Genomic DNA, 47,665 nt, shown 5'->3' with positions numbered 1-47,665 from the left:
CGGGCCAAGACGCTCGGCGCCCGGCACCTGGACGAACTGGTGCCCGACGCCGAGATGTTCGTGCTGTTCTCGTCGATCGCCGGGGTCTGGGGCAGTGGCGGGCAGTCCGCGTACGCGGCGGCCAACGCCCACCTGGACGCGCTGGCCGAACGGCGCCGCGCCCGTGGCCTGGCCGCCACCTCGGTGGCCTGGGGCCCGTGGGCCGAAGCCGGCATGCTCGTCGACGGCGAGGCGGAGGAGCACCTGCGCCGCCGCGGCCTCGTCCCGCTGGAGCCCGGTCTCGCCGTGAACGCGCTGGAGCAGGCCGTCACCCACGACCTCGGCTGCCTCATCTTCGCCGACCTCGACTGGCAGCGCTTCTCGGGCAGCTTCACCGCCGTCCGGCCCTCGACGCTGTTCGCCGAACTCCCCGAGGCCGCCCGCCAGGCGACCGAGACGGCGGCCCCCACCACGGCCGCCCCGTTCCGGCGGCGCGTCGCGGAACTCGGCGCGCAGCAGCGGGAACGCGTCCTGCTGGCCCTCGTCCGCGACGAGGCGGCCGCCACCCTGGGCCACAGCGGCAGCGACGCCGTCGCACCGCTGCGAGCCTTCTCCGACCTGGGGTTCGACTCGCTGATGGCGGTGGAACTGCGGGGGCGGCTCAGCGAGGCCACCGGCCTGGACCTGCCCGCCACCCTGGTCTTCGACCACCCCACCGCGCAGGACCTCACCACCCACCTCGCCGGTCTGCTCGCCGCGGACCTGCCCCTGGCGGCCGAGGACCGGCAGGACGCCACCGGCGCCGCCGCGGTGCCCGCCGACCCGGACACCCGTGCCGCGCACGACGAGCCGCTGGCCGTCATCGGCATGAGCTGCCGCTTCCCCGGCGACGTCCGCTCCCCCGAGGACCTGTGGAACCTGGTCGCCGACGGCGTCGACGCGGTCGGCGACTGCCCCCCGGAGCGCGGCTGGCCGCTGCGGCCCGCCGACGACGCCGAGGGGCCCCGCCCCCTCCAGGGCGGCTTCCTGGCGGACATCGCCTCGTTCGACGCCGGCCTGTTCAACATCTCGCCCCGCGAGGCCGTGATGATGGACCCGCAGCAACGACTGCTGCTGGAGACCGCCTGGGAGGTCTTCGAGCGCGCCGGCATCGACCCGCTGTCGCTGCGCGGCTCCCGCACCGGCGTCTTCGCGGGCGCCAACAACCACGACTACACCTCGCTGCCCGGCGAGACCCCCGAGGGCGGCGAGGGCTACCTCGCCACCGGCGGCTCGGCCAGCGTGCTCTCCGGCCGGATCTCCTACACCTTCGGCCTGGAGGGCCCGGCCGTCACCGTCGACACCGCCTGCTCCTCCGGCCTGGTCGCCCTGCACCTCGCGGCCCAGGCGCTGCGCCGCGACGAATGCTCCCTGGCCCTCGCCGGCGGCGTCGTCACCATGTCCACCCCCGGCGTCTTCGCCGAGTTCGGCAAGCAGGACGCGATGGCGGCCGACGGCCGCTGCAAGGCGTTCTCCGACGAGGCCGACGGCACCGGATGGGGAGAGGGCGCCGGCGTCCTGCTGCTGGAACGCCTCTCCGACGCCCGCCGCAACGGCCACCGGATCCTCGCGGTGGTCCGCGGCTCCGCCGTCAACCAGGACGGCGCCTCCAACGGCCTCACCGCCCCCAACGGGCCCTCCCAGCAGCGCGTCATCCGCGCCGCCCTCGCCGACGCCGGGCTCGCCGCCGCCGACGTGGACATGGTCGAGGCCCACGGCACCGGAACCCGGCTCGGCGACCCGATCGAGGCGCAGGCCCTGCTGGCCACCTACGGCCAGGACCGGCCCGGCGACGAGCCGCTCTGGCTGGGCTCCGTCAAGTCCAACATCGGCCACACGCAGGCCGCCTCCGGCATCGCCGGCGTCATCAAGGGAGCCATGGCCATGCGCGCCGGCCGGCTGCCGCGCACGCTCTTCGCCGACCGGCCCACCACCCAGGTCGACTGGACGGCCGGGAACGTCCGGCTGCTCGACGAAGAACGGGCCTGGCCCGACCGGCCCGGACCGCGCCGGGTGGGCGTCTCGTCGTTCGGCATGAGCGGCACCAACGCCCACGTCATCCTGGAGCAGGCCCCCGCCGACGAGGCCGCCGGGACCGAGGACGCCGTGCGTGAACCCGCCGCGCCCGCCCTCGCGCCGGCCCCCGCGGACCAGGCCCCGCCCGTGCCGTGGCTGCTCTCCGCCGACACCCCCGCCGGGCTGCGCGACCAGGCCCGCCGGCTCGCCGCGTCCGCCCCGGTCACCGGGGCGGACCACGACCCGCTCGACGTGGCCTGGACGCTGGCCACCGCCCGGGCCACGCTCACCGAGCGCGCCGTCGTCCTCGGCCCCGACGGGCTGACCGCCCTCGCCGCGGACGGCGAGTCGCCCCAGCTGCGCCGCGGCACGGCCCGCCGCACCGGGGCGCCCGTCTTCGTCTTCCCCGGACAGGGCGCCCAGTGGAGCGGCATGGCCGCCCGGCTGATCGACACCGAACCGGTGTTCCGGGCCCGGCTCGAGGAGTGCGAGCGGGCCCTCGCCCCCTACCTCGACTTCTCGCCCATCGCCGTGATCCGCGGCGAGGACCCCGCGCACGACGGCGTCGACCGCGTCGACGTGGTGCAGCCCCTGCTGTGGGCGGTGATGGTGTCACTGGCCGAGCTGTGGCGCGCGTCGGGCGTCGAGCCCGCCGCCGTGATCGGCGCGTCCCAGGGCGAACTGGCCGCCGCCGTCGTGGCGGGAGCCATGGAACTGGAGGACGCCGCACGGATCGTCGCCGCGCGCAGCCGGGCCGTCGCCGACCAGCTGTCGGGCCGCAGCGGCATGGTGTCCCTGCCGATGCCCGAGGCCGAGGCGGCGGAACTCCTCGCCACGCTGGACCGCCCGGCGTGGATCGCCGCGCTCAACGGCCCGCGGGTCACCGTGGTCGGCGGCGGGAACGCCGCACTCGCCGAGCTCGCCGCCGCATGCGAACGGCGCGGCGTCCGCGCCCGCCGCATCGACGTCGACTACGCCTCGCACACCGTGCTGGTCGAGCCGCTCCGGCCGGTCTTCGACGAGCTGCCCGCCGCGCCCGCCACCCCCGGCAACGTGCCGTTCTACTCGACGGTCACCGGCGCGGCGCTGACCACCGACGACCTCGCCCCCGGCTACTGGTACCGCAACCTCCGCGACACCGTGCGGTTCGACCAGGCCGTCCGCGCCGCCGTGGCCGACGGCCACACCGCCTTCCTCGAGATCAGCCCGCACCCCGTGCTCACCCCGGGCATCACCGACATCCTCGACGACATCGACACCCCGGGCGCGGTGCTCACCACCCTGCGCCGGGGCGAGGACGAGGTCCGCCGCTGGGTGCTGGCCCTCGCCGAGGCCCACTGCGCGGGCGTCGACGTCGACTGGCCCGGCGTGCTCGGCGGCCCGGCCGGCCGGCACGTCCTCGACCTGCCCACCTACCCCTTCCAGCAGCGGCGCTACTGGCCCGACATCCGCCCCACCGCCGACGTCGCGGCCGCCGGACTCTCCGGCGTACGCCACCCGCTGCTCGGCGCGGCGGCCCCGCTCGCCGGCGGCGGCACCCTCTGGACGGGCAGGCTGTCCACCGCCACCCACCCCTGGCTCGCCGACCACGCCGTCGCGGACACCGTGCTGCTGCCCGGCACCGCCTTCGTGGAACTGGCCCTGCAGGCCGGCCTCGACGGACTCGACGAACTCACCCTGCAGGCACCCCTGGTGGTGCCGGCCGGCGCCGCCGTCACCCTGCAGATGCTCGTGGGGGAGACCGCCGCTGACGGCCGACGGCCCGTCACGATCTCCGCCCGCCCCGAGACGGCGGACGGCCTCGGCGAGGCCGGGCCCGCCTGGACCACGCACGCCACCGGCTTCCTCGCCGGGGACGGCTCCGGGGCCGCGGCGCCCGAGCCCGGCACACCGGCGCCGTGGCCGCCCGCCGGAGCCGTACCGGTGCCCGTCGACGGCTGCTACGAGGACCTCGCCACCGCCGGCTACGCCTACGGGCCGACCTTCCGCGGACTCAGGACCCTCTGGCGTGCCGGGGACGACCTCTGCGCGGAGGTCGCGCTCCCCGAAGGGGCCCGCGCGGACGCCGAACGCTTCGGACTCCACCCCGCCCTCCTCGACGCCGCACTCCACGCGGCGGGGGTCGGCGGCCTGCTCACGCGGCCCGGCCTGCTCCCGTTCGCCTGGGAGGGCGTCAGGCTGCGGGCGACCGGCGCCGACACCCTGCGGGTGCGGCTGTCGCCGGCCGGCCCGGACGCCGTCTCGCTCCACGCGGCCGACGCCTCCGGGACCCCCGTCGCCGAGGTCGCCTCCCTGACCCTCCGGCCGATGGCCGCCGACGCGCTGCGCCGGGTGGCCCGCGCCGCGGACCTCGAGGCGCTCCACCGCGTGGACTGGGCGCCCGCCGCCGAGGGGACGGCCCTCCCGCTCGTCCTGGTCGGCCCGCCGCCCGCCTCCCTCGAACCGTCTGCGGCGACCCGCTACGACGACCTGGACGCCCTCGGCGCCGCCGTCGACGCGGGCGGGACGCTGCCGGAGACCGTCCTGTGGTGCGGCTCCCGCCCCGGCGGGAACGCCACCCCGGCCGCCGTGCACGCCGCCGTCCACGAGGCGCTGCACGCCACCCGGACCTGGCTGGCCGACGCGCGCTTCGCGGGCTCCCGGCTCACCGTGCTGACCACGCGGGCGGTCGCCGTCGGCGCGGGCGAGGACGTCCCCGACCTCGCCGGCGTCGCCGTCCACGGCCTGCTGCGCTCCGCGCACAGCGAGCACCCGGACCACTTCGCCCTGATCGACCTGGACGGCCACCCCGACTCGGCCGCCGCACTGCCCACCGCCCTCGGATCCCCCGAGCCGCAGCTCGCGATCCGCGCGGGCGCCCTGCTCGCCCCCCGCCTCGCCCAGGGCGCGGGCCCGGCACTCGCCGAGGAGCCGGTCCCCGGCACCCGGCTGGACACCACCGGGGAAGGCACCCTGGAGGGCCTGGCGTTCGTGCCCGCCCCCGAGGCCCTCGCCGACCTCGGCCCCACCCAGGTCCGGGTCGCGATGCGCGCCGCGGGCGTCAACTTCCGCGACGTGGTGATGGCCCTCGGCATGGTCCCCGGCCAGCGCGGCATGGGCACCGAAGGAGCCGGCGTCGTCCTGGAGACCGGCGCGGAGGTCACCGACCTCGCCCCCGGCGACCGCGTCTTCGGCCTCTTCGCCGGGGCCTTCGGGCCCACCGCGGTCACCGACCGGCGGATGCTGGCCCGCATGCGGAAGGAGTGGACCTACGCGGAGGCCGCCTCCGTGCCCACCCCCTTCCTCACGGCCTACTACGGCCTGGTCGACGTCGCGGGCGCCACCGCGGGCGAGAGCGTCCTCGTCCACGCCGCGGCGGGCGGCGTCGGCATGGCCGCCGTGCAGCTCGCCCGCCACCTCGGCCTGGAGATCCACGGCACCGCCTCCCCGGGCAAGTGGCCGGCCACCGGACTGCCCGACGAGCGGCTGTCCTCCTCCCGCACGACCGACTTCGAGCAGCGGGTGCGCGAGGCCACCGGCGGACGCGGCGTCGACGTGGTGCTGAACTCGCTGGAAGGCGCCTTCATCGACGCCTCGCTGCGGCTGATCGCCCCCGGCGGCCGGTTCGTCGAAATGGGCAAGACGGACATCCGCGACGGCGAACAGGTCGCCGCCGCCCACCCCGGCGTCCACTACGAGGTCTTCGACCTCATGACCGGGGACCGGGGCCGGATCGCGGAGATCTTCACCGAGATCGTCGACCTGTTCGACCGCGGAGTCCTGGAACTCCTCCCGCTCACCGCCTGGGACCTGCGCGACGCCGCCGAGGCCTTCCGGTACATGGGCCGCGGCCGCCACATCGGCAAGAACGTCCTCACCCTGCCCGCCGCCCCCGACCCGGACGGCACCGTCCTCATCACCGGCGGCACCGGAGCGCTGGCGAGCCTGCTCGCCCGCCACCTGGTCGCCGAACACGGCGTGCGCCACCTGGTGCTGGCCGGCCGCAGCGGCCCCGCCGCGCCCGGCGCCGACCGGCTCGCCGCCGACCTCACCGAAGCCGGAGCCACCGTCCGGATCGAGGCCTGCGACGTCGCCGACCGCGACGCCCTCACCGCCCTGCTGGCCGGACTCGACCGCCCGCTCACCGGCGTCGTCCACGCCGCCGGAATCCTCGACGACGGCGTGCTCGACGCGCTCACCCCCGAGCGCGCCGACCGTGTCCTGGCCCCCAAGGCGGACGCCGCCCTCCACCTGGACGAGCTGACCGCCCACCAGGACCTCGCCTTCTTCGTCCTGTTCTCCTCGGCCGCCGCGACCTTCGGGGCCGCCGGGCAGGCGAGCTACGCCGCCGCCAACGCCGTGCTGGACGCGGTGGCCCACCGCCGCCGGGTCCGCGGACTGGCCGGCCAGTCCCTGGCCTGGGGCCTGTGGGACACCGAGGACGGCATGGCGGCCGGCTTCGGCCGCGAGGGCCACCGGGCGACGAGGGCCGGCGTGATCGGCGCGGAGACCGGGATGGCCCTGTTCGACGCGGCCCGCGGCCTGCCCCACGCCCATCTCGTGCCCGTCGCCCTCGACCACGCCCGGCTGCGCGAGGAGGCGCGGGGGCAGGAGGTGCCGGCCCTGCTGCGCGGGCTGGTCCGCGCCTCCGCCACCCGCGCCAGGGCGGGCGCCGCGACCGAACGGAGCCTGGCCGCCGACCTCACCCGGCTCCCCGCGCCCGAGCAGCGGCGCACCGTCCTCGACCTCGTGCGCGCCCAGGCCGCCGCCGTCCTCGGCTACGACGGCCCCGACGCGGTCGCCGCCGACCAGGCCTTCACCAAGCTGGGCTTCGACTCGCTCACCGCCGTGGAACTGCGCAACCGGCTCACCAGGGCGACCGGCCTGCGCCTGCCCGCCGGGCTGGTCTTCGACCATCCCACGCCGACCGCGCTCGCCACGCACCTGTGGACCGAACTGGCCGGGACCGCCGAACCGGCCGAGGACGACACCGGCGCCGTCCTGGCCGGACTGCACCGGCTGGAGGAAGCCGTCGCCCGGCTCACCGCGTCCGGGGCCGACGGCCGGGCCGTCGCCGACCGGCTGCGCGCCCTGCTGGCCGGCATGGCCGAGGGCGGGACGGACCCGGCAGGCGTGAAGACGGTCGTCACCGACCGCCTCGAGGACGCCTCCGCGTCCGACGTCTTCGACTTCATCGACAAGGAGCTGGGACTGTCGTGAACTCCCGCCACACGACCGACCGCACCGCACCCGCGCAGGGAGCGGGCACGGCGGACGACCAGAAACTCCTGCGGTACCTCAAGCGCGTCACGGCCGACCTCGCCGAGACCCGGCAGCGGCTGGCCGACGCCGAGAACCAGGCCCGCGAACCGCTCGCCGTCGTCGGCATGGCCTGCCGCTACCCGGGCGGCGCCGACGACCCCGACGGCCTGTGGCGGCTCGTCCACGAGGGCCGCGACGCCGTCGGCGGCCTGCCCGCCGACCGCGGCTGGGGCCTGCCCGAGGGGCACCAGGCGCTCTCCGCGCTCAAGGGCGGCTTCATCGAGGACGCCGACCGCTTCGACGCGGCGCTGTTCGGGATCAGCCCCCGCGAGGCGCTCACCATGGACCCCCAGCAGCGCGTCCTGCTGGAGACCGTGTGGCAGGCGCTGGAACGGGCCGGCATCCCGCCGCTCTCCCTGCGCGCCACCCGGACCGGGGTGTTCGTCGGAGCCGGCTCCTCCGGCTACGGCGGAGGCGCCGAGCTGCCCGAGGGCTCCGAGGGCCACCTGATGACCGGCATGGCGGGCAGCGTCCTGTCCGGCCGGATCGCCTACACCTTCGGGCTCGAGGGTCCCGCCATGACGGTGGACACCGCCTGCTCGTCCTCCCTGGTCGCCGTGCACCAGGCCGCCAGGGCCCTGCGCGCCGGCGAATGCGACCTCGCCGTCACCGCCGGTGTCGCGGTCCTCGCCGACCTCGGCATGTTCGGCGAGTTCGGACGCCACGGGGGCCTCGCCGCCGACGGCCGCTGCAAGTCCTTCGGCGCGGACGCCGACGGCACCGGCTGGGCCGAGGGAGCGGGCGTCGTCCTGCTGGAACGGCTCTCCGACGCGCGGGCCAACGGCCACCACGTCCACGCCGTCCTCTGCGGGTCCGCCGTGAACTCCGACGGCGCCTCCAACGGGCTGACCGCCCCCAACGGCCGCGCCCAGCGCGCCGTCATCCGCGCCGCCCTCGCCGACGCCGGGCTGCTCCCCTCCGAGGTGGACGCCGTCGAGGCGCACGGGACCGGCACCCGGCTCGGCGACCCCATCGAGGCGGAGGCGCTGCTCGGCACGTACGGCCAGAACCGCGAGGAGCCGCTCTGGCTCGGCTCGCTGAAGTCGAACATCGGCCACGCCCAGGCCGCCGCGGGCATGGCGGGGCTGATCAAGATGGTCGAGGCGCTCCGCCACGGCGTCCTGCCCCGCACCCTGCACGCCGACGAACCGTCACCGCACATCGACTGGTCCGCGGGCGCCGTGCGGCTGCTGCACGAGGAGAGACCGTGGCCCTCGACGGGGCGGCCCAGACGGGCCGGCATCTCGTCCTTCGGGCTGAGCGGCACCAACGCCCACGTCATCCTCGGCGAGGCGCCCGCGCCCGACTCCGACACAGGCTCCCACTCCGGCTCCCACTCCGGCGCCGACGCAGGCGCCGATGCAGGCGCCGATGCAGGCACCGGCTCCGATTCAGGCTCCGGCTCCGGCTCCGACGGGACGGCGCGCGACGCCTCCCCGGCCCCCGCCCCCGCCGTGGTGCCCTGCCCCGTCTCGGGCCGCACCGCCGAGGCGCTCGCCGCGCAGGCGCGGCGGCTCGGAGCAGCGCTCGAGGCGCGGCCGGACCTGAGCCTGCTGGACATCGGCCACACCCTCGCCACCACCCGCTCGCCGCTGGAGCACCGCGCCGTCGTGCTGGCCGGCGACCGCGCCGGTCTCGCCGCCGGCCTCGAGGCGCTGGCCGCGGGCCGCGCCCCCGCGGGCCTCGTCCGCGGCGAGGCGCCCGAGGACGCCCGCACGGTGTTCCTCTTCACCGGACAGGGCTCCCAGCGCACCGGCATGGGCCGCGAACTCCACGCGGCGTTCCCGGTGTTCGCCCGCGCCTTCGACGAGATTTGCGCCCGCCTCGACACCGGTACGGGCCCCGGCCTGCGCCACCTCGTCCTTGGCGACGGCGAGAGCGAGGAAGAAGGCGGGAGCCGGAGCGGGGCGCACGGCGGGGGCGCGCTGGACCGGACGGTCCACGCCCAGGCCGGGCTCTTCGCCCTCGAGGTCGCCCTGTTCCGGCTCCTGGAGTCCTGGGGCGTGGTCCCCGACCAGCTCGTCGGGCACTCCGTCGGGGAACTGGCCGCCGCCCATGTCGCCGGAGTGCTCTCCCTCGACGACGCCTGCACCCTCGTCGCCGCCCGCGGCCGGCTGATGGACGCGCTGCCGTCCGGCGGTGCGATGCTGGCCGTCGAGGCCGCCGAGGACGCGCTGGAGCTGCCCGACGGCGTCGATCTGGCCGCCGTGAACGGGCCGACCGCGATCACGGTCTCCGGCGACGCGGAGGCGATCGACGCGCTGGAGCGGCGGCTGCGGTCCGAGGGCGTGCGGGTGAAGCGGCTGGTCGTCTCCCACGCGTTCCACTCGCGCCTGATGGAGCCGATGCTCGACGACTTCGCGGCCGTCGCCCGCTCGCTGACGTACCACCCGCCGACGCTGCCGCTCGTCTCCACGCTGACCGGCTGCCCCGCCACCGCGGACACCGTGTGCGACCCGGAGTACTGGGTGCGGCAGGTCCGCCGGACCGTGCGGTTCGCCGACGCGGTCTCCTGGACCCACGAGCACGGCGCCTCCGTCTTCATCGAGCTCGGCCCGGGCGGCGCCCTCGCCGCCGCCGCACGCGACGTCCTGCCGGCGCCCGGCTCGACCCCGCGCGGTCCGACGGTCGCCGCCGCGCTCCGCCCCGGCCGCCCCGAACCGGAGGCCCTGCTCACCGCCCTCGCCGCGGCCCACACGGCCGGCGCGGCCGTCGACTGGCGGGCCGTCTTCGGCCGCTGGGGCGGACGCCTGGCGCCGCTGCCCACCTACGCCTTCCACCGCGACCGCTACTGGATCGAGTCCGGTACCGCGCGCCCCGCCGGTCCGGTGCCCGCCACCGCCGACCGGGCCGAGGACTGGGCCGCCGACCGGGCCACCGACCGGGCCGCGGAGCGGTTCTGGAACGCCGTCGAGGCCGGGGACGCCGGCCTGCTCGCCGAGACCGTGGGTCTGCCCGACCCCGCCGCCGTCGAACCGCTGCTGCCCGCCCTCACCCGCTGGCGGCACGACCACCGCGACCGCGTCCGCGCCGACTCGCTGCGCTACCGGGTGACCTGGCGGCCCCTCAGCGACCCCGCACCGGCCCCCGCCCACGGCCGCTGGCTCGCCGTGCTGCCCGCGGAACGCGGCCACGACCCCCTGACCGCCGCGGTGCCCGCGGCGCTCCGCGACGCCGGGGCCGAGGTCACCGAAGTGCCCGTCGGCCTCCTCACGGGGGCCGACCGCGGGGAACTCGCCGAACTGCTGAGCCGATCCGTCGCCGACGGCCCCTGCACCGGCGTGGTGTCGCTGCTCGGGCTGGAGGACACGCCGTCCACCGGGCACCCCGTCCTCTCCGCGGGCCTGGCCGGGACCGTGCTGCTCACCCAGGCCCTCGGCGACGCCGGGATCGACGCGCCGCTGTGGGCGCTGACCCGCGGCGCCGTCGCCGTCGGCCCCGCCGAGCGGGTCGGCAGCCCCCGCCAGGCCGCGCTGTGGGGCTTCGGACGGGTCGCGGCCCTCGAACACCCGGGCCGCTGGGGTGGCCTGATCGACCTGCCCGCCGCCCTCGACGAGAAGTCGGCCGCCCTCCTGGTGGCCCTCCTCACCGGCACGACCGGCGAGGACCAGACCGCCCTGCGGCCCTCGGGCGTCTTCGCCCGGCGCGTCACCCCCGCCTCCGGGAGCACCGCCCCCGACGCCTCCTGGCGCCCGGACGGCACCGTCCTCGTCACCGGCGGGACCGGCGCCCTCGGCCTCCGCACGGCACGGCTCCTCGCCGAACGGGGCGCCCCCCACGTCGTCCTGGCGGGCCGCCGCGGCCCGCACGCCCCCGGAGCGGCCGAGCTCGCCGCCGAACTCGCGCCCGCCACCCGGGTCACCGCCGTCGCCTGCGACGTCACCGACCGCACGGCCATGGCGGCGCTCCTCGCCGAACACGACGTCCGCACGGTCGTGCACGCCGCCGGCGTGACCGGCGCCGAGGCGCTGGAGACCACCGGACTCGACGCCTTCGCCGACGTCCTCGACGCCAAGGTGCGCGGCGCCGAGGTGCTCGACGACCTCCTCTCCGACACCGCACGCGCCGAACGCCTCGTGCTCTTCTCCTCCGTCGCCGGAGCGTGGGGGAGCGGCGGGCAGGCCGCCTACGCCGCCGCCAACGCCCACCTGGACGCCCTGGCCGAGCGCCGCCGCGCCGCCGGGCTGCCCACCACCTCGATCGCCTGGGGCCCCTGGGACGGGGCCGGCATGGCCGCGGACGAGGACACCCGCGCGCACCTCGCCCGGCGCGGGCTGCGGCCCATGCCGCCCGAGCTGGCCGCCACCGCGCTGGGAGCCGCCCTCGACCGCGACGAGACCACCCTGGTCGTCGCCGACGTCGACTGGCGGCGCTTCACCCCCGCCTTCCAGGTGACCCGGCCCACCCGCCTCTTCGGGGAGATCCCGGAGGCGGGCGAGCCGGCCGCCGCCCCCACCGCCGACGACCCCGCGACGGTACGGGCCGCCTGGGCCCGGACCCTGGCCGGGCTGCCCGCGCGGGACCGCTCCGCCCCGCTGACCGAGCTGGTCCGCGAGGAGACCGCCGCCGTGCTCGGGCACCCGTCCGTGGACCCGATCGGCCTCCGGACGCCCTTCCGCGACCTCGGCCTGGAGTCGCTCACCGCCGTCGAACTGCGCGACCGGCTGGCCGCCCGCACCGGACTGACCCTCCCCGCCGGCCTGGTCTTCGACCACTCCCGTCCCCTCACCCTCGGCGAGCACCTCGCCGCCCGGCTGCTGGGCGAGGCCGCCCCCGCGTCACCGCCGTCCGCCCCGTCCGCCACCGCCGGGGTGCGGACGTCCGCGACCGCCGCCGCCGCCGACGACGCCGTCGCCGTCGTCGGCATCGGCTGCCGCTTTCCCGGCGGCGTCCGGACCCCCGACGACTTCTGGCAGCTGATCGCCCGCGGCGAGGACGCCGTCACCTCCTTCCCCACCGACCGCGGCTGGGACCTCGGGGCCCTCCTCGACACCGCCGACGGCGCTCCGGCGGCCGGCTTCGGCGCCTTCATCGACGACGTCGCGGGCTTCGACGCCGCGATGTTCGGCATCTCGCCCCGCGAGGCCCTCGCCATGGACCCGCAGCAGCGGCTGCTCCTGGAGACCGCCTGGGAGGCCGCCGAACGCGCCGGGGTCGCCCCCGGATCCCTGCGCGGCAGCGACACCGGCGTCTTCGTCGGCAGCAACGGCCAGGACTACGGCTACCTGCTGCTCGGCTCGGGCGAGGACGTCGAGGGACACCTGACCTCCGGCGTCACCGGCGCCGTCCTCTCCGGCCGGCTCTCCTACACCCTCGGCCTGGAGGGCCCCGCGGTCACCGTCGACACCGCCTGCTCCTCCGGCCTGGTCGCCGTCCACCTCGCCCTGCGGTCCCTGCGCGAGGGCGAATGCTCCCTGGCGCTGGCCGCCGGAGTGACCGTGATGAGCACCCCCGGCCCGTTCACCGAGTTCGGCACCCTCGGCGGACTCGCCCCCGAAGGCCGCTGCAAGGCGTTCGCCGACGGCGCCGACGGCACCAGCTGGGGCGAGGGCGCCGCCGTGCTGCTGCTGGAACGCCTCTCCGACGCCCGCCGCAACGGCCACCCCGTCCTCGCCGTGCTCCGCGGCAGCGCCGTCAACCAGGACGGCGCCTCCAACGGCCTCTCCGCGCCCAGCGGCCCCGCCCAGCAGCGGGTGATCCGCGCCGCGCTCCGCGACGCCGGCCTCGCCCCCACCGACGTGGACGCCGTCGAGGCCCACGGCACCGGCACCGCCCTCGGCGACCCGATCGAGGCGGAGGCACTGCTCGCCGCCTACGGGCAGGACCGCGCCGAACCCCTGTGGACCGGCAGCGTGAAGTCCAACATCGGCCACACCCAGGCCGCCGCCGGCATCGCCGGCATCGTCAAGATGACCCTGGCCATGCGCCACGGACTGCTGCCCCGCACCCTGCACGTGGACCGGCCGACCACCAAGGTGGACTGGACCGCCGGGAACGTCGCCCTCCTCACCGAGGACCGCCCCTGGCCCGCCACCGGGCGGCCGCGACGCGCGGGCGTCTCCTCCTTCGGCGTCAGCGGCACCAACGCCCACGTCCTCCTGGAGGCCCCCGCCCCCGAGGACACGGGCGACGCGCCCGCCCCCGGGACCACGGGCGACGTGCCCGCCCCCGGGGACGCCGACGCCGCGCTCCCGCTCGTGCTCTCCGCCCGCACCCCGAAGGCCCTGCGCGCCCAGGCCGCCGCCCTGCACACCCACCTGTCCGGCGACGCCGCGGCCGTACCGGCCGACACCGCGTTCACCCTGGCCACCGCCCGCACCGCCGCGGAACACCGCGCCGTGGTCGTCGGCGCCGACAGGCGCCAACTCCTCGACGCCCTCGCCGCGGTGGCCGACGACCGGCCCCACCCGGCCGCCGTCACCGGCCGCGACACCACCCCCAAGGTGGCCTTCGTCTTCCCCGGCCAGGGCACCCAGTGGGAGGGCATGGCGGCCCGACTGCTCGACGAGTCACCGGTGTTCGCGGCACGGTTCGCGGAGTGCGCGCACGCCCTCGCGCCGCACGTCGACTTCGTCCCCGCCGACGTGCTCCGCCGCCGCCCCGGCGCCCCCGACCTGGAGCGCGTGGACGTCGTCCAGCCGCTGCTGTGGGCGGTGATGGTGTCGCTCGCCGAGGTGTGGCGGGCGCACGGCGTCACCCCGTCCGCGGTCATCGGGCACAGCCAGGGCGAGATCGCCGCCGCCGTCGTCGCCGGCGCGCTGTCCCTGACCGACGGCGCCGCCGTGGTCGCCCTGCGCGCCAAGGCCCTCACCCAGGTCGCCGGCCAGGGCCGCATGCTGGCCGTGGCGCTGCCCGCCGAACGCGCCGAGCAGCACCTGACCCCCTACGACGGCCGGATCTCCCTCGCCCTCGTCAACGGCCCCGGCTCGGCCGTGGTCTCCGGCGAGCCCGCCGCCCTCGCGGACCTCGAGGCGCGGCTCGCCGCCGACGGCGTCCGGTGCCGGTGGCTGCCCTTCGACTACGCCGCGCATTCCGCGCAGATGGAGGCCGTCCGCACCACCGTCACCGCCGCGCTGGCCGCCGCGGCCGGAAACCCGCGCACCTCCGAGGTGCCCTTCTACTCGTCGCTCACCGGCGACCGCTTCGACACCGCGGGCGCCGACGCCGACTACTGGTTCACCGGCCTCCGCGAGACCGCCCGCTTCGACCGCGCCACCACCGCCGCGCTCCGCGACGGCCACACCCTCCTGATCGAGGTCGGCCCGCACCCGGTCCTCACCGCCGCCATCCAGGAGACCGCCGCCGAGGCGGGCCGCACCGTCGCCGCCCTCGGCACCCTGCACCGCGACCGGGGCGGCCGCGAACGCCTCCTGACCAGCCTCGCCGAGGCCCACGTCCTCGGCGCGCCGGTGGACTGGCGCACCGCGCTGGAACCCTGGCCCACCGCCCGCCTCACCGACGCGCCCACCTACCCCTTCCAGCGCACCCGCTACTGGCCCACGGCGCGCGACACCAACCCGGCCACCGCGCCCACGGCCACCGCCTCACCGGCCGAGTCCCGCTTCTGGACGGCCGTCGACGACCAGGACACCGAGGCTGCGGCCGCCGCCACCGGCCTGGACCCGGCCCAGCTCGCGCCCCTGCTGCCCGCCCTGTCGACCTGGCACCGCGACAGCCGCGAGCAGGAGACCGTCGCCGCCTGGCGCTACCGCGTCGACTGGACCGCCCTGGAGGAACAGCCCGCGCCGTCCTGCGCCGGACGCTGGCTGCTGGTGGTCCCCGACACCGCCGGCATCACCGCCACCGCCGAAGCCTGCCGACAGGCCCTCACCGAAGGCAACGGCGACACCGACCTGCTCCTCGTCGACCCCGCCGGCACCGACGCGGACGAACTCGCCGACCTGCTCCGCGACCACGTCGCCCCCGGCGAACGCCTGCGCGGCGTCGTCTCGCTGCTCGCCCTCGACGAGACGCCCTGCCCCGGCCACCCGGCCCTCACCGCCGGCCAGGCCGCCACCCTCCACCTGCTGCACGCCGCCCTCGACACCGACCCCGGCCCGCTGTGGACCCTCACCGCGGGCGCCGTCGGCGCCGGCGACGACGAGGCGCCCACCAGCCCCGGCCAGGCCGCCGTCTGGGGACTGGGAAGGGTCGCCGCACTCGAACACCCCGCCCACTGGGGCGGGCTGATCGACCTCCCCGCCCACGGTGTGGACGGCGACCCCCGCCTGGCCACCCGGCTCGCGGCCGCACTGACCCGCACCGACGGCGAGGACCAGATGGCCCTCCGCGCCCGCGGCGCCTACGGACGGCGCCTGCGCCACGCCGGGACCGCCACCGCACGGCCCGGCGCCGGATGGCGGCCCACCGGCACCGCACTGATCACCGGCGGCACCGGAGCCATCGGCGGCCACGTCGCCCGCCGGCTGGCCGCCGAGGGAGCCGACCACCTCGTCCTCCTCAGCCGGCGCGGACCCGACGCCCCCGGCGCCGACGGCCTCACCGCCGACCTCACCGCGCTCGGCGCCCGCGTCACCGTCCTCGCCTGCGACCTCCAGGACCGCGACGACGTCACCCGCGTCCTGGCACGGCTGACCGCCGACGGCGTCACCGTCCGGACCGTCATGCACACCGCCGGCCTGGGCGAACTCGCCCCCCTCGCCGGCACCGGCGTCACCGACCTGGCCCGCCTGATGGGCGGCAAGGCCGCCGGCGCCCGGCACCTCGACGAACTCCTCGACCCCGCGGCACTCGACGCCGTCGTCCACTTCTCGTCCGTCTCCGCCGTCTGGGGCGTGGCGAACCACGGGGCGTACGCCGCGGCCAACGCCTACCTCGACACGCTCGCCGAACTCCGTGCCCACGAAGGCGTCCCCGTCCGCTCCGTCGCCTGGGGACCGTGGGACGGCGGCGGCATGGTCGAGGCCGGCGCGGCCGAGACCATGCGACGCCGCGGCATCCCCCTGCTGCGGCCCGCGTCCGCCCTGACCGCGCTGCGCCAGGCACTCGACGCCCCGGAACCGGCGGTGGCCGCGGCCGAGGTGGACTGGGCGGCCTTCGCTCCCTCCTTCACCGCGCTGCGCCCCAGCCCGCTGCTGGCCGACCTGCCCGAGGTCCGGGCACTGTCGGCGGGACGGCCGGACGAGGACCCGGCGGACGGCGCGGCCGGCGCCGAGGACGGACTGCGCGACCGGCTGGCCGCCCTCTCCGCCGCCGAACGCGGACGCGCCCTGGTGGAACTGGTGCGCACGCACGCCGCCGTCGCGCTCGGCCACACCGGCGCCGAGGAGGTCGAGCCCGACAGCACCTTCCGCGACCTCGGCATCGACTCGCTCACCGCCGTCGCCCTGCGCGACCGGCTCACCAGGGCGACCGGCCTGGACCTGCCCGCCACGCTCGTCTTCGACCAGCCGACCCCGGTCGCGCTGGCGGAACACCTCGGCGGCCTGCTGCTGCCCGAAACACCCGAGGACGCCGACGCCCTGCCGTCGGCCGACGAACTCGACCGACTCGAGGCGGCGCTCGCCCGACGCCCGGACGACGACCTCGACCGGGTCCGGATCGTGATGCGCCTGGAGTCGCTGCTGTCCCGGACCGCCAACGGGCCCACCGCGGCCGCCTCCGCCCACGCCACGGGCGGCGACGGCCTCGCCGAAGCGGCCGCACTGGCCGACCGGCTCGGCAACGCCACGGACGACGAACTCTTCGCCCTGGTGGAGAGGGACCTGGGACTCAAGTGACCGCCGCCGCCCCGAGGGCCATCAGGAGAACACGATGACCGACAAAGCCGCCACGAGCCCCACCGAGCGCAAACTCCGCGACTACCTGGGCCGCGTGATCGCCGAACTGCACGACACCCGCAGGCAGCTGCGCGAAGCCGGCGCCCGGGACCCCGAGCCCATGGCCGTCGTCGCGATGGCCTGCAACCTGCCCGGCGGCGTGCGCTCGCCCGAGGACCTGTGGCGGCTGCTCGCCGCCGGCGGGGACGGCATCACGCCCTTCCCCGACGACCGGGGCTGGGACGACGTGCCCTTGGCGGCGGCCGACGGCGTCGCCGACGCCACCGCCTCCCAGGGCGGCTTCCTGCACGAGGCGAGCCTGTTCGACCCCGCGTTCTTCGGCATCAACCCGCGCGAGGCGCTGGCCATGGACCCGCAGCAGCGGCTGATCCTCGAGGCCGCCTGGGAGACGATGGAGCGGGCCGGCATCCACCCCGGCACCCTCCGCGGCAGCCGCACCGGCGTCTTCGTCGGCACCAACGGCCAGGGCTACGGCGACGGCATGCAGGCGGGCCTGGCCGGCACCGAGGGCTACCAGCTCACCGGCGCCGCCACCTCCGTCCTCTCCGGGCGCATCGCCTACACGCTGGGCCTGGAAGGGCCCGCGGTCAGCGTGGACACCGCCTGCTCGTCGTCGCTGAGCGCCCTGCACCTCGCCCTGCAGGCGATCCGCAACGGCGACTGCGCCCTCGCCTTCGTCGGCGGCGTCACCGTCATGCCCCACCCGGTCGGCTTCCACGAGTTCAGCCGCCAGAGCGGCCTGGCCTCCGACGGCCGCTGCAAGGCGTTCTCCGCCGACGCCGACGGCATGGGCATGGCCGAGGGCGTGGCGATGATCCTGGTCGAGAGACTCGCCGACGCGCGGGCCGCCGGCCACCCGGTGCTGGCCGTCGTCCGCGGTTCCGCCGTCAACCAGGACGGCGCCTCCAACGGCCTCACCGCCCCCAGCGGCCCCGCCCAGGAACGCGTCATCCGCGCCGCCCTCGCCAACGCCCGCCTGACCCCCGACCAGATCGACGTCGTCGAGGCGCACGGCACCGGCACGGCGCTCGGCGACCCGATCGAGGCCCAGGCGCTGCTGGCGACCTACGGCCGCGACCGCGACCAGCCGCTGCTGCTCGGCTCGCTGAAGTCCAACATCGGGCACACCCAGTCCGCCGCCGGAGTCGCCAGCGTCATCAAGATGGTCCTGGCCCTGCGCCACGGCCTGCTGCCCCGCACCCTCCACGCCGAGGTGCCCACCCCGCACGTGGACTGGTCCTCGGGCAGCGTCGAACTGCTCACCGAGCCGCGCCCCTGGGAGCCGGGCGAGCGCCCGCGCCGGGCGGCCGTCTCCTCCTTCGGCATCAGCGGCACCAACGCGCACGTGATCGTGGAGGAGGCGCCCCCGGCCGCCGCGGCGGCGGCGCCCGCCCCGCGCCGCACCGGCCCGGGCGTCGTGCCGCTGACGGTCTCCGGGCGCACCGCCCAGGCCCTGTCCGCCCAGGCGGCACGCCTGCGCGCCTTCCTCGACGAGGCGCGGGAGGACTCCGCCACCGCCGCCGAACTCGTCGACCTCGCCCACTCCCTCGGCGCCACCCGCCAGTCCCACGAGCACCGGGCCGTCGTCCTCGCCTCGACCCCGGAGGACGTGCGCACCGGTCTGCGGCTCGTCGAGGACGGGACGACCGGCCCCGGCGTGCTCACCGGGGCCGTCCGGCCGGGACTGACCGCCTTCCTGTTCAGCGGGCAGGGCGCCCAGTACGCCGGCATGGGACGCGAGCTGTACGACGTCTTCCCGGTGTTCGCCGAGGCCTTCGACGCGGTGTGCGCACGGGTCGACCTCGAACTGCCGCTGAGGGACGTGGTGTTCGGCGATGACGCCGCGCTGCTGGCCCGGACGGTGTACACGCAGGCGGGGCTGTTCGCCGTCGAGGTGGCGCTGTTCCGGCTGGTGGAGTCCTGGGGGCTCACCCCGGACGTGCTGGTCGGCCACTCGATCGGCGAGCTGGCCGCCGCGCACTGCGCGGGCGTGCTGTCCCTGGACGACGCGTGCCGGCTGGTGTCGGCGCGCGGCCGTCTGATGGACGCGCTGCCGTCCGGGGGCGCGATGCTCGCGGTGGAGGCTTCCGAGGACGGTCTGGAGCTTCCGGAGGGTGTCGACCTGGCGGCCGTCAACGGCCCGACCTCCGTCACGGTGTCCGGTGACGCGGACGCGATCGACACCCTTGAGCAGCGGCTGCGCGCCAAGGGTGTGCGGGTGAAGCGGCTGACCGTCTCGCACGCCTTCCACTCGCGGCTGATGGAGCCGATGCAGGCCGAGTTCGCCGCCGTCGCCGAGTCGCTGACGTACCACGCCCCGGCGATCCCGGTCGTGACCACGGCCCCCGGAGACATCACCACCGCCGCCTACTGGGTGGGCCAGATCCGCGAGCCCGTCCGGTTCGCCGACGCGGTCGCGCCGCTCACCGACGTACGGGTCTTCCTCGAACTCGGCCCCGACGGCGTGCTCTCGGCGCTCGTGCCGCACCTGCACGACGGCACCCCCGCCGTGCCGCTCCTGCGCCGCGACCGCGACGACACCGAGTCCGCGCTGACCGCCCTCGCCCACGCCCACACCGCCGGCGTCACCCCCGACTGGGCCGCCGTCTACGCCCCCTGGACGCCCCGCCGCGTCGACCTGCCCACCTACGCCTTCCAGCGGCAGCGCTACTGGCCGGCCCTCGGCGGGGCGGCCGCGCTGGGGGCCGTGGGCCTGCGCGGCACCCGGCACCCGCTGCTGGGCGCGGTCGTCACGGTGGCCGGCGGCGACGGCCTGGTCCTCACCGGACGGCTCTCCCGGGCCACCCACACCTGGCTCGCCGACCACCGGGTGGGCGGCACGATCCTGGTCCCGGGCACCGCGCTGGTCGACCTGGCCCTGCACGCGGGCGACCAGGTCGGTTGCCCCGTCGTCGACGAACTCACCCTCGACACACCGCTGGTGCTGCCCGAGCGGGGCGGCGTCCGCATCCAGGCCGAGGTGGGAGCGCCCCTCGCCGACGGCTCCCGGGAGATCGCCCTCTACTCCCGGCCCGACGACCTGACCGGAGCCGTCGACGCGGACGGCGACTGGGTCCGGCACGCGAGCGGCGTCCTCTCCACCGCCCCCGCCGCGGCCGGGACCCCGCTCGTCGCGTGGCCGCCGCAGGACGCGGAACCGGTGCGCCTCGACGACTTCTACGCGGCCACCGCCGCGGCGGGACTGCAGTACGGTCCCCTCTTCCAGGGCCTGCACGCCGCCTGGCGCGGCCCCGACGGAGCGGTGTACGCCGAAGTCACACTGCCCACGCCCGCCGGCGCCGGCGCCCCGGAGCCCGGCGGCTTCGGCCTGCACCCGGCCCTCTTCGACGCCGCCCTGCACGGAGCGGCCCTGTACGACGCGGGCCAGGGCGACACACGGCACGGCGACACGGCGCGGGGCGGGCCGTCCGTCCGGCTGCCGTTCAGCTGGTCCGGCGTCACCCTGCACGCGACCGGCGCGACCGCCCTGCGCGTCCGCATGGCCCCGGCCGGCACGGACGCCGTCGCCCTCGACCTCGCCGACCCCGAGGGGCAGCCGGTCGCCTCCGTCGCCTCCCTGACCCTGCGGCCCGCCGGGGCCACCGGTGGCTCCGTGCGGCCCGACACGCTCTTCCAGGTGCGGTGGACCCCGGTCGCCGTGCCGGACGGCGGCCCCTGGACGGTCGTCACCGGCCCGGCCGAACTCGCCGGCCTGGCCGAGCTGCCCGAGGTTCCCGCGCTGGTGGCCGCGCACGCCGGCCCGGCGGCCGGGGACGACGGCGACGAGCCCGCCCGGGTCCGCGCCGCCGCCCACCACGCCCTGGAATGCGTACAGACCTGGCTGGCCGACCCGCGCTTCACCGACTCCACCCTCGTCCTGCTCACCCGCGGCGCCGTGCCCGCGGGCACGGCCCCCGTCGACCCGGCCGGCGCGGCCGTGTGGGGCCTGGTCCGCAGCGCGCAGACCGAACACCCCGGCCGCCTCGTCCTCCTGGACCTGGACCCCGCGGACGGCGCCGTGCCCGACGCGGGACCGGCCGGCACCGACGAACCCCAACTCGCGCTGCGGGACGGCCGGTGGCACGCCCCGCGCCTCGCCCGCGCCACGGCCTCCGCGCCGCCCGCCGCCGAGGAGACCGCCGCCCACGGCACCGTGCTCGTCACCGGCGGAACCGGCGTCCTCGGCGCCCGCGTCGCCCGGCACCTCGCCGCCGAGCACGGGGTGCGCGAACTGCTGCTGCTGAGCCGGAGCGGCCCCGCCGCCCCCGGCGCCGACGAACTGATCACCGAACTGGCCGGCCTGGGAGCCCACGCCCGGGCCGTCGCCTGCGACGTGGCCGACCGCGCGGCACTCGCCGCGGTGCTCGCCACCGTCCCCGAGGACCGGCCGCTGACCGGAGTGGTGCACGCCGCCGGAATCGTGGACGACGGCATCGTCACCGGCCTGACCCCTCAGCGGATCGACGCCGTCCTGGACGCCAAGGCCACCTCCGCGCTGCACCTCGACGCACTGGCCGGAGACGTTCCGCTCTTCGTGCTGTTCTCGTCCGCCTCGGCCACCTTCGGCTCCGCCGGACAGGCCGGGTACGCGGCGGCCAACGCGGTGCTCGACGCCCTCGCCACACGCCGGCCGGGCGCCGTCTCCGTCGGCTGGGGACTGTGGGAGGAGACCTCCGGCATCTCCGCCGGACTGGACGAGACGGGCCGGGCCCGGATTACCCGCGCCGGCGGCCCGCTCACCACCGCCGAGGCACTGGCGATCCTGGACGGCGTCCGCACCGGCGACACCCCGCACCTGGTCGCCCTCCACCTCGACCTCCCCGGACTCCGCAAGGCCCTGGACGACGACCCCGCCGCCGAGGCGCCCCCGCTGCTGCGCGGCCTGGTCGTCCGTGGCACACGGCCCGGCGCGGCGCGCGCCGTACCCGGCGCCGCCACCCCGCTCGGTGAGCGCCTCGGCGGGCTCGGCGAGGCCGAGCGCACCGAGGTCCTCGCCGGCCTCGTCCGGTCCGAGGTGGCCGGCGTGCTGGGGCACACCGGCACCGACCAGGTGGAGGACCACCGGTCGTTCAAGGACCTGGGCTTCGACTCGCTGACCTCCGTCGAACTGCGCAACCGGCTCGGGGCCGTGACCGGCCTGCGGCTGCCCGCCACCCTGGTCTTCGACCACCCCTCACCGCAGGCGCTCACCGCCCACCTGCTCTCCCTCCTGACCGACGCGGGCCGCACGGCCCCCGCGACCGCCGGCCGCGGCCCCCGGACGCACGCCGCGCACGACGAGCCCATCGCGATCGTCGCGATGAGCTGCCGCTACCCCGGCGGGGTGAACAGCCCCGAGGACCTGTGGCGGCTGGTCACCGAGGGCTCCGACGCCATCGGCCCGTTCCCCGGCAACCGCGGCTGGGACATCGACAGCATCTACGAGCCCGCCCCCGACGGACCGGGCACCTCGTACGTCCTCGAAGGCGGCTTCGTCCACGACGCCGACCGCTTCGACCCCGTGCCGTTCGGCATCTCGCCGCGCGAGGCACTCGCGATGGACCCGCAGCAGCGGCTGCTGCTGGAAGCCTCCTGGGAGGTCTTCGAACGGGCCGGCATCGACCCGACCTCGCAACGCGGCAGCCGTACCGGCGTCTTCGCCGGACTCATGTACCACGACTACGGCTCCACCATCACCGTGCTCCCCGAGGGCGTCGAGGGCTACCTCGGCACCGGCACCTCCGGCAGCGTGCTGGCCGGCCGCGTCTCCTACACCTTCGGGCTCGAGGGCCCGGCCATGACGGTGGACACCGCCTGCTCGTCCTCCCTGGTCACGCTGCACCTGGCCTGCCAGGCGCTGCGCGCGGGGGAGTGCGACATGGCACTGGCGGGCGGCGTCACCGTGCTCTCCACCCCGGGCGTCTTCGTCGACTTCAGCCGACAGGGCGGCCTCTCCGCGGACGGCCGCTGCCGGTCGTTCTCCGCGGACGCCGACGGCACGGCCTGGGGCGAGGGCGTGGGCGTCCTGCTGGTGGAGCGGCTGTCGGACGCCCGCCGCAACGGCCACCAGGTGCTCGCGGTGGTGCGGGGCTCCGCCGTCAACCAGGACGGCGCCTCCAACGGCCTCACGGCGCCGAACGGGCCCTCCCAGGAGCGGGTGATCCGCGCCGCCCTGGACGCCGCGCGACTCACCACGGCCGACGTCGACGCGGTCGAGGCGCACGGCACCGGCACCAAGCTGGGCGACCCGATCGAGGCCCAGGCGCTGCTCGCCACCTACGGGCAGGACCGCGACGAGCCGCTGTACCTGGGCTCGCTGAAGTCCAACATCGGGCACACCCAGGCCGCCGCCGGCGTCGGCGGAGTGATCAAGATGGTGCAGGCGCTGCGCCACGGCGTCCTCCCGCGGACCCTGCACGTCGCCGAGCCGACGCCGCACGTGGACTGGGAGGCCGGATCGGTCGAGCTGCTGACGGAGGCGAGGGACTGGCCCGAGGGCGAGGAACCGCGCCGGGCCGGTGTCTCCTCGTTCGGCGTGAGCGGCACCAACGCCCACGTGATCCTCGAGGAGTACCGGTCCGCCGCCGACGCACCCGCCGACGCGCCCGTGGCCGAGCCCTCCGGCGTTCCCGCGCCCTGGCTGATCTCCGGCAGGAGCGCCGGTGCGCTCCAGGAGGCCGGAGCGCGGCTCGTGTCGCTGACGGACGAGGAGGACCCCGCCGACGTCGCCTGGAGCCTGCTCACCGGCCGTGCGGTGCTGGAGCACCGTGCGGTGGTGGTGGGGGAGGACCGTGCCGGGGCGTTGCGTGCGCTGGCGCGGGATGTGGCGCATCCGGGTGTGGTGCGGGGTGTGGCGCGGTCCGGTGGTGCGCCGGTGCTGGTGTTCCCGGGTCAGGGGTCGCAGTGGCTGGGGATGGGGCGGGAGCTGGCGGTGTGGTCGCCGGTGTTCCGGGAGGCGTTGGAGGAGTGCGCGGCGGCGTTGGAGCCGTTCGTGGACTGGTCGTTGTGGGAGGTGCTGGAGAGCGAGGACGAGGGCCTGTGGGGCCGGGTGGACGTGGTCCAGCCGGTGCTGTGGGCGCTGATGGTGTCCCTGGCGAAGCTGTGGCGGTCGGCCGGTGTGGTCCCGTCTGCGGTGGTGGGGCACTCCCAGGGCGAGATCGCCGCAGCCGTGGTCGCCGGTGGCCTGTCCGTCGGGGACGGCGCGCGTGTGGTGGCGCTGCGTTCCCGCGCCCTGCGGGCGCTGGCCGGACGCGGGGGCATGGTGTCCCTGGCCGCGGGCGCCGAGGTGGCCGGTGAGCTGGTGGCCGGCTTCGACGGCCGGGTCTCGGTGGCCGCGGTCAACGGCCCGGGCTCGACGGTGGTTTCCGGCGAGCCGGACGCGCTGGACGAACTCCTCGCCCTGTGCGGGGAGCGGGGCGTGCGCGCCCGCCGGATACCGGTGGACTACGCCTCGCACTCGGTGCAGGTGGAGGAGCTCCGCGAGCAGATCCTCACCGACCTCGCCCCCGTGACGCCGGTGACCTCGGCCGTCCCCCTGTACTCGTCGCTGACGGGCGGTCGGATCGACACCGCCGACATGGGCGCGGAGTACTGGTACGACAACCTCCGCTCCCTGGTCCGGTTCGGCGAGGCGACCGAAGCACTCCTGGCCGACGGCCGGTCCGTCTTCCTGGAGTGCAGCCCGCACCCGGTGCTGACCCCCGGCATCGAGGAGTCCCTGGAGGAGTCCGGGCGACAGGGCCTCACCCTGGCGTCCCTGCACCGCGACCGTGGCGACGCGGCGCGCTGGCTGACCGCGCTCGCCGAGGCGCACGTGGCCGGCGTGCCCGTCGACTGGACCACCGTCCTGGACGACCGCACGGGCCGCGAGGTCGAACTCCCCACCTACGCCTTCCAGAGGGAACGTTTCTGGCCGGAGAAGCGGGCACTGCCCGCCGACGTCTCCGCCGTCGGGCTCGGCCGCGCCGACCACCCGATGCTCGGCGCCGCCGTGCCCGTGGCCGGCGGTGACGGCGTCCTGCTCACCGGACGGATCTCCGCCTCCACCCACCCGTGGATCGCCGACCACGTCCTGCTCGGCACCGTCCTGCTGCCCGGCACCGCCCTGGTCGAACTCGCCCTGCGTGCCGGGGAGTCGGCGGGCCTCCCGCACCTCGACGAACTGACCCTGGAAGCGCCCCTCACGCTGCCCGGCGAGGGGGCGGTCGTCCTCCAGGTCGCCGTCGGCGACGGCGCCACCCCGGACTCCCCGGACGACGGCCGCGCCGTCACCGTCTACTCCCGCGCCGAGGGCGACGAGGGCGCCTGGACCCGCCACGCCACCGGCACCCTCCGGTCCACCCCGGCCGGGCCCGCCCCGGAACCGGTCCCGTGGCCGCCCCGCGACGCCGAACCGGTCGACCCGAACGGCTTCTACGCGGCCGTGGCCGAAGGCGGCTACGGATACGGCCCGGCCTTCCAGGGCCTGCGCGCCGTCTGGCGCCGGGGGGACGAGGTCTTCGCGGAGATCGCGCTCCCCCAGGAGGCCCGCACCGCCGGCGCCGGCTTCGGCCTGCACCCCGCGCTCTTCGACGCCGCCCTGCACGCCGCCGGAGCCGGCCGCCTGTTCCCCGGCACCGAAGAGGTGCGCGTCCCGTTCGCCTGGCAGGGCGTCACCGTCCACGCGGCGGGCGCCACCGAACTGCGGGTCAGGATCAGCCGCCCCGACGGACGCGACGCCCTCCACCTGGAGGCCGTGGACGCCTCGGGCTCGCCCGTCGTCCAGGTGGAGACGCTGGAGCTCCGCCCGGTCACCGCCGCGCAACTGGCCTCCGCCCAGGGGCCGCGTGACGCCCTGTTCGCCGTCGAGTGGACACCGGCCACGGCCGGTGTGGTCCCCGTCTCCTGGGCCGTGGTCGGAGCCGACGCCCTCGGAGCCGCCGACCGGCTGGCCGAGGAGACCTACGCCGTCGAGTGGCACGCCGACCCGGACGCCCTGATCGAGTCCGTCGACGCGGGCATGACCGTGCCCGAGATCGTCCTGCTCTCCGGATCCGCGGGACACGACGGAACCGCCGAGGAGGTGCACCGCCGGGTCACCGAGGTGCTCGCCGCGGCCCGGACCCTCCTCGCGGACCAGCGGTTCGACGGGTCCCGCATCGTCCTGCTCACCTCAGGAGCCGTCGCCGTCCACGACGGCGAGGACGTCACCGACCTGCCCGGCGCGGCCGCCCGCGGACTGCTGCGCACGGCCCACTCCGAACACCCCGGCCGCTTCGCCGCGATCGACGCCGACGCCGGCCTCGACGGGCTGACCGAAGCGCTCCTGACCGGCGAGCCGGAGACCGCCCTGCGCAAGGGCACCCCGCACGTGCCACGCCTCGTCCGCGCCCGAACCGCCGACGCGCCCGCGTCACCCGTCCAGGTCCAGGAACACGGCACCGTCCTGATCACCGGCGGCACCGGCGGACTCGGCGCCCTGGTGGCCCGGCACCTCGCCACCGCGCACGGCGTCACCGACCTCCTCCTGCTCAGCCGCTCCGGCCCGCAGGCGCCCGGCGCCGCCGCCCTCGCCGACGACCTCGCCGCACTCGGCGCCCGGGCGGAGATCGTCGCCTGCGACGCCGCCGACCGGGACGGCCTCGCGCAGGTGCTCGCCGGCCGCCGGATCGGGACCGTCGTCCACGCGGCGGGCGTCCTCGACGACGGCGTCCTCACCGCGATGACCCCCGAGCGCCTGGCGACCGTGCTCCGCCCCAAGGCGGACGCGGCGCTCCACCTGACCGAACTCGTCGACGCCGACAGGTTCGTGTTCTTCTCCTCCGCCTCCGGCACCTTCGGCACCGCCGGACAGGCCAACTACGCCGCCGCCAACGCCCTGCTGGACGCGCTCGCCGCCCGCCTGCGGGCCCAGGGCCGCTCCGCGCTCTCCATCGGCTGGGGCATGTGGGCCACCGCCACCGGCATGACCGGCCACCTCTCGGACGACGTACGGGGCCGCGCGACCGGCGACGGCACGGCCCTCTCCGACGCGGACGGCGTCGCCCTGCTCGACACCGCCCTCACCACCGACCGGCCGCACCTGGTGGCCGCCCGCCTGGACCTGGCGACGCTGCGGGCCCGCGCCGGCAGCGTCCCGGTGCCGCCGCTGCTCCACGCCCTGGTCCCGCAGCCCGCGCGGCGGGCCGCGGAAGCGGGGGAGGGCGCGGCGGCACTCGTCACCCGCCTGGCCGCCCTCGACCCGGCCGGGCGACGGCAGGCCGTGCTCGACCTGGTCCGCGGCCACGCCGCCACCGTCCTCGGGCACGCCTCGGCCGAGGCCGTGGCACCCGAACAGGGCTTCACCGACCTCGGGTTCAGCTCCCTCACGGCCGTCGAGATCCGCAACCGGCTCAACACCGCCACCGGCCTGAAGCTCCCCACCACGCTGATCTTCGACCACCCGAACGCCGCACGCCTCGCGGACCACCTGCTGGAGAACCTGGCCGTCGAGGACACCGCGACCGGCCCCGCCGCGCTGCTGGCCGACCTGGACCGGCTCGACAGCGCCCTCTCCGGCACCGGCCCGGGCGACGAGACACGCGCCCGCGTCGTCTCCCGGCTCCACGCGCTCCTCGCCCGGTACGACGCCGGTGACCACGCGGACGCGGCCGGCGTCGCCATGGACCTGGACGCGGCAGGGGACGAGGAACTCTTCGCCTTCATCGACAACGAAACAGGAGTCTGAGGCCGTGCAGGACACGACAGCCGGCGCACGTGCCGCATCCACCGAGGACAAGCTGCGGGACTACCTGAAGCGGGCCACCGCCGACCTCGCCGCGGTGCGGCGACGGTTGCGCGCCGCGGAGTCGGCCGAGCGCGAGCCCATCGCCATCGTCGGCATGGCCTGCCGCTACCCCGGCGGCGTCGCCTCGCCCGAGGACCTGTGGCGCGTCGTACGGGACGGCGTCGACGCCGTCTCCGGCTTCCCCGTGGACCGGGGCTGGGACATGGCGCCCTTCGACGCCGGGGCCGCCGCCGGAGTCGAGTTCACCCGCGAGGGCGGCTTCATCGAGGGCCTCGCCGACTTCGATCCGTCGCTCTTCAACATCTCGCCGCGCGAGGCACTGGCGATGGACCCGCAGCAGCGCCTGGTGCTCGAGACCTCCTGGGAGGCGGTGGAACGGGCCGGCATCGACCCGCTGTCCCTGCGCGGCAGCCGCACGGGCGTCTTCACCGGCGTCATGTACAACGAGTACGCGTCCCGGGCCCTGTCCGTCCCCGAGGAGGTCGCCGGACACCTGGGCACCGGCAGCAGCGGCAGCGTCGTCTCCGGCCGGGTGTCCTACACCCTCGGCCTGGAGGGCCCCGCGCTGACGGTGGACACGGCGTGTTCCTCTTCCCTGGTCGCCCTCCACCTGGCGGTGCGGTCCCTGCGCAGCGGTGAGTGCTCCCTGGCGCTGGCGGGCGGCGTCACCGTCATGATCACCCCCAACACCTTCATCGACTTCGGCATGTCCGGCGCGCTCTCCACCGACGGCCGCTGCCGGGCGTTCTCCTCGGACGCCGACGGCACGGGCTGGGCCGAGGGCGTCGGCGTGCTGCTGGTGGAGCGGCTCTCGGACGCGGTGCGCAACGGGCACCGCGTGCTCGCGGTCGTGCGCGGCACGGCCGTCAACCAGGACGGCGCCTCCAGCGGGCTGACGGCGCCCAACGGACCCTCGCAGCAACGGGTGATCCGTGCCGCGCTGGACGCGGCGCGACTGACCGCGGCCGACGTGGACGTGGTGGAGGCGCACGGCACCGGCACGACCCTCGGCGACCCGATCGAGGCCCAGGCGCTGCTCGCCACCTACGGCCAGGGACGGCCGGACGGACGGCCGGCCTACCTGGGGTCGCTGAAGTCCAACATCGGGCACTCGCAGGCCGCCGCCGGTGTCGGCGGTGTGATCAAGATGGTGGAGGCGATGCGCCACGGCGTGCTGCCGGCCACCCTGCACGTGGACGAGCCGACGCCGCACGTGGACTGGTCGGCGGGTTCGATGGAACTGCTGACGGAGGCGCGTGACTGGCCCGAAGGCGAGGAGCCGCGTCGGGCCGGCGTCTCCTCGTTCGGCGTGAGCGGCACCAACGCCCACGTGATCCTGGAGGAGTACCGCCCCGCCGAACCTGCCGAACCCGCCGCGTCCGCCGCCGACGCGCCCGCCGACGCTTCCCGGTCGAACGTCTCCGGTCCGGTGCCGTGGGTGGTGTCGGGTCGCACGGAGCAGGCGTTGCGGGGGCAGGCGGCGAGTCTGCTGGCCCATGTCGAGGACGCCGACGCTGGTGGGGCGACGGTCGGTGAGATCGGCTTCTCGCTGGCGACGACGCGTGCGGCCCTCGGTCACCGTGCGGTGGTGCTGGGTTCCGACCTGGACGACTTCCGGCGGGGGCTCGAGGCGCTGGCCGAGGGCCGTGAGGTGCCCGGCGTGGTCACCAGCGTGCGCGGCTCGGGCCAGGGCGCGCCGGTGCTGGTGTTCCCGGGGCAGGGGTCGCAGTGGCTGGGGATGGGCCGGGAGCTGGCGGTGTGGTCGCCGGTGTTCCGGGAGGCGTTGGAGGAGTGCGCGGCGGCGTTGGAGCCGTTCGTGGACTGGTCGTTGTGGGAGGTGCTGGAGAGCGAGGACGAGGGCCTGTGGGGCCGCGTCGATGTGGTCCAGCCGGTGTTGTGGGCGCTGATGGTGTCCCTGGCGAAGCTGTGGCGGTCGGCCGGTGTGGTCCCGTCTGCGGTGGTGGGGCACTCGCAGGGCGAGATCGCCGCCGCGGTCGTGGCGGGTGGTCTGACCTTGTCGGACGGGGCGCGTGTGGTGGCGCTGCGTTCGCGTGCGCTGCGGGCTCTGGCGGGACGCGGGGGCATGGTGTCCCTGGCCGCCGGCTCGGACATCGCGGAGGAGCTGGTGGCGGCCTCCGAAGGCCGGGTGTCCGTGGCCGCGGTCAACGGCCCCGGCTCGACGGTCGTGTCGGGTGAGCCGGAGGCGCTGGACGCGCTGATGACGGCGTGTGAGGAGCGGGGCGTGCGCGCCCGCCGGATACCGGTGGACTACGCCTCGCACTCGGTGCAGGTGGAGGAGCTGCGGGAGCAGATCCTCACCGACCTCGCCCCGATCACGCCCGTGTCGTCGACGATCCCCCTGTACTCGTCGCTGACGGGCGGTCGGATCGACACCGCCGACATGGGCGCCGAGTACTGGTACGACAACCTCCGCTCCCTGGTCCGGTTCGGCGACGCGACCGAAGCACTCCTGGCCGACGGCCGGACCGTGTTCCTGGAGAGCAGCCCGCACCCGGTGCTGACCCCCGGCATCGAGCAGACCCTGGAGGCGTCCGGGCTCCCCGGCGTCACCCTGGCGTCCCTGCACCGCGACCGCGGTGACGCGACGCGCTGGCTGACCGCGCTCGCCGAGGCCCACGTCGCCGGTGTCCCCGTCGACTGGGCCACCGTCCTGCCGGAAGCCCGGCCCGTCGACCTCCCCACCTACGCCTTCCAGCGGCGCCGCTACTGGCTCGACACCGTCGAGCCCGAACTGCCCACGTCCGACGGCGCGCAGGACTGGTTCTGGTCCGCCGTCGAGAACGAGGACCTCCCCGCCCTCCAGCGGATGCTGGACGTCAGCGGCCGGACCCCGCTCGCCGAGGCCCTGTCCGCGCTCTCCTCCTGGCACCGGCGCGACCGGGAACGGAGCCGCGCCGAGAGCTGGCACTACCGGACCACGTGGACCCCCGCACAGCTCCCCGCCGGGCGGCTCGACGGCCGCTGGATGGTGGCCGTGCACCCGGACCACCGCACCCACCCGCTGACTACCGCCGTCGTCGCGGCCCTCGAAGAGGCGGGCGCCGCCCCCGAACTGCTCACCGTGACCCCCGATGACGAGCGTGCCGCCCTCGCCGAGCGGCTGCGCGGCGCGGACGGCGTGCTGTCGCTGCTCGCCCTCGCCGAGGACCCCGCACCCGGCCACCCCGCCACCCCGGCCGGGTTCGCCGCCGGCATCACCCTGCTGCACGCCGTGCACGACAGCGGTGAGGCGGTGCGTCTGTGGTGCGCCACGTCCGGCGCCGTCGCCGCCGGGCCCGGGGACACCGTCACCCGTCCGGCACAGGCGCTGACCTGGGGGCTCGGCCGGGTCGCCGCCCACGAGTACACCCAGTGGGGCGGCCTGGTCGACCTGCCCGCCGACCCCGAACCGCGCGCCATGTCCCGCCTGGCGGCCGTCCTCGCCGGCACCGGCGACGACCAGACGGCGATCCGCCCCACCGGGGTCTTCGTGCCGCGCCTGCGCCGGGCCGAGCCGGCACCGCCCGGCCGCACCTGGCAGTCGTCCGGCACCGTGCTCGTCACCGGCGGCACCGGTGGCGTGGGCGCGCACGTCGCCCGCTGGCTCGCCGCCTCGGGTGCCGAGCACCTGCTCCTGCTCAGCCGGCGCGGCCCCGACGCCCCCGGCGCGGCCGAACTCACCGCCGAGCTGCGGGAGTCGGGCACCGAGGTCACCGTGGCCGCGGTGGACGCCGCCGACCGGGACGCGCTCGCGGCCGTCCTCGCGGACCTGCCCGCCGAGCGCCCGCTGACCGCCGTCTTCCACGCCGCCGGAGTCGTCGACTCCAGCATCGTGGACTCGCTCACCCCGGACCGCGTCGAGACCGCCCTGCGCGCCAAGGTCGCCAGCGCCCTCAACCTGCACCACCTCACCGCGCACCTGGACCTCTCGGCCTTCGTGCTGTTCTCGTCCCTGGCCGGCGTCTTCGGCTCGGCCGGCGAGGGCAACTACGCCCCCGGCAACGCCTTCCTGGACTCCTTCGCGCAGTACCGCCGCGCCCAGGGCCTCACCGCGACCTCCGTGGCCTGGGGCTCATGGGCGGGCGCCGGCATGGCCGACGGCACCTTCGGCGACGTGCTCGAACGCCACGGCATCCTCCGCATGGAGCCCGCACACGCCCTGGCGGGCCTGCGCACGGCCCTGGAACGGGACGAGACCACCCTCCTCCTCGCCGACATCCGCTGGGAGGTCTTCTCCTGGTTCTTCACCGCGACCCGCCCCAGCCGGCTCCTCGACGAACTGCCCGACGTCCGCGCGCTCCGTCAGGCCGCCGAACAGAACACGGCCCAGGGCGGCCCCGCCGCCGAGCAGGAGGACCTGCCCCCGGCCCAGCGACTGGCCGGGGCCTCGGAGGCGGAACGCAACAGGTTCCTGCTCGACCTGGTCCGTGACCAGGTGGCGCTGGTGCTCGGCCACGACTCCGCCTCCGAGGTGGAGCCCGGACGCGCCTTCGGCGAACTGGGGCTCACCTCGGCGGGCGCCGTCGAACTGCGCAACCGCCTGACCTTCACCACCGGCCTGCGCATGTCCGCCACCCTCGTCTTCGACCACCCCAGCCCGCTCGCCCTCTCCCGCTTCCTCGCCGCCCAGATCACCGGAGAGAGCACCACGGCGGCAGCCGAGCCCGCGGCTCCCGCGGTCCCCGCACGCGCCGACGCCGACGGGGCGGACGACGACCCGATCGTCCTCGTCGGCATGGCCTGCCGCTTCCCCGGCGGCGTCCGCTCCCCGGAAGACCTGTGGGAACTCGTCCGGTCCGGAACCGACGCGATGGGCCCCTTCCCCGCCGACCGCGGCTGGGACCTCGACGCGCCCGGCGCCGACTACCCGCGCACGGGCGGATTCCTCCCCGACGCCACCGCCTTCGACGCCGACCTGTTCGGCATCTCCCCGCGCGAGGCGCTGGCCATGGACCCGCAGCAGCGGCTGCTCCTCGAAGCCTCCTGGGAGGTCCTGGAGCGCGCCGGCATCCACCCCCGCTCCCTCGCCGGAACACGGACGGCGGTGTACGCCGGCTCCGGCGGCCAGGACTACCTGACCGTGCTCGCGGCGGACCCCGAGGCGGGCAGCGGCTACCTGGTCACCGGCGGATCCCCCAGCGTGCTCTCGGGCCGCGTCGCCTACGCCTTCGGCCTGGAGGGCCCCGCGGTCACCGTCGACACCGCCTGCTCCTCCTCCCTGGTGGCCCTCCACCTGGCCTGCCAGTCGCTGCGCCACCGGGAGTCCGACCTGGCCCTGGTCGGCGGCGTCAACGTGATCTCCCTGCCGTCCGTCTTCGCCGAGTTCAGCAAGCAGCGCGGCCAGGCCGCCGACGGCCGCTGCAAGGCGTTCTCCTCGGACGCCGACGGAACGGGCTGGGGCGAGGGCGTGGGCGTGCTGCTCGTCGAGCGGCTCTCGGACGCGCGCCGCAACGGACACGAGGTGCTCGCGGTGGTCCGCGGCAGCGCCGTCAACTCCGACGGCGCCTCCAACGGGCTCACCGCGCCGAACGGCCCCGCGCAGCAGCGGGTCATCCGCGCCGCACTGGCGTCGGCGGGGCTCGAGCCCTCCGACGTGGACGTGGTGGAGGCGCACGGCACCGGCACCCGGCTCGGCGACCCGATCGAGGCCGAGGCGCTGCTGGCCACCTACGGCCAGGGCCGGGAGGCCGACCGTCCCCTGTACCTGGGGTCGGTCAAGTCCAACATCGGGCACACGCAGGCCGCCGCCGGCGTCGTCGGCGTCATCAAGGCCGTCATGGCGCTCCGGCACGGCGAGCTGCCGAAGACGCTGCACGTCGACGCGCCGACCCCGGAGGTCGACTGGTCGGCGGGCGCCGTGGAACTGCTCACCGAGAACCGCCCGTGGCCGCGGGCGGACCGCCCCCGGCGCGCGGCCGTGTCGTCGTTCGGCATCAGCGGCACCAACGCGCACACCATCCTGGAGGCCCCGGAGCCGGCCGACGTCCCCGCCGACTCCCCGCGCAGGCCCGAGCACCCGGAGCTCCCGCTCTCCGTCCCGCTGCCCGTCCCGCTGTCCGGCGCCACGCCGGACGCCCTCGCCCGGCAGGCCGGCCGGCTCGCCGGGGTCGGGGCGGAACTCGCCGACCTGGCCCACACCCTGGTCACCACACGCGCCGACCTGGACCACCGTGCGGTGGTCCTCGACGACCACACCGCCGCGCTGACGGCCCTCGCCGCCGGTGAGCAGCCGCAGGACGTGGTCCAGGACCAGGTGGTCCACGGCGGCCTGGCCCTGCTGTTCTCGGGCCAGGGCGCGCAGCGGGTCGGGATGGGCCGTGAGCTCTACGAGGCGTTCCCGGTGTTCGCGGACGCCTTCGACGCGGTGTGCGCCCGCGTCGACCTCGAACTCCCGCTGCGCGACGTGGTGTTCGGGGACGACACGGAGCTGCTGGCGCGGACGGTGTACACGCAGCCCGCCTTGTTCGCCGTCGAGGTGGCGCTGTTCCGGCTGGTGGAGTCGTGGGGTGTGACCCCGGACGTGCTGGTCGGCCACTCGATCGGCGAGCTCGCGGCGGCGCACTGCGCGGGCGTGCTGTCGCTGGACGACGCGTGCCGGCTGGTGTCCGCGCGCGGCCGGCTGATGGACGCGCTGCCCGAGGGCGGCGCGATGCTGGCCGTCGAGGCCGCCGAGGAGGGGCTGGAACTGCCCGACGGTGTCGACCTGGCGGCCGTCAACGGCCCGACCTCGATCACGGTCTCGGGCGACGCCGACGCGATCGACACTCTTGAGCAGCGCCTGCGCTCCGACGGCGTACGCGTCAAGCGGCTCACCGTCTCGCACGCCTTCCACTCCCACCTGATGGAACCCATGCAGGCGGAGTTCGCGGAGGTCGCGAAGTCGCTGACCTACCGCGCCCCGACCGTCCCGGTCGTGACCACGGCGCCCGGCGACCTGGCGACCCCCGACTACTGGGTGGGGCAGATCCGCGAGCCCGTCCGGTTCGCCGACGCGATCGCCTCCCTCGGCGGGGTCCGCACGGCGCTCGAGCTGGGCCCTGCCGCGGTGCTCTCCGCCCTGGTGACCGAGCAGGCCGACGGTCCGGCCGCGGTGCCCGCCCTGCGCGCGGACCGGCCCGAGGCCGCCACCCTGGTCCGCGCGCTGGCCCGGCTGCACACCCGCGGCGTCCCGGTGGACTGGGCGGCCTACCTGGCCCCGTTCGGCGGCACCCGGATCGCGCTGCCCACCTACCCCTTCGCCCGCCGACGGCACTGGCCCACTCCCGGCCTGCCCCGCCCCGTCACGGTGGAGAACCCGGCCGAGCGGGAGTTCTGGTCGGCCGTGGACTCGGCCGACGCCGATGCCGTGGCCGGGGCCCTGAGCCTCGACGACGACCAGCGGGAGGGCCTCGGCACCGTCCTGCCCGCCCTCGCCGCCTGGCGGGAGCGGAGCCGGCACAAGGCCACCACCGACGCCTGGCGCTACCGCGTCGGCTGGGCCCCGCTCACCGACCGCCACCTGCGGCTGAGCGGCACCTGGCTCCTGGTCGCCGGCGACGACGTCCCCGACGGGCTCACCGAGGGCCTGCGTGCCGCGGGCGCCGACGTGGTCGAGATGACGGACCTCGGCACGGACCGCGCCCGGTGCGGCGCCCGCATGGCCGAACTGGCGTCGGCCGCCGCCGACGCCGGCCGCCCCGTCACCGGGGTGCTCGCCCGCGTGCGCACCACCGCCGAGCTGCTGCTGGTCGTCCAGGCACACGGGGACGCCGGACTCGCCGCACCGCTGTGGTGCCTCACCACCGGCGCGGTCGCGGCCGTGCCGGGCGACGAGTGCCTGCCCGCCGCGGCCCAGCTGTGGGGACTCGGCCGGGTCGCCGCGCTCGAGAACCCCGACCGCTGGGGCGGCCTGGTCGACGTGCCGGAGCGCCTCGACCACCGCGCGGCCGAACGCCTGGCCCAGCTGCTGGCCGGGGACGCGGGCGAGGACCAGGCGGCCGTCCGGCCGACCGGCATCCACGTCCGCCGGCTCAGGCGGGCCCCCGGCGCCACGGACGGCCCCACCCGGCCCGCCGAGTGGCGCACCGACGGCGCGGCCCTGGTCACCGGCGGCACCGGCGCGCTGGGCGGCAAGGTCGCCCGCCTGCTCGCCGACCGGGGCTCCACCCGCCTCGTCGTGGCGAGCCGGCGCGGCCCCGCCGCACCGGGCGCGTCCGAGCTCGTCGCGGACCTCGCCGAGCGCGGGTGCACCGCCGTCGTCGTCGCCTGCGACCTGAGCGACCGGGAGGCGGTGGCCGGACTCCTGGAACGCCACCCGGTGACCACCGTCGTGCACGCCGCCGGGATCGTCGACGACGGTGTGCTCGACACGCTGACGCCCGAACGGCTCGCCGCCGTCCTCGACGCCAAGGCCCACTCCGCCGACCTCCTCGACGAACTCTCCGGTGAACTCACCGACTTCGTCGTCTTCTCGTCCGTCGCGGGCGTCATCGGCAGCGCCGGACAGGGCCCCTACGCGGCCGCCAACGCGCACCTCGACGCCCTGGTGGAGAGCCGGCGCGCCCGGGGCCTGCCCGGCACCGCCCTCGCCTGGGGCGCCTGGGCCGGAGCCGGCATGGCCGCCGACCCGGCCGCCGCGGCCCGGCTGGCCCGCGGCGGACTGCCCGCCATGCCCGAGGACCGGGCGCTGGACGCCCTGGCCACCGCCCTGGCCCAGCGGGACGGCGCCCTCGTCGTCGCCGACATCGACTGGGACCGGTTCACCCCCGGTTTCACCGCGGTCCGGCCCAGCAGGCTGTTCGCCGAACTCCCCGAGGCCGCCCCGGTCGTCCGCGCGGTCGAGGACACCGGTCCCGCCGTGCTCGCCGCCCCCGGCGCGGACGCCGCCGAGCTGGCGCGCGGCGCCGAGAACCTCGTCCTCGAGGCCGTCGCGGCCGTCCTCGGCCACGGCACGCCCGGGGCCGTGAACCGCGAACGCGCCTTCCACGACCTCGGCTTCGACTCCCTGACCGCCCTGGAGCTGCGCAACCTGCTGTCCTCCCGGACCGGCCTCACCCTCCCGGCCGGCCTGGTCTTCGACTTCCCGACCCCCGCGGCCCTCGCCGCCCACCTGGTCACCCTGCTGTCCGGGGCACCGGCCTCCGCGGCCCGCCCCGCCCAGGGCGGCCCCCGGACGGCCACGGACGAGCCCATCGCCATCATCGGCATGGCCTGCCGCTTCCCCGGCGGGGTGGACTCGCCCGAAGCGCTGTGGGACCTGGTGGCCTCCGGAACCGACGCGATGGGCGACTTCCCGGCGGACCGGGGCTGGGACCTCGAGGCCCTGCTCGGCCCCGACGGCCTCTCCTCCAGCCGCGCGGGCGGATTCCTCGACGACGTCGCCGACTTCGACGCGGGCCTGTTCAACATCTCGCCCCGTGAGGCGCTGGCGATGGACCCGCAGCAGCGGCTGCTGCTCCAGGCCTCCTGGGAGGCGTTCGAACGGGCCGGCATCGACCCGACCTCCGTCGGCGGCAGCGACACCGGCGTGTTCGCGGGCACCAACGGCCAGGACTACGCCGCCCTGCTGCTCGGCTCCGAGGCCGCCACCGAGGGCCACCTGGGCACCGGCAACACCGCCAGCGTGCTGTCCGGCCGCATCTCCTACACCTTCGGCCTGCGGGGACCGGCGCTCAGCGTGGACACGGCGTGCTCGTCGTCGCTGGTCGCCCTGCACCTGGCGGCGCAGTCGCTGCGCAACGGCGAGTGCTCCATGGCACTGGCCGGCGGCGTCACCGTGATGCCGATTCCCGGCACCTTCGTCGAATTCAGCACCCAGGGCGCGCTCTCCACCGACGGCCGCTGCAAGGCGTTCTCCTCGGACGCCGACGGCACGGGCTGGGGCGAGGGCGTCGGCGTGCTGCTGGTGGAGCGGCTCTCGGACGCGGTGCGCAACGGGCACCGCGTGCTCGCGGTCGTGCGCGGCACGGCCGTCAACCAGGACGGCGCGTCGAACGGGCTGACCGCGCCGAACGGCCCGTCGCAGGAACGGGTGATCCGCGCCGCGCTGGACGCGGCGCGACTGACCGCGGCCGACGTGGACGTGGTGGAGGCGCACGGCACCGGCACCAAGCTGGGCGACCCGATCGAGGCGCAGGCGCTCCTCGCCACCTACGGGCAGGACCGTGAGGAGCCGCTGTACCTGGGGTCGGTGAAGTCCAACATCGGCCACACGCAGGCCGCCGCGGGCGTCGCCGGAGTCATCAAGCTGGTCGAGGCGATGCGCCACGGCGTGCTGCCGGCCACCCTGCACGTCGACGAGCCGACGCCGCACGTGGACTGGTCGGCGGGAGTCGTCGAACTGCTGACGCGGACGCGCCCGTGGCCGGAGGCCGACCGCCCGCGCCGGGCCGGCGTGTCCTCGTTCGGCGTGAGCGGCACCAACGCCCACGTGATCATCGAGGCCGCGCCGCAGGCTGACGAAACCGCCGCCGAGGCGACGGAGCTGGACACTTCCGGTCCGGTGCCGTGGGTGGTGTCGGGTCGTACGGAGCAGGCGTTGCGGGGGCAGGCGGCGAGTCTGCTGGCCCATGTCGAGGACGCCGACGCTGGTGGGGCGACGGCCGGTGAGATCGGCTTCTCGCTGGCGACCACGCGTGCGGCCCTCGGTCACCGTGCGGTGGTGCTGGGTTCCGACCTGGACGACTTCCGGCGGGGGCTCGAGGCGCTGGCCGAGGGCCGTGAGGTGCCCGGCGTGGTCACCAGCGTGCGCGGCTCGGGCCAGGGCGCGCCGGTGCTGGTGTTCCCGGGTCAGGGGTCGCAGTGGCTGGGGATGGGCCGGGAGCTGGCGGTGTGGTCGCCGGTGTTCCGGGAGGCTTTGGAGGAGTGCGCGGCGGCGTTGGAGCCGTTCGTGGACTGGTCGTTGTGGGAGGTGCTGGAGAGCGAGGACGAGGGCCTGTGGGGCCGCGTCGATGTGGTCCAGCCGGTGCTGTGGGCGCTGATGGTGTCCCTGGCCAAGCTGTGGCGGTCGGCCGGTGTGGTCCCGTCTGCGGTGGTCGGGCACTCGCAGGGTGAGATCGCCGCAGCCGTGGTCGCCGGTGGCCTGTCCGTCGGGGACGGCGCGCGTGTGGTGGCGCTGCGTTCCCGCGCCCTGCGGGCTCTGGCCGGACGCGGGGGCATGGTGTCGCTGGCCGCGGGTTCGGACGTCGCCGGTGAGCTGGTGGCCGGCTTCGACGGCCGGGTCTCGGTGGCCGCGGTCAACGGCCCGGGCTCGACGGTGGTTTCCGGTGAGCCGGAGGCGCTGGACGCGCTGATGACGGCGTGTGAGGAGCGGGGCGTGCGCGCCCGCCGGATTCCCGTGGACTACGCCTCGCACTCGGTGCAGGTGGAGGAGCTGCGGGAGCAGATCCTCACCGAGCTCGCCCCGATCAAGCCGGTGTCGTCGGCGGTCCCGCTGTACTCGTCGCTGACCGGGAGCCGGATCGATACCGCGGAGATGGGCGCGGAGTACTGGTACGACAACCTCCGCTCCCTGGTCCGGTTCGGCGAGGCGACCGAAGCGCTGCTGGCCGACGGCCGGTCCGTGTTCCTGGAGTGCAGCCCGCATCCGGTGCTGACCCCCGGCATGGAGCAGACCCTGGAGGCGTCCGGGCTCCCCGGCGTCACCCTGGCGTCCCTGCACCGCGACCGCGGTGACGCGACGCGCTGGCTGACCGCGCTCGCCGAGGCACACGTCGCCGGTGTCCCCGTCGACTGGGCCACCGTCCTGCCCGAAGCCCGGCCCGTCGACCTCCCCACCTACGCCTTCGCGCGTGAGCGCTACTGGCCCACCCCGGTCGAACGTCAGGCCGCCGGAGCGGAGGCCCAGGCGGGCGCCGATCCGGTGGAGGAGGCGTTCTGGGGCGGCGTCGAGAGCGGTGACACGGAGGCCGTCGCCAGAACCCTCGGCATCGACGCGCCGGACCTCGCCCAGGTGCTGCCCGCCCTGACCGCCTGGCGGCAGGGGCGCCGCCAGGAGACCGCCGTCGCCTCCTGGCGCTACGACGTGGCGTGGACCCCCCTGGTCGGGCTGCCGTCCACCGCACCGGCCGGCCGCTGGCTGCTGGTCCTCCCGTCGTCCGGGGCGGAGGCGGACATCGCGACCGTGCGGACCGCGCTCGCCCGGGCGGACGTCACCGAGGTCACCGTCCCCGCCGGCGCGAACCGTGCCGAACTCGCCGCCGCGCTGCCCGAGACGGACGGTCTCACCGGCGTGCTCTCCCTGCTGGGGCTCGACGAGCGCCCACACCCCGAGGGCGCGGCGCTGCCCACCGGAACCGGCGACACGGTCACCCTGCTGCAGGCGCTCGGCGACGCCGGCTCCGGCGCACCCCTGTGGTGCCTCACCCGCGGCGCGGTCGCCGTGGGCCGCGCCGACGGCGAGGTGAGCCACGCCCAGGCCACGCTGTGGGGCCTCGGCCGCAGCGCCGCCCTGGAACACCCCGCCCTCTGGGGCGGACTGATCGACCTGTCCACGACCGGCGACCGGTCCGCCGCCCGGCTCGGCACGGTCCTCGCCGGGGCCGCCGGGGACGAGGACCAGTTGGCGGTGCGGCCGTCCGGCGTCTTCGCCCGGCGGGTACGCCGCGCCGCCCCGGAGCCCCACCCGGTCACCGAGCCGTGGTCGCCCGGCGGACCGGTACTCGTCACCGGCGGGACCGGCGCGCTCGGCCGCGAGGTCGCCCGCTGGCTCGCCGCCGAACGCGGGGTCACCGACCTGGTCCTCGTCAGCCGTTCCGGCCCCCGGGCCGCCGGCGCCGACGAGCTGGTCGCCGAGCTGGCCGAGCTGGGAGCGGCGGCGACCCTCGTCGCCTGCGACGTCGCCGACCGCGACGCACTCGCCGCGCTGCTCGCCGGACACCCGGTCACCGGCGTCGTCCACACCGCCGGCGTCGCGGCCACCGTGCCGCTGGCCGACACCTCCCCGGCCGAGGTCGCCGAGGCCGCCCGGGCCAAGGTCCTCGGCGCGCTCCACCTGGACGCCCTGCTGGAGGAGAAGGCTGACCTGTTCGTGCTGTTCTCCTCGATCGCCGGGGTCTGGGGCAGCGGCGGGCAGGCCGCGTACTCCGCCGCCAACGCGGCCCTCGACGCGCTCGCCGAGCGACGCCGGGCCCGCGGCCGGACCGCCACGTCCGTGGCGTGGGGCGCCTGGGGCGGCAGCGGCATGGCCGCCGACCGGGACGCCGGGGACTACCTGCGCGACCGGGGCATCACCGCCATGCCGCCCGCCCTGTGCCTGACCGCGCTGTCCGCCGCCGTGGACTCCGGCCGCGCCACGGGCGTGGTCGCCGACGTCGACTGGGGCCGTTTCGCGCCGTCGTTCACCCTGCGCCGCCCGAGCCCGCTGCTGACCGACCTGCCGGAGGCGGCCGACGCCCGGGCGGACGGTCCCTCGCCGGCCGGCGACACGCGCGTCGGTCACGAGGAACTGCGCGCCCGGCTCGAGGCCGCCCTCCCCGCCGACCGCGCCCGCGTCCTGTCCGACCTGGTGCGCACCGTGGTCGCCGGGGTGCTCGGCCACGCGGGCCCCGAGGCCGTCGACCCCGACGAGGTCTTCACCGGGCTCGGCATCGACTCCCTCACCGCGCTCCGCGTCCGCGACGGCCTGGCCGCGGCGACCGGCCTGCGGCTCCAGGCGTCCCTGGTGTTCGACCACCCCACCCCGCGCGCGGCAGCCGCCGAACTGCTCTCCCGGCTCGGCCTCCTGGAACCGGGCGCCGCACCCGCGGGAGGACCGGCCACCGCGGTCGCCGACACCGACGACCCGGTCGTCATCGTCTCGATGAGCTGCCGCTACCCCGGCGGCGCCGACTCCCCGGAGGGCCTGTGGGAGCTGGTCGCGGCCGGGACCGACGCCATGTCGCCGTTCCCCGTGGACCGTGGCTGGGACCTGTCGGGAGCCGGCGGGTTCACCCCCGAGGGCGGATTCCTGCACGACGCCACGGAGTTCGACGCGGACCTGTTCGGCATCTCGCCCCGCGAGGCCGTCGCCATGGACCCGCACCAGCGGGTGCTCCTCGAAGCCTCCTGGGAGCTGCTGGAGCGTGGCGGCATCGCCCCGACCGCCGTCCGGGGCACGCGCGTCGGCGTCTTCGTCGGCGCGTCCGCCGCGGGCTACGCCATGACCGGCGTCCTGCCGGAGGGCTCCGAGAGCCACGCCATGACCGGTACCTCCAACAGCGTCCTGTCCGGCCGGATCTCCTACACCTTCGGCCTGGAGGGGCCGGCCGTCACCGTCGACACGGCGTGCTCGTCGTCGCTGGTGGCGCTGCACCTGGCCGCCCAGTCGATCCGCACGGGGGAGTGCTCCATGGCCCTCGCCGGCGGTGTCACCGTGATGCCCTCGCCCGCCGTGTTCGCCGAGTTCGGCCGCCAGGGCGGTCTGGCGTCGGACGGCCGGTGCAAGGCGTTCGCGGCTGCCGCGGACGGCACGGGCTGGGGCGAGGGTGTGGGTCTGCTGCTGCTGGAGCGGCTGTCGGACGCGCGCCGCAACGGGCACGAGGTGCTCGGCGTGGTGCGGGGCTCCGCGGTCAACCAGGACGGTGCGTCGAACGGTCTGACCGCGCCGAACGGTCCGGCGCAGCAGCGGGTGGTGCGGGCCGCGCTGGCCGCCGCCGGGCTGCAGGCGTCCGAGGTCGACGCGGTGGAGGCGCACGGCACCGGCACCAGGCTGGGGGACCCGATCGAGGCGCAGGCGCTGCTGGCGACGTACGGGCAGGACCGTGAGGAGCCGCTGTACCTGGGCTCGGTGAAGTCCAACATCGGTCACACCCAGGCCGCTTCGGGCGTCGCCGGTGTCATCAAGATGGTGCAGGCGATGCGTCACGGAAAGCTGCCGCGGACGCTGCACGTGGACGAGCCGACGCCGCACGTGGACTGGTCCGCGGGCGCCGTGTCGCTGCTCACCGAGGACCGGCCCTGGCCGGAGACCGGCCACGCGCGCAGGGCCGGCGTGTCCTCGTTCGGGATCAGCGGCACCAACGCGCACGTCCTGGTCGAGGAGGCCCCCCGTGAGCCGGCGCCGCCGGTCACCCCGCCGGCCGACGCACCGGACACCGCCGCCCCCCTCCTGGCCTGGCCCGTCTCCGGCCGCTCCGAGGACGCGCTGCGGGCCCAGGCCGACCGGCTCCGCTCGCATCTCGACCGCACCGGCGCCACGCTCGACCTGCGCGCCGCCGCCCACCGGCTCGCCACCGCGCGGGCCGGACTGGAGCACCGGGCCGTCGTCCTGGCGGCGGACGCCGACGGGCTGCGCCGCGGCCTCGCCCAGCTCGCCGGCACGGGCGTCACGGACGCCGGCACCGGCACGGCGGCCGAGGTGGTGCGCGGCGTCGCCGCGAGCGGCGACCTCGCCTTCGTCTTCTCCGGCCAGGGCGCCCAGCGCGCCGGCATGGGCGGCGAACTGTACGAGACCCACCCGGTGTTCGCCGACGCCTTCGACGCGGTCTGCGCCCACCTCGACCCGGACCTGGAGCGCCCGCTGCGCGACGTCGTCCTCCACGACGCCGACGCGCTCGGCCGCACCGCCTGGACCCAACTCGCCCTGTTCGCCTTCGAGGTGGCCCTCTACCGGCTGCTGGAGTCCTGGAACCTGACCCCCGACCGGCTGGCCGGGCACTCCGTCGGCGAGATCGCCGCCGCGCACGTCGCCGGCGTCCTCACGCTCGCCGACGCCTGCACCCTGGTCGCCGCCCGGGCCCGGCTCATGGGCGCGCTGCCGGAGGGCGGCGCGATGATGTCGGTGCGGATGCCCGAGGCCGATGCGCGCGCCGCGCTCACCGGCTACGAGGACCGCGTGGCCGTCGCCGCCGTCAACACCCGAGACGAGGTCGTCCTCTCCGGCGACGCCGACGCCCTGGCGGAACTCGCCGAGACGGGCCGGCGCACCGGCCGCAGGATCCGCCCCCTGGACGTCTCGCACGCCTTCCACTCGCCGCACATGGACCCCGTGCTGGACGACTTCGCCGCCGTCGCCGCGACCCTCGAGTACCGGCCCGCCCGCATCCCGCTGGTGTCCACGGTCACCGGCGCCGAGGACGACGGCGCGATGTCCACCCCGCAGTACTGGGTCCGGCAGATCCGCGCCACCGTCCGCTTCTCCGACGCCGTCGGCACCCTCCTCGGCCGGGGCGTGACCCGCTTCGCCGAGATCGGACCCGGCGCCGCGCTCACCGTCCCGCTGGAGCGGACCCTGGAACGCGCCCGCGCGCTCGACGACACCACCGACCCCGTCGCCGTGGCGCTCCAGCGCTCCGGCCGACGGGAGCCCGTCGCCCTGCTCACGGCGGTCGCGCGGCTGCACACGGCCGGCGTCCCCGTCGACTGGGAGGCCCTCCTCGGGCCCGTCGCCGGACCCCGCCCGGACCTGCCGACGTACGCCTTCCGGCGGCGCCGCTACTGGCCCGCACCGCACCCCGTCACCGCGCGGGAGGACGGACGGACCGGCCGCTACCAGGTGACCTGGCAGCCCCTGCCCGAACCGGTCCGGGCCGTGCCGCAGGGCGCCTGGCTCGCCGTCGGCGCCGGGCACCCGGACACGGACGACCTGCTCGCCGGACTCCGCGGACAGGGCATGCGGATCACCACGCTGCCCGCCGACGGCGACTGCCGCAGGTCGCACGCCGAGGCACTGCGCACGGCGCACGAGGAGACACCCGCGATCGCGGGCGTGCTCTGCCTGGCCGACGAGCCGGCCGCCGTCCTCGCCCTCGCCCAGGCACTCGACGACGTCGCGGCCGACGCCCCCCTGTGGTGCGTGACCACGGGCGCGGTCGCCACCGGCCCCGCCGACCCCGACCCCGACCCGGCCCGCGCCGCCGTCTGGGGCCTCGGCCGCACCCTGAGCCTGGAGGCCCCGCACCGCTGGGGCGGCCTGGTGGACCTGCCCGCGAAGCCCGACGAGCGGACCGCGCCACGGCTCGCCGCGCTCCTCGCCGCCGGCACCGCCGACGAGGACCAGATCGCCCTGCGCGCCACCCCCCTGGCCCGCAGGGTCACCGCCGCCCCCGCGCAGCCCGCCGGCACCCGGCCCTGGCAGCCCTCGGGCACCGTGCTCGTCACCGGCGGCACCGGCCGCCGCGGCCGGGCCCTGGCCACGGCGCTCGCCGCCCACGGGGCCGACCACCTGGTGCTGCTCGGCCGCCGCGGCGCCGACGCGCCGGGCGCCCGCGAGTTCGCCGCCGGCCTGCCCGTCGACGTCACCCTCGTCGCCGCCGACGTCACCGACCCGGCCGCCGTCGCCGAGGCACTGGCGGCGATCCCCGCCGACCGGCCGCTGACCGCCGTGGTCCACGCCGTCACCCCGGAGGCGGACACCCCCTGGACGGAACTGCGCCCCCACGAGCTGCGCGCCTCGGCCGCCGCCGACGGCGCCCAGGTCCTGCACGAGGTGACCGCCGGCCTCGCCCCCGGCCTGGAGGCGTTCGTGCTGATCTCCTCCGTGACCGGCGTCTGGGGCGGCACGGGAGCGGCCGCACGGTCCGCCGCGAGCGCCCGCATGGACGCCCTCGCCGCGCACCGCCGCTCCCTCGGCCTGCCCGCCACCTCCCTCTCCTTCGGCCCCTGGGCGACCGGAGAGGAGGACCCGGCCGCCCCGCGCCACGGCCTGCGCCCCATGGAACCCGCGGCGGCCTGGACCGCCCTCGGCGAGACGGCCGCCGCGCCGGAGGCCTGCGCCGTCGTCGCCGACGTGGACTGGGGACGCTTCCACCCCGCCTACACGCTGGCCCGGCACCGTCCGCTCTTCGACGAACTGCCCGAGGTCCGCGCCCTGTCCGCCACCCCCCGCACCCCCGCGCCCGCCACGGGCGCCGGGTCCGCACTCACCGGACCCGACCGCGACCGGACGGCGCTCGACCTCGTCCGCACGACCGTCGCCACCGTGCTCGGCCACGCCGACACCTCGTCCGTGTCGGCCGACCGCCCCTTCCTCGAACTGGGCGTCGATTCTCTGGCCGCGCTGGAGATCCGCTCGACACTCGAACGGGAAACGGGCCAGACACTGCCCGGAACCGTCGTCTTCGACCACCCCACACCCGCCGCCCTCGCCCGCCAACTCACCGCGGGCACGGCCGGGGGCGGCGGCGCCACGCCGGCCGGGACGGAGACCGCCCCGGTGCTCGGCATCTCGCCCACCGACCGCAACCCGGTCGGCCTGCTCGACTCCCTCTACCGGGAGGCCGTGCGCACCGGGCGGATCCACGAGTTCCTCGAACTCGTCGGCGAGACCGCGAAGTTCCGCCCCACGGCCGACGACGTGGCCGAGGCGGGCGGACCTGCGCAGCTCACCACCCTCGCCGACGGCCCCGCGCCCGAACTGCTGGTCTGCGTCAGCGGCCTCACGGCCGGCGGCGGCCCGCACGAGTTCGCCCGGCTCGCCGCACCGCTGCGCGGCGCCCGCCGCGTGGCCGCGGTCCCCGTCCTCGGCTACGGCCGCGGCGAACTGCTGCCCGCCACCCCCGAGGTCGCCCTCGACTGGCAGGCGCAGGGCGTCCTCGACCACGCCCAGGGCGCGCCCGTCGTCCTCTTCGGGCACTCCGGAGGCGCGCTGCTGGCCCACCGGCTGGCCGTCCGGATGACCGAACTCGGCTCCGCCCCGGCTGCGTTGATCCTCGCGGACGTCTACGCTCTCGACGACCCACTGATGGTGGAGTGGAACACCGAGCTCTCCGAGGGAGTCTTCGACCGGGTCGAGCAGTTCGTCGCCATGGACGACAGCCGTCTCACCGCGATGGCCTGGTACGGGAACCTGTTCTGGACGAACCCGTCCCCCGACACCCGGTTCCCGACTCTCCTGCTGCGCGCCTCGCAGCCGCTGCGCGAACCCGCGGACGGCCGCGACTGGCGCAGCACCTGGAAGGCCGCCGACGACGTCGTCGACGTGCCGGGCGACCACTTCACGATGATGGCCGAGCACGCCGGGACCACGGCCCGCGCGGTCCATCGGTGGATCGGAGAGCTGCCCCGATGACCACCGCGCACCCCGCCCCACCGACAGCCCGGCCGGCCTCGCCGGGAACGCCCGGAAGCACCTGTTCCATGGAGGAACCCCGATGACCGACCAACCACTGGCCCGTGCGATCGGGGTCACCCGGCGCTACGGCACGACGACGGCCGTGAACGGCATCTCGCTCGACATACCCGCCGGGCAGCTGATCGGCCTGCTCGGCCCCAACGGCGCGGGCAAGAGCACCCTCATCAACCTCTTCACCGGCCTGCGCAAACCCACCGAGGGCAGGATCGAGCTGTTCGGCCGCGACCCCCGGGACGTCGAGGCCCGCCGCCGGATGGGCATGACCCCGCAGGAGACCGGCCTGCCCGACACCCTCAAGGCCACCGAGGTGATGGACTTCGTCGGCGCGCACTTCACCCGCACCGCCGACAAGAAGGCGCTCCAGGAGCAGTTCGGCATCACCGAGTTCGCCGACCGGCAGGTCGGCGGCCTCTCCGGCGGCCAGAAGCGCCGCCTCGCCATCGCGCTGGCCTTCGTCGGCCGCCCCGACCTGGTGTTCCTGGACGAGCCCACCACCGGCCTCGACGTCGAGGCCCGCCGCGCCCTCTGGGACGGCATCCGCGCCTTCCACGCCGACGGCGGCACCGTGGTCCTGACCAGCCACTACCTCGACGAGGTCGAGGAACTCGCCGAACGCGTCGTCATCATCGACCAGGGCCGCTGCGTCGCCGACGACAGCGTCGCCTCCCTGCGCCGGGTCAGCGGCCTGCGCCGGGTCAGCGTGCGGATGGCCGAGGTGCCCGACCTGCCCGGACTCGTCGCCGCCGAGCGGGAGGGCGA

General features: G+C 76.6%; 5 protein-coding genes. All 5 read left to right on the top strand.

Features of this window, described 5'->3' with window-relative positions; genetic code table 11:
- Positions 1 to 7,233, top strand: a 7,233-nt coding sequence (locus tag ABZ836_RS28510) for an SDR family NAD(P)-dependent oxidoreductase (protein ID WP_361146905.1), incomplete at its 5' end; no start/stop codon positions are given.
- A complete protein-coding gene (locus ABZ836_RS28505; protein ID WP_361146902.1) occupies positions 7,230 to 17,075 on the top strand; it encodes a type I polyketide synthase in 9,846 nt (3,281 codons plus the stop codon). The genes ABZ836_RS28510 and ABZ836_RS28505, both read left to right, overlap by 4 nt.
- A gap of 34 nt (positions 17,076 to 17,109) precedes the next feature.
- Entirely contained in the window at positions 17,110 to 27,819 is a 10,710-nt protein-coding gene (locus tag ABZ836_RS28500; RefSeq protein WP_361146899.1) for a type I polyketide synthase, read from the top strand.
- 4 nt (positions 27,820 to 27,823) lie between these two features.
- Positions 27,824 to 46,843, top strand: coding sequence for a type I polyketide synthase (locus tag ABZ836_RS28495; RefSeq protein WP_361146896.1), 19,020 nt, complete (start codon positions 27,824 to 27,826; stop codon positions 46,841 to 46,843).
- Between the two features lie 82 nt (positions 46,844 to 46,925).
- On the top strand, positions 46,926 to 47,665 hold a 740-nt coding region (locus tag ABZ836_RS28490), incomplete at its 3' end, for an ABC transporter ATP-binding protein (RefSeq protein WP_361146893.1).

It is taken from the genome of Streptomyces sp. NPDC047130, assembly GCF_040643475.1.
Lineage (GTDB): Bacteria > Actinomycetota > Actinomycetes > Streptomycetales > Streptomycetaceae > Streptomyces.
This window is presented reverse-complemented; position numbering and strand designations above follow the sequence as displayed.

What these genes read in the sequence shown, in the direction of transcription:
- ABZ836_RS28500 (WP_361146899.1), top strand. Translation starts at nt 17,110, where the DNA reads ATGACCGACAAAGCCGCCACGAGCCCCACCGAGCGCAAACTCCGCGAC.